This window comes from Methylovorus menthalis, assembly GCF_020523625.1.
In the GTDB taxonomy this organism is placed as follows: domain Bacteria; phylum Pseudomonadota; class Gammaproteobacteria; order Burkholderiales; family Methylophilaceae; genus Methylovorus; species Methylovorus menthalis.
Window position 1 is genome coordinate 168467 of record NZ_JAJAQH010000006.1, and the last position, 57671, is coordinate 226137.

52 protein-coding genes and 1 tRNA gene (2 of these 53 running past the window's edge) are annotated in these 57671 nt (G+C 54.5%); 32 read left to right on the top strand and 21 right to left on the bottom strand.

What is annotated here, in order from left to right; genetic code table 11:
• The 4 genes from LG204_RS06630 to LG204_RS06645 form a co-directional block, all read left to right on the top strand.
• Positions 1 to 1585, top strand: partial view of an OFA family MFS transporter gene (locus tag LG204_RS06630; protein WP_230336530.1) — the 3' portion only. 83 nt of this gene lie to the left of the window's left edge; 1585 of the gene's 1668 nt are visible here — the last part of the coding sequence; the start codon falls outside the window, past its left edge; its stop codon occupies positions 1583 to 1585.
• A gap of 213 nt (positions 1586 to 1798) precedes the next feature.
• Positions 1799 to 2248 carry a 6,7-dimethyl-8-ribityllumazine synthase gene (ribH, locus tag LG204_RS06635; RefSeq protein ID WP_230336531.1) on the top strand — a complete coding sequence of 150 codons (450 nt, stop codon included), beginning with the start codon at positions 1799 to 1801 and terminating at the stop codon, positions 2246 to 2248.
• Positions 2245 to 2721, top strand: coding sequence for a transcription antitermination factor NusB (nusB, locus tag LG204_RS06640; protein ID WP_230336532.1), 477 nt, complete (start codon positions 2245 to 2247; stop codon positions 2719 to 2721). The genes ribH and nusB overlap by 4 nt, the downstream gene beginning before the upstream one ends.
• A gap of 169 nt (positions 2722 to 2890) precedes the next feature.
• Entirely contained in the window at positions 2891 to 3589 is a 699-nt protein-coding gene (locus LG204_RS06645) for an FHA domain-containing protein (RefSeq protein WP_230336533.1), read from the top strand.
• 23 nt (positions 3590 to 3612) lie between these two features.
• Here the strand turns inward: LG204_RS06645 and LG204_RS06650 are convergent, their stop codons facing one another.
• From LG204_RS06650 to LG204_RS06670, 5 genes are all read right to left on the bottom strand, one after another.
• On the bottom strand, positions 3613 to 4368 hold the full coding sequence (locus tag LG204_RS06650) for a UDP-2,3-diacylglucosamine diphosphatase (RefSeq protein WP_230337855.1): 756 nt from the start codon (positions 4366 to 4368) through the stop codon (positions 3613 to 3615).
• 23 nt (positions 4369 to 4391) lie between these two features.
• A complete protein-coding gene (locus LG204_RS06655; protein WP_013442976.1) occupies positions 4392 to 4883 on the bottom strand; it encodes a peptidylprolyl isomerase in 492 nt (163 codons plus the stop codon).
• Positions 4876 to 5484: a peptidylprolyl isomerase gene (locus tag LG204_RS06660; RefSeq protein WP_230336534.1), complete on the bottom strand. Its 609-nt coding sequence runs from the start codon at positions 5482 to 5484 to the stop codon at positions 4876 to 4878. The genes LG204_RS06655 and LG204_RS06660 overlap by 8 nt, the downstream gene beginning before the upstream one ends.
• Positions 5485 to 5566: 82 nt before the next feature.
• The gene (locus tag LG204_RS06665; protein ID WP_230336535.1) at positions 5567 to 6781 is read right to left on the bottom strand and encodes a L,D-transpeptidase Cds6 family protein; all 1215 of its coding nucleotides are present in this window, start codon (positions 6779 to 6781) and stop codon (positions 5567 to 5569) included.
• 21 nt (positions 6782 to 6802) lie between these two features.
• The gene (locus LG204_RS06670; RefSeq protein ID WP_230336536.1) at positions 6803 to 7996 is read right to left on the bottom strand and encodes a nuclear transport factor 2 family protein; all 1194 of its coding nucleotides are present in this window, start codon (positions 7994 to 7996) and stop codon (positions 6803 to 6805) included.
• Positions 7997 to 8138: 142 nt separating this feature from the next.
• Between LG204_RS06670 and cysS the strand changes: the two genes are divergently transcribed.
• From cysS to LG204_RS06725, 11 genes are all read left to right on the top strand, one after another.
• On the top strand, positions 8139 to 9509 hold the full coding sequence (gene cysS, locus LG204_RS06675) for a cysteine--tRNA ligase (RefSeq protein ID WP_230336537.1): 1371 nt from the start codon (positions 8139 to 8141) through the stop codon (positions 9507 to 9509).
• Between the two features lie 41 nt (positions 9510 to 9550).
• Positions 9551 to 9838: a hypothetical protein gene (locus LG204_RS06680; RefSeq protein ID WP_230336538.1), complete on the top strand. Its 288-nt coding sequence runs from the start codon at positions 9551 to 9553 to the stop codon at positions 9836 to 9838.
• A 260-nt stretch (positions 9839 to 10098) separates the two neighbouring features.
• Positions 10099 to 11313, top strand: coding sequence for a TolC family protein (locus LG204_RS06685; RefSeq protein WP_328441344.1), 1215 nt, complete (start codon positions 10099 to 10101; stop codon positions 11311 to 11313).
• On the top strand, positions 11313 to 12482 hold the full coding sequence (locus LG204_RS06690) for an efflux RND transporter periplasmic adaptor subunit (RefSeq protein WP_230336540.1): 1170 nt from the start codon (positions 11313 to 11315) through the stop codon (positions 12480 to 12482). Before LG204_RS06685 ends, LG204_RS06690 begins: the two co-directional genes overlap by 1 nt.
• Before the next feature lie 3 nt (positions 12483 to 12485).
• On the top strand, positions 12486 to 15581 hold the full coding sequence (locus LG204_RS06695) for an efflux RND transporter permease subunit (protein WP_230336541.1): 3096 nt from the start codon (positions 12486 to 12488) through the stop codon (positions 15579 to 15581).
• Between the two features lie 10 nt (positions 15582 to 15591).
• Positions 15592 to 15924 (top strand): P-II family nitrogen regulator, encoded by a 333-nt coding sequence (locus LG204_RS06700; protein ID WP_013442967.1) that lies wholly within the window; start codon positions 15592 to 15594, stop codon positions 15922 to 15924.
• 181 nt (positions 15925 to 16105) lie between these two features.
• Positions 16106 to 19207, top strand: a complete 3102-nt coding sequence (locus LG204_RS06705) for an efflux RND transporter permease subunit (RefSeq protein WP_230336542.1) — start codon at positions 16106 to 16108, stop codon at positions 19205 to 19207.
• A gap of 35 nt (positions 19208 to 19242) precedes the next feature.
• Positions 19243 to 19578 carry a P-II family nitrogen regulator gene (locus LG204_RS06710; protein ID WP_230336543.1) on the top strand — a complete coding sequence of 112 codons (336 nt, stop codon included), beginning with the start codon at positions 19243 to 19245 and terminating at the stop codon, positions 19576 to 19578.
• 165 nt (positions 19579 to 19743) lie between these two features.
• Positions 19744 to 20763, top strand: a complete 1020-nt coding sequence (locus LG204_RS06715; RefSeq protein WP_230336544.1) for a quinone-dependent dihydroorotate dehydrogenase — start codon at positions 19744 to 19746, stop codon at positions 20761 to 20763.
• Between the two features lie 15 nt (positions 20764 to 20778).
• Entirely contained in the window at positions 20779 to 20982 is a 204-nt protein-coding gene (locus LG204_RS06720) for a YgaP family membrane protein (RefSeq protein ID WP_230336545.1), read from the top strand.
• The gene (locus LG204_RS06725) at positions 20982 to 21608 is read left to right on the top strand and encodes a glutathione S-transferase (protein WP_230336546.1); all 627 of its coding nucleotides are present in this window, start codon (positions 20982 to 20984) and stop codon (positions 21606 to 21608) included. Before LG204_RS06720 ends, LG204_RS06725 begins: the two co-directional genes overlap by 1 nt.
• A gap of 104 nt (positions 21609 to 21712) precedes the next feature.
• Here LG204_RS06725 and clpA read toward each other — a convergent pair whose 3' ends face one another.
• The 7 genes from clpA to tgt all read right to left on the bottom strand — a co-directional run bounded on the left by clpA (position 21713) and on the right by tgt (position 30327).
• The gene (clpA, locus tag LG204_RS06730) at positions 21713 to 23998 is read right to left on the bottom strand and encodes an ATP-dependent Clp protease ATP-binding subunit ClpA (RefSeq protein WP_230336547.1); all 2286 of its coding nucleotides are present in this window, start codon (positions 23996 to 23998) and stop codon (positions 21713 to 21715) included.
• 11 nt (positions 23999 to 24009) lie between these two features.
• Positions 24010 to 24321 carry an ATP-dependent Clp protease adapter ClpS gene (clpS, locus tag LG204_RS06735; protein WP_230336548.1) on the bottom strand — a complete coding sequence of 104 codons (312 nt, stop codon included), beginning with the start codon at positions 24319 to 24321 and terminating at the stop codon, positions 24010 to 24012.
• A gap of 141 nt (positions 24322 to 24462) precedes the next feature.
• Positions 24463 to 25701, bottom strand: a complete 1239-nt coding sequence (locus LG204_RS06740; protein WP_230337856.1) for an HlyC/CorC family transporter — start codon at positions 25699 to 25701, stop codon at positions 24463 to 24465.
• 118 nt (positions 25702 to 25819) lie between these two features.
• Positions 25820 to 26758: a protein translocase subunit SecF gene (secF, locus tag LG204_RS06745; RefSeq protein WP_230336549.1), complete on the bottom strand. Its 939-nt coding sequence runs from the start codon at positions 26756 to 26758 to the stop codon at positions 25820 to 25822.
• A 38-nt stretch (positions 26759 to 26796) separates the two neighbouring features.
• A complete protein-coding gene (gene secD / locus LG204_RS06750; protein WP_230336550.1) occupies positions 26797 to 28626 on the bottom strand; it encodes a protein translocase subunit SecD in 1830 nt (609 codons plus the stop codon).
• Positions 28627 to 28736: 110 nt separating this feature from the next.
• Positions 28737 to 29054, bottom strand: a complete 318-nt coding sequence (yajC, locus tag LG204_RS06755) for a preprotein translocase subunit YajC (RefSeq protein ID WP_230336551.1) — start codon at positions 29052 to 29054, stop codon at positions 28737 to 28739.
• 142 nt (positions 29055 to 29196) lie between these two features.
• Complete coding sequence (gene tgt, locus LG204_RS06760) at positions 29197 to 30327, bottom strand: tRNA guanosine(34) transglycosylase Tgt (RefSeq protein ID WP_230337857.1); 1131 nt, start codon at positions 30325 to 30327, stop codon at positions 29197 to 29199.
• Between the two features lie 96 nt (positions 30328 to 30423).
• Here tgt and pssA point away from each other — a divergent pair, with 96 nt between their 5' ends.
• On the top strand, positions 30424 to 31224 hold the full coding sequence (gene pssA / locus LG204_RS06765; RefSeq protein ID WP_230336552.1) for a CDP-diacylglycerol--serine O-phosphatidyltransferase: 801 nt from the start codon (positions 30424 to 30426) through the stop codon (positions 31222 to 31224).
• Positions 31225 to 31295: 71 nt separating this feature from the next.
• The gene (locus LG204_RS06770) at positions 31296 to 32849 is read left to right on the top strand and encodes a 2-isopropylmalate synthase (protein WP_230336553.1); all 1554 of its coding nucleotides are present in this window, start codon (positions 31296 to 31298) and stop codon (positions 32847 to 32849) included.
• Between the two features lie 89 nt (positions 32850 to 32938).
• Here LG204_RS06770 and LG204_RS06775 read toward each other — a convergent pair whose 3' ends face one another.
• Entirely contained in the window at positions 32939 to 33604 is a 666-nt protein-coding gene (locus tag LG204_RS06775) for an energy-coupling factor ABC transporter permease (protein WP_230336554.1), read from the bottom strand.
• A gap of 116 nt (positions 33605 to 33720) precedes the next feature.
• On the opposite strand from LG204_RS06775, the gene LG204_RS06780 reads away from it, so the two are divergent.
• A complete protein-coding gene (locus LG204_RS06780; RefSeq protein WP_230336555.1) occupies positions 33721 to 34383 on the top strand; it encodes a histidinol-phosphatase in 663 nt (220 codons plus the stop codon).
• A gap of 99 nt (positions 34384 to 34482) precedes the next feature.
• On the opposite strand, the gene LG204_RS06785 is transcribed toward LG204_RS06780, so the two are convergent.
• Positions 34483 to 35289 (bottom strand): cytochrome C assembly family protein, encoded by an 807-nt coding sequence (locus tag LG204_RS06785; RefSeq protein ID WP_230336556.1) that lies wholly within the window; start codon positions 35287 to 35289, stop codon positions 34483 to 34485.
• A gap of 103 nt (positions 35290 to 35392) precedes the next feature.
• Between LG204_RS06785 and ffh the strand changes: the two genes are divergently transcribed.
• The 8 genes from ffh to LG204_RS06825 all read left to right on the top strand — a co-directional run bounded on the left by ffh (position 35393) and on the right by LG204_RS06825 (position 42074).
• On the top strand, positions 35393 to 36745 hold the full coding sequence (gene ffh / locus LG204_RS06790; protein WP_230336557.1) for a signal recognition particle protein: 1353 nt from the start codon (positions 35393 to 35395) through the stop codon (positions 36743 to 36745).
• A 126-nt stretch (positions 36746 to 36871) separates the two neighbouring features.
• Positions 36872 to 36947, top strand: a tRNA-Lys gene (locus tag LG204_RS06795).
• Positions 36948 to 37303: 356 nt separating this feature from the next.
• Positions 37304 to 38080: a hypothetical protein gene (locus LG204_RS06800; RefSeq protein ID WP_230336558.1), complete on the top strand. Its 777-nt coding sequence runs from the start codon at positions 37304 to 37306 to the stop codon at positions 38078 to 38080.
• 90 nt (positions 38081 to 38170) lie between these two features.
• Positions 38171 to 38707 carry a YaeQ family protein gene (locus LG204_RS06805; RefSeq protein ID WP_230336559.1) on the top strand — a complete coding sequence of 179 codons (537 nt, stop codon included), beginning with the start codon at positions 38171 to 38173 and terminating at the stop codon, positions 38705 to 38707.
• Positions 38708 to 38833: 126 nt separating this feature from the next.
• The gene (locus LG204_RS06810; protein WP_230336560.1) at positions 38834 to 39142 is read left to right on the top strand and encodes a BON domain-containing protein; all 309 of its coding nucleotides are present in this window, start codon (positions 38834 to 38836) and stop codon (positions 39140 to 39142) included.
• A gap of 215 nt (positions 39143 to 39357) precedes the next feature.
• Positions 39358 to 39975: a phosphatase PAP2 family protein gene (locus tag LG204_RS06815; protein ID WP_230336561.1), complete on the top strand. Its 618-nt coding sequence runs from the start codon at positions 39358 to 39360 to the stop codon at positions 39973 to 39975.
• A gap of 57 nt (positions 39976 to 40032) precedes the next feature.
• Positions 40033 to 40812: a TIGR01458 family HAD-type hydrolase gene (locus LG204_RS06820; protein WP_230336562.1), complete on the top strand. Its 780-nt coding sequence runs from the start codon at positions 40033 to 40035 to the stop codon at positions 40810 to 40812.
• A 227-nt stretch (positions 40813 to 41039) separates the two neighbouring features.
• Complete coding sequence (locus LG204_RS06825) at positions 41040 to 42074, top strand: DUF481 domain-containing protein (protein WP_230336563.1); 1035 nt, start codon at positions 41040 to 41042, stop codon at positions 42072 to 42074.
• A gap of 27 nt (positions 42075 to 42101) precedes the next feature.
• On the opposite strand, the gene LG204_RS06830 is transcribed toward LG204_RS06825, so the two are convergent.
• Positions 42102 to 42335: a hypothetical protein gene (locus tag LG204_RS06830; protein ID WP_230336564.1), complete on the bottom strand. Its 234-nt coding sequence runs from the start codon at positions 42333 to 42335 to the stop codon at positions 42102 to 42104.
• A 571-nt stretch (positions 42336 to 42906) separates the two neighbouring features.
• Between LG204_RS06830 and ppsA the strand changes: the two genes are divergently transcribed.
• Entirely contained in the window at positions 42907 to 45276 is a 2370-nt protein-coding gene (gene ppsA / locus LG204_RS06835; RefSeq protein ID WP_230336565.1) for a phosphoenolpyruvate synthase, read from the top strand.
• Between the two features lie 136 nt (positions 45277 to 45412).
• Positions 45413 to 46234, top strand: a complete 822-nt coding sequence (gene ppsR / locus LG204_RS06840) for a posphoenolpyruvate synthetase regulatory kinase/phosphorylase PpsR (protein ID WP_230336566.1) — start codon at positions 45413 to 45415, stop codon at positions 46232 to 46234.
• 100 nt (positions 46235 to 46334) lie between these two features.
• On the opposite strand, the gene LG204_RS06845 is transcribed toward ppsR, so the two are convergent.
• A complete protein-coding gene (locus LG204_RS06845) occupies positions 46335 to 47063 on the bottom strand; it encodes a nitroreductase family protein (protein WP_230336567.1) in 729 nt (242 codons plus the stop codon).
• An 81-nt stretch (positions 47064 to 47144) separates the two neighbouring features.
• Between LG204_RS06845 and LG204_RS06850 the strand changes: the two genes are divergently transcribed.
• A complete protein-coding gene (locus LG204_RS06850) occupies positions 47145 to 47765 on the top strand; it encodes a TetR/AcrR family transcriptional regulator (RefSeq protein WP_230336568.1) in 621 nt (206 codons plus the stop codon).
• Between the two features lie 107 nt (positions 47766 to 47872).
• On the opposite strand, the gene LG204_RS06855 is transcribed toward LG204_RS06850, so the two are convergent.
• Together LG204_RS06855 and LG204_RS06860 are read right to left on the bottom strand one after the other, a co-directional pair.
• Positions 47873 to 48697 (bottom strand): ferritin-like domain-containing protein, encoded by an 825-nt coding sequence (locus LG204_RS06855; protein ID WP_230336569.1) that lies wholly within the window; start codon positions 48695 to 48697, stop codon positions 47873 to 47875.
• Positions 48698 to 48776: 79 nt separating this feature from the next.
• Positions 48777 to 49952: an HPP family protein gene (locus LG204_RS06860; RefSeq protein ID WP_230336570.1), complete on the bottom strand. Its 1176-nt coding sequence runs from the start codon at positions 49950 to 49952 to the stop codon at positions 48777 to 48779.
• Positions 49953 to 50123: 171 nt separating this feature from the next.
• Here LG204_RS06860 and LG204_RS06865 point away from each other — a divergent pair, with 171 nt between their 5' ends.
• Complete coding sequence (locus LG204_RS06865; RefSeq protein ID WP_230336571.1) at positions 50124 to 51356, top strand: PQQ-dependent sugar dehydrogenase; 1233 nt, start codon at positions 50124 to 50126, stop codon at positions 51354 to 51356.
• Between the two features lie 34 nt (positions 51357 to 51390).
• Here LG204_RS06865 and LG204_RS06870 read toward each other — a convergent pair whose 3' ends face one another.
• Genes LG204_RS06870 through LG204_RS06880 form a run of 3 tightly spaced genes read right to left on the bottom strand, consistent with a single transcriptional unit; the run spans position 51391 to position 55732 of the window.
• Entirely contained in the window at positions 51391 to 53859 is a 2469-nt protein-coding gene (locus tag LG204_RS06870; protein ID WP_230336572.1) for an EAL domain-containing protein, read from the bottom strand.
• Positions 53860 to 53913: 54 nt separating this feature from the next.
• Positions 53914 to 54360: a response regulator gene (locus tag LG204_RS06875; RefSeq protein WP_230336573.1), complete on the bottom strand. Its 447-nt coding sequence runs from the start codon at positions 54358 to 54360 to the stop codon at positions 53914 to 53916.
• On the bottom strand, positions 54353 to 55732 hold the full coding sequence (locus tag LG204_RS06880) for a sensor histidine kinase (protein WP_230336574.1): 1380 nt from the start codon (positions 55730 to 55732) through the stop codon (positions 54353 to 54355). The genes LG204_RS06875 and LG204_RS06880 overlap by 8 nt, the downstream gene beginning before the upstream one ends.
• A 327-nt stretch (positions 55733 to 56059) precedes the next feature.
• On the opposite strand from LG204_RS06880, the gene LG204_RS06885 reads away from it, so the two are divergent.
• Positions 56060 to 56458 (top strand): hypothetical protein, encoded by a 399-nt coding sequence (locus tag LG204_RS06885; RefSeq protein WP_230336575.1) that lies wholly within the window; start codon positions 56060 to 56062, stop codon positions 56456 to 56458.
• A gap of 128 nt (positions 56459 to 56586) precedes the next feature.
• A protein-coding gene (locus tag LG204_RS06890) for a TolC family protein (RefSeq protein WP_230336576.1) crosses the window boundary here: on the top strand, positions 56587 to 57671 show its 5' portion. It continues 145 nt past the right edge of the window; the window shows 1085 of its 1230 coding nt (coding positions 1–1085); the start codon lies at positions 56587 to 56589; the stop codon falls past the right edge of the window.

Below are 57671 nucleotides of genomic sequence, written 5' to 3' on the forward strand. Positions count from 1 at the left end.
GCATTTGTGTATCGGCATGGCCTATGGCTTTTCCGTTTTCTGGAAGCCACTGGGCAATGCGCTGGTAGGTGAAGATGGCAAGCCGTTGGCTGCCTGTGCGGCTGGCGCTGTCACGGTGGCGGACAAACTGAGCGGCACATGGCGTGCCCTGTTTGCTACGGATTGTAATTGGACTCAGTTTGACCTGGGCTGGATGTATACGCTGTTTTTTGTACTACTGGGCTGTTCAGCCGCCTTGTGGGGCGGCTGGCTTGAGCGGGCAGGTCCGCGCAAGGCGGGTCTCGTAGCGACTGTTTGCTGGTGTGGCGGTTTGTTGATCTCTGCGCTCGGTGTCTATACCCACCAGCTATGGATGATGTGGCTAGGCTCGGGGGTGATCGGTGGCATCGGCCTGGGACTTGGTTATATTTCGCCAGTATCCACCCTGATCAAGTGGTTCCCTGATCGTCGCGGCATGGCAACCGGCATGGCCATCATGGGCTTTGGCGGCGGCGCCATGATAGGCTCGCCACTGGCTACCAAGCTGATGAGCTACTTTGCTACTCCAGTAGCTCCAGGTGTCTGGCAGACGTTTGTTGTCCTCGCGGCGATTTATGCCGTCTTCATGCTGTGTGGTTCACTGGGTTACCGGGTGCCAGCATCCGACTGGAAGCCTGCTAACTGGGTACCTCCCGCCAAGAGCGCAAGCTCGGGCATGATTGCTACGCGTCACGTACATATCAATCAAGCACACAAAACGCCACAGTTCTGGCTGTTGTGGCTGATCCTGTGCATGAATGTATCCGCGAGTATCGGTATTATCGGCGCGGCTGCCCCCATGTTGCAGGAAACGTTTGGCGGCGCCCTGATTGATCAAGGCTCTTTAAGTTTTGCTGATATCAAGAAGGACGATGTGCTGATTGCCAGCCTGGCGGCAGTTGGCGCCGGGTTTGTGGGGCTGGTGTCGCTGTTCAATATTTTCGGGCGCTTTGCCTGGGCGACTTCCTCAGACAAGTTGGGGCGTAAAACCACCTATTCCATTTTCTTCATTCTCGGTGCGCTGATGTACGTGGCGGCGGCATGGGCGGCAGGTGCCAAATCCCTGGCAGTATTCGTGGGCGCGTTCTGCATTATTGCCTCGATGTATGGCGGCGGCTTTGCCACCATACCGGCATATCTTGCCGATATGTTTGGCACGCAGTTCGTGGGCGCCATCCATGGCCGTTTGCTGACTGCTTGGTCCACCGCGGGCATTGTGGGGCCAGTGATCGTCAACTACATGCATGATATGCGTCTTGAAGCGCAAGTGCCTTTTGATCAGGTGTATGGCCCCATCTTCTACGTACTCGCCGGCATGTTGGTGATTGGCTTTGTGGCGAATTTGCTGGTGCGACCTGTCGCCAGCAAACACTTCATGACCGATGCTGAATTGGCAGAAGAGAAGAAGCTGGCACATGAAAAAGTGTTGCCAGGTAGTGAGTCGCAAGCGAAAGCCGCCAGCGGCGGTTCGCGCATATTGGCAGTATTTGCCTGGCTCGCAGTGGGCATTCCGGTAAGTTATGGCATCTGGAGTACTTTGCAAAAAGCTTGGGCGCTTTTCCACTAATCCACGTTTTTCAAATCATACCTCTGGCAGTCCCGGGCATATGCCCGGGCTGCCGTTTCCCAAGCGTATGCGGCTAGGCTATAATTCAGCCTTAATTTTCCCGTTTGACGCATGTGCTTGTCTTTAAAATGCAATGGCATAGCGTCATCCAGCATTGGACATCAAGTAATTCTCGGCCCTGGCCTTTCTAAATTTAAAGTATGTGGAGTAAATGTGAGAGAACTCGCGATTGATTTAAACGGTTCCGGTTTGCAAATCGGCATTGTCCTGTCCCGCTTTAACAGCGATGTTGGTCAGGGCCTGCTGGCAGCCTGCAAAGCCGAGCTGCTGAAGCGCGGCGTGGCAGAAGATGCCATTACCCTAGCAACTGTCCCCGGCGCGCTGGAAACCCCTTTGGTATTGCACCATATGGCGGATAGCCAGAGATTCGATGCCCTGATTGCCCTGGGTGCGATTATTCGTGGTGAGACTTATCACTTTGAAGTGGTTTCAAATGAATCTGCGCGCGGCATTTCCGAAGTTCAGCTGAATACTGGCGTACCTGTTGCCAATGCTATCCTCACTACCGAAAATGACGAGCAGGCGCTGGAGCGTGTTGCCGTTAAGGGTGCCGAAGCTGCTGCTGTTGCAATTGAGATGGTTAACCTGTTGAAGGCCTTATGAGCGACACCGATCAAAAGCCTGGCGATGCCAAGCCGGTAAAAGCCTCGAGAAATCGTCGCAAATCACGCGAGCTTGCCCTGAAAGGCATTTATCGCAACCTGATGAATCAGGCCGATTTTCGCGCCATCCTGCGTGAGCTGGCGGACGAGCCGGAGTTTGACAAGGCAGACCAGGAATATCTGCGCAAATTGCTGGACGGTGTGCTCGCCGAGCGCGAAGAGCTGGACAGACGCATTGCGGTATTTGTGGATAGACCCATACAGGAACTCAGCCCGATTGAGCATGGCATTCTTTGCCTCTCGGCTTATGAACTGATTTTCGACCTGAGCATTCCCTATCGCGTGGCGATCAATGAAGGTGTCGAACTTGCCAAGATTTATGGCGGCACCGATGGTCACAAATACGTCAATGGTGTGCTCGACAAGCTTGCTGCCGAAGCCCGTCCGGGCGAAGTAAGTCGCCATACGCGCTAGTTATCATCCCGATGGCGGGACGTGTCAACTCTCGTCCTGCCCATCTTCAATTTCCCCTGTGTCCCATGTAAGATCAATTGCTTGGTCAGGCTTCTGCTGACCAGCAAGTGGGTGGCTTTACTGCCATATTTCCCTAATTTCATGGCCAGCAGGTTTGGAAAGAATTCTCATGGCAAAGCTGGTGTTTTCGCTGGATGGCAATCTGCTGGGGGAATACTCCCTCGACAAACCTCTCCTGCGCATCGGCCGTCGTCGCGATAACGACATCGCCATCGACAATCTCATGATCAGTGGCGAGCATGCACAAGTGATGTGTATCGGCCAGCATGCCTTGTTGCAGGACCTGGATAGCACGAACGGCACCATGCTCAATGGCGTGCGTGTCAAGCAACAGGTATTGCAGCACGGTGACATCATCATGCTTGGACATTATCAATTGCGTTATTGGGATGAGGCAGGCTACTCGGGTGACCACTCCCTTACCGACGCTGTAGTGGTTTCGCTAGAAGAACCTGGGGCGCGCCTGTTTTCCCAGGAATTGCCGTCTGAAGATACAGCCGCTATAGCTGGGAAATTCTTTGGTCGGCTCTATGTCATTAGTGGGCCTGATTTCGGCAAGGACATCCTGCTAAACCAGGCTGTCATCACCATAGGCGGGGCAGGTTTGCCTGTCGCTATTATCTTGCAGGAAGGGCCTGATTACCTTATTCAGGCGTTGGATGGTGGCGAATCGCTGACGGTGAATGGTAGTCCGCTCGCGAATAGCATTGGAGGGCATATGGGCCAGCGGCTGCAGGATCACGATCTCATTGCGTATGCTGGGGTGAAAATGGAGTTTTATCTGACGGCGGATGAAAATCAGCGGTAAGCCTCCGCTAGCCGGTTGCTTGTTTAAAGCAGGCTGCTGGTGCAGCCAGTGGCATCCAGCCTGAGATAGCTGCCCTGCTCATACCAGTCGCCCAATACCCAGCGTTGACAACTGTGCCCATGCAGCGTGAGCTGATGGCAGGCGGGTCTGTGGGTATGGCCGTGTATCAGCAGTTCGGGGTATTCCCAGGTTGAGAATAAAGCGGCGACAGCCTCGTCGTTAACATCCATGATCTCGGCCTGCTTGATGGATTTCTCGGACTCGCTACGCATGCGGATAGCTTCAATCTGCATTTTGCGGGTGGCCAGAGACTGTTGAAGAAAGCCTTGCTGCCACTCAGCTTGGCGCACTTGCTGGCGGAATTGCTGGTAGGCAATATCATCCGTACACAGCAGATCCCCATGGCTCAGCAACACCCGCTTGCCATAAAGCTCGTGCAGCACAGGGTCAGCCAGTAGCGTTACGCCAGAGGCTTCAGCAAAGTGCTCACCGATCAGAAAGTCACGATTGCCATGCATGAAGTAGCATGCGGTGCCGGATTGCGTGAGTGCGCGCAGTCCGTGGATGATAGTCTGGTGATGAGGGTCGACGACTTCATCATCGCCTGCCCAGTATTCAAACAGATCACCCAGAATATACAGCCGCTCGGCTTCACGGGCCTGGCCTTGCAGCAGATGCAGAAATGCCCGGCTGATTTCCGGCCGGGCATCGCACAAGTGCAGATCGGAAATGAACAAGCTATACGGTAAGGTAGCGCTCAATGCATTTCCATCTGTAATTGGTGTGGGCTGAGTCGCTTGAATTAAACGACTTCAGCGCGCTCGATAATTACGCTCTCCACAGGCACATCCTGATGGCCATTACGGCTGCCAGTTTTTACCTTCTTGATCTTGTCGATCACTTCAGTACCGGCCGTTACCTTGCCAAATACACAGTAACCCCAGCCTTGGGCGGTCGGGGAGGTGAAGTTGAGGAAGTCATTGTCTGCAACATTGATGAAGAACTGGCTGCTTGCCGAATCTGGATTCGGGGTGCGGGCCATGGCAATGGTGTAGGCCTTGTTGACCAGACCATTGTTCGCTTCATTCTTGATAGGCGCATTGGTCGGCTTCTGGCTCATGCTGGGCTCAAAGCCGCCGCCTTGAATCATGAAGCCATCAATCACACGATGGAAAATGGTGTTGTTGTAAAAGCCGCTTTCCACGTATTCCAGAAAGTTGGCAACCGTCGCAGGCGCTTTTTCAGCATCCAGTTCCAGGGTGATTTCACCAAAATTGGTATGAAGTTTAACCACGTTTTTTTCCTTTAAGAGCAGGTTTTGAAGAGGGGGGCGTGGGCACAGCGCGCACTGGTTGTTCTGGCTCCACGGGTGTATCCAGGGTGGTGACTTTTTCGATCACTACATTTTCAACCGGTACATTCTCGAATTTGCCCATATTTTTGGTCGGGATTTTGGCCATCTTTTCAACGATGGACATGCCGCGGATGACTTTGCCAAACACGCAGTAACCAAAATAAGCCGGATCAGGTTTATAGAAATTGAGGAATTTATTGTCCGAAAGATTGATGAAAAACTGGGAGCGCGCCGAGTTCGGGTCAAAGGAACGGGCCATGGCCAGGGTGCCGGGTTCATTCTTCAATCCATTATTAGCTTCGTTCTCAATCGGGTTGTAGGTGCTTTTTTCCTGAAAATCAACGGCGAAGCCGCCACCTTGCACCATAAAGCGATCAATGATGCGGTGGAACATGGTTCCCGTGTAAAAGCCGCTTTGCACATACTGCATGAAGTTGGCTACGGTCTTCGGTGCGCGGTCAGGATACAGTTCGACAATAAAACTGCCCAGGTTGGTTTGAAACTCTAGCTGCGGTTTTTGGCTGTGAACGCCATCGGCCATGGCGACAGGCGTGCACAACAAAAGAATAAGAAATAACCACGCTTCCCATCGTGTCTGCATTGTTCAAGCTCCTCTGAAAGGGTCAAGCTGCCCCTTCGTATAATATTTTCCAGCGCTGCTCTTCATAAATCCAGTACTGGCGTTTCCGCATGCGGCTATCCAGGAATTCACTTTTGTATTCCTGATCAAAACTGACAACCGCCATCGGAAATTGGCTATTAGGATAGCGGATCATGCTGAGATTGGATAGCACGATGCTGACTGGCTTCTTGTCGAACTGGATACGGCGCTTCTCTCGTGACCATCCATTAATGTCCGTTGTCTGGGTGAAAAAGCGGGAGGAGTAATGGCTGAGATAACGATCGGTATCTTGCGATTGCCAATCCTGACGCCATTGATCCACCGCTTTCTGTAATTGCGGCTGTTCCGGGGCGGGTTGTGTGACCCATTTCAGCTGGGAGACGATGATGAAGGGCGTGCCCCCTTGCTGCAATATGGGCCCTAATGTTTCCAGGTCAGGGTTGGAAATCACGACGCAGCCATCGCTTGCACGGGGCGGGCGACTATAAGTATTGCTTGGCGTGCCATGCAGCCAGATGCCGTGTCCCTTTTTACCTTGCTGCTTATCCCACTCATTCGGATAGCTGAGTGGATAGGCTGCGCTACCGTAAAAATCAGGCAGTTTGCTATTCAGTTTACTGCTGGCTGTGTAAACGCCCAAGGGCGTGCGTTTGTCACCCTCGCTGGATTTCTCGCTGCCATTACGACCGATGGTCACGTAATAGTCCGCGACATAGGTGGGTTTGCCGCCAATATTTTGATAGAGATAGAGCCGTGATTTATCGGCATCCACCACGATGGCGTATTTCTGGCTGGAGTCGATTTGCCACAAGGGCTCTGGCACGCCTTGTGGGGCATGGCTTTCCAGATAGCGTTCAATACGCATGCGTGCTTCGGCTTTAAAGTCTTCAACAGAGGTCGAATTATTTTGCGGCGTATTGCCAAAGCCTTCCAGTTGCTGTGACTTTGCCATCAGCAGATCGCCGCGAATCAGATAAGCCAGCTTGAAGTTGGGCGCAATCGAGATGAGCTCGTCTACGGTGGTCAGTGCCTGCTGCAACTGACCACGTGTGATCTGCAGCAAGCCCTTTACTACCAGGCTTTCCGGGTAATTGGGGCCGAAACTGCTGTTGCTGAGTGTGCCTGTGTAGTCCAGTCTATCCAGTGCGGGCACATTCCACGGCACCATGATGGAGGCCATGAGCAGTATCTGTAAGAAGGTTTTGATCATATTCATGCAGTATTCAGTCACCGGCGACTAGCGGTCGGTCAGCTCCTGTTCAATCAACCAGCGGTTGCCGCCTTTTTTCAGCACTAGTGTTTTGTTGGTGCGCATGGCTGTGCCACCTGCGCGGTAACTTTGCTTGAAGCTGGCACGTACTAGATCCCCATCCTGCTTGAGGCGCAGGTTGCTGATTTCAACTGAGATATTAGCCGGTGCGCTTATGCGTTGCTTGCGGGTTTTTTCCCAATCCTGGCGGGATTGTCCATCCGGGGTTTTGAAGCCAGCCCCGTAGCTCGCCAGATAAGCGGACACATTTTTGTCTGACCAGGCTTTTGCCCACTGACGCACAGCTTGCTCAAGTGCCAGCTCATCCAAACTGTTGCCTGGTTTTGCTTGTTCCTGTGGTTTGGCTGCTTCCGTCGGTTTGCTGGGTTCGGGGGCTTGGGGTGTCACAGGTTTTACCGTAGCCTCGGCCTGTATTCCCGGCTTCGCTGCAGCCGGCTTGGCGTCCACAGTTTTTGCTTCAGTTGGCTTGATCTCCGTCACAACCGAGGCGGGCCTTTGAGGGACGTCAGGTTTGGTTGGTATTTCATGCTTGATCACTGGCTTGGGCTGTTCCAAAGGCTTGACGAGGCTATTGTTCGGGGTTGATGCAAGGGGCAGGGTACCAGCAAAGTTCGGCCCTGGCAGGGATTGGCTTGCCAGCAGGATGGATTGCGGGGCGTTGGTCAAGCTCTTGATCAATGTCAGTTTACTTTCTGGACGCGCGCTACCGCTATTCAGTTGCAATGCCTTGTCATAGGCTTGCGATGCCAGGCGCGCATATATGTCCCCCAGATTTTCATGGGCGGTAGCATAACTCGGATGAGTTTTGATCGCGCTTTCAAGAGCTTTGCGGGCCTTGTCATACTCCCCGCGTTCGGCATACAGCACGGCCAGATTGTTATATGGCTCTGGCAATGATGGGTATTTTTCCGTCATGTCGACAAAGGCCTTCATGGCTTCGTCGCGTTTTCCTGTTTCTGTGAGGATAATGCCGCGTAGAAACAGGGCATCCACGCTCTTGGGGTTCTTGGCGATGTAGGCATTGAGCCGAGTCAACGCCTGGGGTGCCTGGCCTTGTTGAGCCAGCTGGGTAATGTCTTTGAGTTCGTCGGCCAGGGCGGCGAGAGGGAGGAGCAATGCCAGTACGAGAAACAAGGGGGGTAAAGTGCGCAGGGCGGGCATTGTGTTATACTTTTCGCGATTTCTTTTCAGTGCAACAATTCTATCAATAGCAGGTTCAACCTCCAATAGCTCCCATGCAGACCATTGATTTATCTCACAATGCTGACTGAATGATGACCTTGGATTCGAGCGCCATCATACCATGTTAAAAATCTACAATTCCCTGGCTCGTGAAAAACAGACGTTTGTGCCTATTGTGGCTGGCAAGGTGAGCATGTATGTCTGTGGCATGACCGTCTACGACTATTGCCATCTGGGCCATGCCCGCGTGATGGTGGTGTTTGATATGGTTAACCGCTGGTTGCGCACCTCGGGGTATGAGGTGACCTATGTCCGCAATATTACGGATATCGATGACAAAATCATCAAGCGTGCGCAGGAAAATGGCGAATCCATCCAGGCGTTGACCACCCGCTTTATTACTGCGATGGATGAGGATGCGGCGCGACTGGGCGTCATGCGCCCTGATCTGGAGCCCAAGGCGACAGAACATATCACCGGTATGCTGGACATGATTGCTGCCTTGATTGAAAAAGGCTTTGCCTATCCTGCCGACAATGGTGATGTGTTTTACTCCGTCTCCAGTTTTGCTGGTTACGGCAAGCTCTCCGGCAAATCGCTCGAAGACCTGCGTGCAGGCGAGCGCGTCGAAATTGACCAATACAAACGTGACCCCATGGACTTTGTACTGTGGAAAGCCGCCAAGCCCGGTGAGCCCAGCTGGGATTCGCCCTGGGGCAAGGGCCGGCCAGGCTGGCATATTGAGTGTTCTGCCATGGGGGCTTGCCATCTGGGCCCGCATTTTGACATCCACGGCGGCGGGCAGGATCTGCAGTTCCCGCACCATGAAAACGAAATCGCCCAGTCAGAGGCGGCCAATGGCTGCACCTTTGTCAATTACTGGATGCATAACGGCTTCATACGCGTGGATGATGAGAAAATGTCCAAGTCTCTGGGCAACTTCTTCACCATCCGTCAGGTGTTGGAGAAGTATGATCCCGAGGTCGTGCGTTTCTTTATCCTGCGTGCGCAATACCGCAGCCCGCTGAATTATTCTGATCATCACCTTGATGATGCACGCCAGGCGTTGACTCGTCTTTACACGGCGCTGCGTGGGTTGTCATTGCCTTCCATCAGCATTGATTGGCAGCAGCCGCAGGCGGCGCGCTTCAGGACTGCCATGGATGATGACTTCAATACCTCAGAAGCCTTTGCCGTCCTGTTTGAACTGGCGAGTGAAGTTAACCGGACAGCATCCCTGGCCGATGCGGCTCTGCTCAAGGCGCTTGCCGGTTTATTAGGGTTACTGGAACGTGATCCTGAAACTTTTCTCCAAGGGGATGAGTCTGCACAAGGGCGCTCTGCGGATGAGATTGAGCAATTCATACAATTGCGTTTGCAAGCGAGGCAAGCCAAAAACTTTGCCGAAGCGGATCGCATACGCAAGCAACTGGCCGACGAAGGCATATTGCTGGAAGACACTCCACAGGGCACGAGCTGGCGTCGTGCCTGATCCATGGCAAGCTTACGGAAAAATAGAGATATAATCACAGCATGACCTTACGCAAGTCCATCCTCATGGTGTTGAGCTTATTGCTCTGCTTCAGCCTGTTTTCACAGCAGGCTGATTACGCCTATGAAATGGACTATGACGATGTGGCGGTGGTGTTTAATGATGCCCCCCAAGTCGGCAGTGACGACAAGCTGGATTTCAATGATCCTGTCGTCATTCCTCTGCAGCCCATTAGCCTTTATTTGGCAGTGACAGCGATCAGCGCTGCACTAAGCAATCTGTACATCTCTCCCCCTATCACCCGGTTTCTCCGACCACCTCTGCTTTAATTTCCAACCCATGCAAGGTTGGCGTAACCTTTGCTAACCATTTAACGGTCTGCGAGCGGTTACGCCTGTCTCGATAGTGTTGATATCAACACCAAGGCTTATTGTGGCCGCATTTTTGTATTACTGTTGCAATTGTCAGTTAGCGTCAGTAATGAGACACGGAAGCTATGAATATACAAATCAAGAGTATTAAGCACCATCATGGTGCAGGGGGTTCGTCGGTGGCGAATATAAAAAACAAGAGTCTGATGAGTGGCCTGATGCTAGTGATGGTTTTGTATGCCAGCATTGCTCAGGCACAAACTGAACTGGGTTTGCGCGATGTGCTGGACAGTGCGATGGCACAAAACCCGGTCATGGCCATGTCTCAAGCACAACAAGATGCTGCTAACGCAGCAGTGACTACGGCCACGGCTTATATTAATCCCGAGTTTGAAGTGGCTGCCGGGCCAACCCGCAGTCGGACTGGCTCCAATGAAGTAGGCACAAAATGGGATGTGGGAATTTCGCAGCCGCTGGAGTTCCCTGGTGTGAGGGGTGCGCGTCGTGACATGGCCGAGTCAAATGTCCGGGCGGCCGGCGTTAGCCGTACGCTGACAGGCATTGAGCTGCGGTCCCGCGTGAAATCGGCTTTTTACGATGTGCTGCAACGGCAGGCTGTGCTGCGACTGGTAGAAGGCGATCGCAATCTGCTGCAACAAATCCGGGAGCGTGTGAAGCTGCGCGTGGATACCGGTGAAGCTGCCAAGTATGAGCTGATCAAGGCGGATACCGAAGCATTGGCGGCGGAGCGCGATTATCAGGCTGCCCTTGTGCGCATCTCGGAAGCCAAGGCCTATTTACGTGGCCTAGTTGGTCCCGGCATGCCCATGGATTTTGATGTGAAGGGCGAACTGCCACTGGCCGATACCCTGCCAACGCTTCAGCAACTTCGTCAGAAAATCGATGAGAGCCCTCAATTGGCGCAGATCCGTGCCATACGCGAAGCTGCCGAGGCACGCCTTCGTCTGGAAGAAAAACTGCGTAATCCCGGCCTGACCCTGAAAGGGGGCTTTGAGCAGGATCCTGATTACTCCACCGTGCGCCTTGGGGTTGCGATTCCTTTGCCCGTGTGGAATCAGCGGCAAGGCCCGATCGCCGAAGCCGCTGCCGGCGTGCGTCAGGTAACCGCGGCCCTGAGTGAGCGCGAGTTATCTTTGCAGCGCGATGTGGACTCTGCCTATCAGCGCTACCTGATTGCACAAGGGCAGGTGAATTCCTTTGAAAGCGGTTTGTTGAATCAGGCCGAGTCGGCACTTAAGGTTGCCGAGTCCGCCTACCGCTTTGGCGAGCGCGGCATTCTGGATTACCTGGATGCGCAGCGCACCTACCGCGCCGTACGCAAGGATTATCTAGCCGCACGCTACGATTACGTTAACTCGATGCTTGAGATTGAGCGTCTGCTTGGCACTGAACTTCTGGAGGTTAAGTCTTAATGGTTTCTTATTCCGCAGTACAAAAAACAACCCGTGCCAGCATTCTGGTATTAAGCCTTTTAATGGGCATGAGCCTCGTTGGCTGTAAACCAGCCGAAGAGGAAAAGCCCGCTACCGAGGCAGTCGACCCTAATATTGTCGAGCTTACGCCCTCGCTGCAACAACAGGTGAAACTGGAAACGGTGGGCATGTCGGATATCCGCGAGACATTGCGCATTCCGGGCAGTGTTCAGGTGGACGAGCAGCGCATGGCGCGCATCGGTGCCTCTGTGACAGGCCGTATCACGGATATTGATGTGGTGCTGGGCCAGGATGTGAAGCAGGGGCAGGTGCTGGCAACGGTAAACAGTACAGAGCTTGCGCAGAACCAGCTGCTTTATATCAAGGCCATGCAGCAGATATCTTTGCAAACCAAGGCCGTGGAGCGTGCTCGCCTGTTACTGAACGCGGATGTGATCAGCGCAGCCGAAGTGCAGCGCCGCGAAGCCGAGTTGAGCGCCGCCCAAGCTGAGTTGAATGCCGCGCGCGACCAGTTGATGATTCTAGGCATGAGCTCTGCTGCCATTGTCCAGTTGTCCAAGTCTGGCCAGATTCACTCCTTCAGCAGCGTATCGGCACGTCTCGCTGGCACTATCATTAGTCGCAAGGTCAATCTTGGTCAGGTGGTGCAGCCGGCTGAAGAGCTCTTCATCGTGGCTGACCTATCGCATGTGTGGGCGGTGGCTGAGGTGCCGGAACAGCAGGTGGGCCTGATTCAGGAAGGGGAAGAAGTCATGATTGAAATCCCCGCGCTGAACAATCGCCAGTTCAAGGGCAAGCTGATTTATGTCGGCGATATCGTGAATCCGCAAACCCGGACCGTGACGGTGCGTACCGATATGGAAAATACGGATGACACCATCAAGCCCGATATGCTGGTTTCCATGGTGGTGCAGTCGCTGCCTACGCCCAAACTGGCCGTCCCGATGCAAGGCATTGTGCGTGAAAATGATCGTGACCACGTATTCGTGCAGATCGCGCCAAACAAATTCCGCTTGCGTGAAGTCGTGCTGGGCCCCGAGTTTCAGGGCATGGCCACAGTCGAAAGTGGCGTTGTTGCCGGTGATGTCGTGGTGGCTGATGGTGCTTTCCACGTGAACAACGAGCGCAAGCGCAAAGAACTGGAGTAAACCATGATTGAGTCGTTAATACGCTCTGCGCTGCAACAGCGCATCGTGGTGGTGGTGCTCGCCCTCGCCATGATGGTGGCTGGTCTTTTTGCAGTGAATAAACTGTCGGTGGATGCTTTCCCCGATGTGACTAACGTCCAGGTGCAAATCGCCACCCAGGCCACAGGCCGTTCGCCAGAAGAAGTCGAGCGCTTCATTACCGTGCCGCTGGAAATGTCGATGACCGGCTTGCCCGGCCTCACCGAAATGCGCTCCCTCAACAAGAACGGTTTGTCGCTGATCACCCTGGTGTTTACCGATGACACCGACGTTTTCTTCTCGCGACAGCTGGTCATGGAACGCTTGATGGAGGTGATGGAGCGCATGCCGGAAGGTGTGACGCCGGTATTGGGCCCGGTTTCTACTGGTCTTGGCGAGGTATACCAGTACACGCTGGATAAACCCGCGGATGGCAAGCAGGAGCTTTCCGTTTCCGAGTTGATGGAGCGTCGTGCCGTGCAGGACTGGGTGGTGCGACCGTTGCTGCGCGGTATTCCCGGCGTGGCAGAAATCAATTCGCAAGGCGGTTACGTCAAGCAATACCAGGCGCTGGTGAACCCAGACCGTATGAATCACTACGGCGTGAAGCTGCACGATGTGTATCAGGCGCTGGCGCGCAATAATGCCAATAGCGGCGGCGGTATTCTGCCGCATTACGCCGAGCAGTATCTGATCCGCGGTGTGGGCCTGGTGAAAAGCCTGGAAGACATCCGCCGTATCGTGATCAAGGAGCAGAACGGTACGCCGGTCTACATGCGCGACGTCGCCGAAGTGCAGCTTGGGCATGAAGTTCGGGTAGGCGCGCTGTTGAAGAACGGCGATACCGAGTCCGTGGGCGGTATCGTGATGATGATGCGTGGCGGTAACGCCAAGGAAGTGGTCAGCCGCATCAAGGAGCGCGTCAAGGAAATCAACGAAAAAGGCATGCTGCCGGGTGGTTTGCAGATTGTGCCTTTTTATGACCGCAGTGAGCTGGTGGATGCCGCCTTAAGCACGGTAACGAAGGTGCTGATCGAAGGTATTTTCCTGGTGATTATCGTGTTGTTCCTGTTTCTGGGGGATGTGCGCTCCAGCCTGATTGTGGTGGGTACGCTGATCCTGACGCCGCTCATAACCTTCATGGCGATGAATTACTACGGTATTTCGGCCAACCTGATGTCACTGGGGGGCTTGGCCATCGCCATTGGTTTGATGGTTGATGGTTCGGTGGTGGTGGTGGAAAACACCTTCCACCATCTGGGCCACCGCAAGGATGAAAGCAAGATCCGGGTGGTATTCGAGGCCGCGGCGGAAGTCGCAACTCCGGTGCTGTTTGGCGTGGGCATCATCATCCTGGTATTCCTGCCCTTGATGACCCTGCAAGGCATGGAAGGCAAGATGTTTGCGCCACTGGCCTACACGATTGCGATCGCGCTGTTTGTGTCGCTGGTATTGTCGCTGACGCTGACACCTGCCATGTGCTCGTTCATCCTCAAGGGCGGCAGTGGGGAAGATACGCGCATGATCCAGGCCATGAAGCGGCCTTATCTGCGCCTGCTCGATGCCTCGGTCGGGAATCCAAAGAAAACCGTGGCGATTGCTGGCGCGGTCTTTGTTGGCACGCTGATGTTGTTCCCGCTGCTGGGTACGGCGTTCATTCCGGAAATGAAGGAAGGCTCGATAGTGCCCAGCATTATTCGTACCCCTAACATTTCGCTGGAAGAGTCCCTGAAGCTCGAGCAGGAGGCATTGGCGAGCATTGCCAAAGTGGATGGAGTGCGTGGCGTGGTGTCTGGTGTTGGTCGTGGTGAGAGCCCCGCAGACCCGCAGGGGCAGAATGAATCCACACCGATTGTCAGCCTCAAGCCTCGCGACGAATGGCCCGAAGGCTGGAATCAGGACAGCATTGCCGATGCCATTCGTGACAAGATCAAGCACATCCCTGGCATACAGGTCGTGATGTCGCAGCCGATTGCTGCGCGGGTGGCCGAGCTGGTCACGGGCGTGCGTTCCGATGTGGCGGTCAAGGTGTTTGGTTCGGATATCGGCGTGCTCAAGGCCAAGGCGGATGAAATCGCCCGCATTGCTGGCACGATCCCCGGCGCGCAGGATATGCGGGTGGAGAAGATGACCGGCCAGCAATACCTGACCATTGATATTGACCGAGAGGCGATTGCCCGTCACGGCATCAATGTGGCGGATATCCACGATGTGATTGAAACTGCGATTGGCGGCAAGGTAGCTACCGAAGTGTTTGAGGGCGAGCGCCGGTTTGAAGCGGCGGTGCGTTTCCCCGAGTCCTTCCGGAACAATGTGGATGCCATCAATCACATCATGGTCACCTCGGCCAACGGTTCGCGCGTGGCGCTGAAAGATCTGGCCGATATTACCGTGCGTGATGGCCCGACCCAGATTGCCCGTGAGTCTGCCAAGCGTCGTATTGTAGTGGGCGTTAACGTGAAAGACCGTGACCTGGGTGGCTTTGTCGCCGAGTTGCAGCAAAAGGTGGAAGCCAAAATCAAGTTGCCCGAAGGCTATTACATTGTCTGGGGCGGTCAGTTCCAGAACATGGAGCGGGCGATGAGCCATCTGATGGTGATTATTCCCATCACCATCGGGGCGATTTTCTTCCTGCTGTTCCTGTTGTTCAAATCGGTACGGTTTGCCACGCTGATTATTCTGGTCCTGCCATTTGCCTCCATCGGTGGGGTGATTGCCCTGTTTGTGACGGGCGAATACCTGTCGGTACCTGCCTCGGTGGGTTTTATCGCCCTGTGGGGTATCGCCGTTCTGAATGGTGTGGTGCTGGTGTCCTACATACGCAGTTTGCGTGATGAGGGAAAATCACAGCTGGAAGCCATCAAACAGGGCTGCGCCCAGCGGTTCCGTCCGGTCATGATGACCGCCACGGTCGCCATGCTGGGTTTGGTGCCTTTCCTGTTTGCCACCGGGCCTGGCTCGGAAGTCCAGCGGCCGCTGGCAATTGTGGTGATCGGCGGTTTGATTACCTCCACCGTGTTGACCCTGGTGGTATTGCCAACGCTGTATCGCTGGTTTGAAGAACCCCGTGTTGAAGCATGAGGAGTGAACCATGAAAGAGATTAAAGCCGTAGTGCAGCCGCACAGGTTGCCCAAGATCCGCTCCGCCCTGCGCAATATCAAGGGTTTTCCTGGCATGACAGTCAGCAAGGCAGATGGTTGTGGTCACCATCTGTCCAATACGCACAATGTGCGCGAAGAGCTGACCGATTACAGTCCCAAGGTACGCATTGAGCTGGTGGCACCGGATGAGCTGGTCGAGGGTATCCTGCAGGTGCTGGTGGAAGTGGGGCATACCGGTCAGCATGGCGATGGTATCGTCTGGGTGACCCCGGTTGAGCGCATGATACGCCTCTCGGAAAAGATCATTGTCCATGATTGCTGAGTAAGCGTTTGCCTGTGTAACACCATGCAAAAGGCCCCATTGTGGGCCTTTTGCATGTCTGCCGCATGATGATTGCTAAGCCGATGGCTTATCCTGTACTCTTTGGGGCACATCAACTCGCAGGGGGATGAAGCATGCATGTTGCCGTGCTTAATCCGCTGCATGAATCATGAGGTAAGTTTTGATCGAATCTCTCATCCGTGGTGCCTTGCGGCAGCGTATTGTCGTGGTTGTTATCGCTGTGGCTCTCCTGATTGCCGGCTTGTTTGCCGTAAAAAAACTGTCGGTGGATGCCTTCCCGGATGTGACCAATGTGCAGGTGCTGATTGCCACCCAGGCCACGGGGCGATCACCGGAGGAAGTCGAGCGCTTTATCACCGTACCGCTCGAAATCGCCATGACCGGCCTGCCTGGCCTGACAGAAATGCGCTCCCTCAACAAGAATGCCCTGTCGCTGATCACCTTGGTGTTTACCGACGATACCGATGTCTATTTCTCACGCCAGCTGGTGATGGAGCGGCTGATGGAGGTGATGGACCGCATGCCGGAAGGCGTGACGCCGGTGCTGGGGCCGGTTTCTACTGGCTTGGGCGAGGTGTATCAGTACACGTTGGATAAACCCACCGATGGTAAAAAAGAGCTCTCGGTGAACGAGCTTACCGAGCGCCGCGCGGTGCAGGATTGGGTAGTGCGGCCGTTGCTGCGCGGTATTCCCGGCGTGGCAGAAATCAACTCGCAAGGCGGTTACGTCAAGCAATACCAGGCGCTTGTGAACCCGGACCGCATGAATCACTACGGTGTGAAGCTGCACGATGTGTATCAGGCACTTTCGCGCAATAACGCTAATAGTGGCGGCGGCGTTCTGCCGCATTACGCCGAGCAATACCTTATCCGTGGCATCAGCCTGATCCAGAATCTGGATGACATACGCAACATTATTCTGAAAGAGCAGAACGGCACGCCGGTCTATATGCGCGATGTGGCCGAGGTTAAGCTGGGCTACGAAGTGCGGGTCGGCGCCATTCTTAAAAATGGCGATACCGAATCTGTGGGCGGTGTCGTGATGATGATGCGCGGTGGTAACGCCAAAGAAGTGGTCAGCCGCATCAAGGCACGCGTCAAGGAAATCAACGAAAAAGGCATGCTGCCGGGTGGTTTGCAGATCATGCCGTATTACGATCGTAGCGAGCTGGTGGATGCGGCGCTGCACACGGTCACCAAGGTGCTGATCGAAGGTATTTTCCTGGTGATTATCGTGTTGTTCCTGTTTCTGGGGGATGTGCGCTCCAGCCTGATTGTGGTGGGTACGCTGATCCTGACGCCGCTCATAACCTTCATGGCGATGAATTACTACGGTATTTCGGCCAACCTGATGTCACTGGGGGGCTTGGCCATCGCCATTGGTTTGATGGTTGATGGTTCGGTGGTGGTGGTGGAAAACACCTTCCACCATCTGGGCCACCGCAAGGATGAAAGCAAGATCCGGGTGGTATTCGAGGCCGCGGCGGAAGTCGCAACTCCGGTGCTGTTTGGCGTGGGCATCATCATCCTGGTATTCCTGCCCTTGATGACCCTGCAAGGCATGGAAGGCAAGATGTTTGCGCCACTGGCCTACACGATTGCGATCGCGCTGTTTGTGTCGCTGGTGCTGTCACTGACGCTTACGCCTGCCATGTGTTCGTTCATCCTCAAGGGCGGTAGTGGCGAAGATACCAAGATGATTCAGATGATCAAGCGCCCCTATGTCAGCATGCTGAGTTGGGCGCTGTCCAATGAGAAGAAAACCATCATGCTGGCAGTGCTGGTGTTTATTGGCACCCTGGCGATTGTGCCGCTACTGGGCAACTCGTTTATTCCTGAGATGAAGGAAGGCTCGATTGTGCCGGGTATTAACCGCGTGCCGAATATCTCGCTGGAAGAATCCATCAAGATGGAAAGCGATGCCATGCGCCTGATCATGGAAAAAGTACCCGGCGTGAAATCGGCGGTATCCGGCGTGGGGCGTGGCGAGAGCCCGGCGGATCCGCAGGCGCAGAATGAGTCTACGCCTATCATCAGCCTGCTACCGCGTAGCGAATGGCCGGAAGGCTGGACCCAGGATGATATTGCCGAGAAGATGCGCAGCGTGTTGGCCGAATACCTGCCAGGTGTGCAGATCATCATGGCGCAGCCGATCTCGGACCGTGTGGACGAGTTGCTGACTGGCGTACGCGCCGATGTTGCCGTCAAAATCTTTGGCGAAGACATGGTGGTGTTGAAAGCCAAGGCAGATGAAATATCCCGGATTGCCTCCAGCGTGCGCGGGGCCACCGAAATCAAGGTGGAGAAAGTCTCCGGCCAGCAGTATCTGAATATTCGCATTGATCGGCAGGCGATTGCCCGGCATGGCATTAATGCGTCGGATATTCATGATGTGATCGAAACCGCGATTGGCGGCAAGGTGGCCACGGAAATATACGAAGGTCAGCGTCGTTTCAGTGCCGCGGTACGTTTTCCTGAAAGCTTCCGTGACAATATCGACGCCATCGGCAATATCCTGATCACCTCACCCAATGGTTCACGCGTGGCGTTGCGTGATCTTGCCCATATCGAGGTGCGTGACGGCCCGGCGCAGATCAGCCGCGAGCTGGCCAAGCGCCGCATTGTGGTTGGCGTGAACGTGAAGGATAGGGATCTGGGCGGCTTTGTGGCGGAATTGCAGAAGACGCTGGACAAGCAGCTCAAGCTGCCCGATGGCTACTATATCGAATACGGTGGCCAGTTCCAGAACATGCAGCGCGCCATGAGCCATTTGATGGTGATTATCCCGGTTACCATCGGCGCCATCTTCTTCCTGCTATTTTTGTTATTCAACTCACTGCGCTACGCCACCATGATTATCATGGTGCTACCATTTGCGTCGATAGGCGGGATTATTGCTTTATTTGTCACGGGTGAATATTTGTCGGTGCCAGCGTCAGTCGGGTTTATTGCGCTGTGGGGCATCGCCGTGCTGAATGGTGTGGTGCTGGTTTCCTATATCCGCAGCCTGCGCGACGAAGGCTTGCCGCAGATGGAAGCCATTATGCAGGGCTGCAAGCAGCGTTTCCGTCCGGTGATGATGACGGCAACGGTCGCCATGCTAGGCCTGGTGCCATTCCTGTTTGCAACCGGTCCGGGTTCCGAGATTCAGCGGCCGCTGGCGATTGTGGTGATCGGCGGCCTGATCACCTCTACCTTGCTGACGCTGGTGGTGGTACCTACGCTGTATCGTAAATTTGAAGAGAAAAAAATAGAAGCCTGAGCGTGTTCGGGCGTGACCAGACAAAGAGGTTAGGGATGAAAGAGATTAAAGCGGTAGTGCAACCGAACCGGTTGCCGAAAATACGATCAGCCTTGCGTAACATCAAGGGCTTTCCTGGCATGACGGTGAGCAAGGTGGAAGGTTGCGGCCACTTTCTCGCCAAACCTTCAGGCGGGATAAGGGAAGAGTTGACAGACTACAGCCCCAAAGTACGCATTGAGCTTGTCACCCCCGATGAGCTGGTCGAGGGCGTGCTGCAAATATTGGTGGAAGTCGGGCATACCGGACAGGTGGGTGACGGCATTGTCTGGGTGACGCCGGTGGAGCGTATGATTCGCCTGTCAGAACAGATCACTGTACTGGAGTGCTGAGACCTGCTCGTTGCAGTACTTTCGTTGCATGCGTACAAAGGCCCTGCGGGGCCTTTCTGCTATCTCTGCGTAGCGGCGAATAAGGAGAGTTGTCTGGGTTTTTCAGCGGATATTTGCGCATATATTTCCTCCGGAATCTTTAGGGTTTTGCAGTAGAATTGCGCCATGAATCTCTATTCCCTGGCTAAACCCCTGCTATTCACGCTGGATGCCGAGCGTGCCCATGACCTCACTTTGCAAGCGCTGCGCACTGGCGAGCGCTATGGCGTAAATCGCATATTGGGGCAGGGCGCGTTGCCCGCTACTTCACGACGTGTCATGGGGCTTGATTTCCCCAATCCGGTTGGGCTGGCTGCGGGCCTGGATAAAAACGGCGCATGCATTGATGGCTTGGCCCGACTGGGCTTTGGCTTTATTGAAGTGGGTACGGTAACGCCACGTGCGCAGCCTGGTAACCCCAAACCCCGCATGTTCCGTCTGCCTGCGGCTAACGCGATTATTAACCGCTTTGGTTTCAATAACCATGGCGTGGATCAGCTGCTGGAAAATGTGCAAAAAGCGCAATATCGCGGCATTCTTGGCATCAATATCGGCAAGAATTTTGATACCCCGAATGAGCGGGCGGTGGATGATTATCTGATTTGCATGAGTAAAGTCTACGCTCACGCCAGTTATATCACGGTGAATATTTCTTCACCCAATACCAAGAATCTGCGTCAACTGCAGGAAAAAGAAGCCCTGTCGCATTTGCTGGCTGCCTTGAAGCGTGAGCAGCAAGTGCTGGCAGACCAGCATGGCCGCTATGTGCCGGTTGCCCTGAAAATTGCACCGGATCTTCAGGATGAGCAAATCATCGAAATTGCCCGCTTGCTGATGCAGCATCAGATGGATGCGGTGATTGCCACCAATACGACCTTGTCGCGTACGGCGGTTGAGGGGCTGCCACATGCCAGCGAGACGGGCGGCTTGTCCGGTGCTCCCGTGCGCAACCTTTCCACGCGGGTTATTCATGCATTGGCGACGCAGCTGGCAGGCGCATTGCCTGTCATCGGCGTCGGCGGTATTTTGTCGGGGGAAGATGCCCGCGAAAAAATCGAGGCGGGTGCCAGCCTGGTTCAACTCTACAGTGGACTGGTCTATCGCGGTCCAGCGCTGGTCAAGGAGGCATGCACCGCGATCGGTTAATATGGGGAGTAGGTCATGCGCAAAAATGTAGGCTCAAATGATAGCGTGATGCGAATATTGTCCGGTGCAGCATTGCTGGGTGCCATGTTCTGGATAGACTCGCCGTGGCGCTGGCTTGGCCTGCTGGGCATTGCCTACCTCATTACTGGCATACTCCGCTGGTGTCCGGCCTATGCCTTGTTCGGCGTCAGTACCTGTACGCCGCCTGTTGACGAGTGATGCTGCTGCCAGTTCTGTATTCCTATCGTCGCTGCCCTTATGCCATGCGTGCCCGTATGGCCTTGCGTTATGCGGGCATTGACGTTGAAATTCGTGAAATTTCCCTGCGCGACAAGCCGCAACATCTCCGACAGATATCTCCCAAGGCGACAGTGCCAGTCCTGGCGTTGCCTGATGGGCGGGTTGTTGATCAAAGCCTGGATATCATGCAGTGGGCGCTGGCGCAGCGCGACCCGGAACGATGGCTGGGCGAGAGTGCGGCGACGGATATCGCCATGCATGCGCTGGTAAAGCAGAACGACGAGGCGTTCAAGCCAGCGCTGGATCGATACAAATATCCTGATCGTTATCCAGAGCAGTCGCAGAGCGCTTACCGTGCTGATGGCGAGCGCTTCCTGCAGTTGCTGGAGTCAGCCTTGCTCAAGCAACCTTGCCTGTTTCGGGCTGGCCCTGCGTATGCCGATATCGCCATTTTTCCATTTGTGCGACAGTTTTCCATGGTGGAGCCGGACTGGTTTGCAGCGGCTCCCTATCTGCGTTTGAGGACGTGGCTGGCGCAGCGGATTCAGAGCCCGCTATTTGAGTCGGTTATGGAAAAATATCCCACTTGGCAGGAGCCAGGCTGAGCTTGTTTAGTTGATACGGGGCTTCCGCCCCTATAAAACGCGGCCGATATAAAAACAAAGCCCCCGTCCAGTCACGGAGCGGGGGCTTTTTAGTGCGGTCTAGACTAGTCTGCCGTATGCGTTTCCAGAGCGGGGCTATTGTTTGTATCCCCATCCTCAAAATGCAGTTGGATGACATCGTTCTCGTCGATGTCCACTTCGACGCGACCACCATTGGCCAGGCGACCAAACAGCAACTCGTCGGCCAGACCTCGGCGTATGGTGTCTTGAATCAAACGCGCCATCGGACGTGCACCCATCAGTGGATCGAAGCCCTTCTTGCCGAGATAAGCCTTGAGTGCATCGGTAAAGGTAACTTCGACCTTCTTCTCGTGCAGCTGATCTTCCAGTTGCATGAGGAACTTGTCGACCACGCGCATGATGATTTCCTGCGACAGTGGCGCAAACGATACCGTGGCATCCAGACGATTGCGGAACTCGGGGCTGAACAGGCGCTTGATTTCGGCCAGATCATCACCCGCTGTCTTGCCCAGCGTAAAGCCGATACCAGTCTTGGAAATGGCTTCTGCTCCGGCATTGGTCGTCATGATGATGGTGACATTGCGGAAATCTGCCTTGCGACCATTGTTGTCGGTCAAGGTGCCATGGTCCATCACCTGCAGCAGGATATTGAAAATATCCGGATGGGCTTTTTCAATTTCATCGAGCAGTAGTACGCAATACGGATGCTTGTTGATGGCCTCGGTCATGAGCCCACCCTGCTCAAAGCCCACATAGCCAGGAGGCGCACCAATCAGGCGCGATACCGCATGACGTTCCATGTATTCGGACATGTCAAAGCGAATCAGCTCTATGCCCAGCGTATAGGCAAGCTGGCGTGCCACTTCGGTTTTGCCGACGCCGGTGGGGCCGGAGAACAGGAAAGAACCGATAGGCTTGTTGGTACTGCCCAAGCCGCTGCGTGCCATCTTGATGGCAGCAGACAATGCCTCGATTGCCTTGTCCTGACCAAAAACGGTCGCCTTGAGGTCGCGTTCCAGCGTTTTGAGCGCATTGCGGTCATCGCTGGAGATGTTCTTGGGCGGAATGCGCGCCACCTTGGCAATAATGTCTTCAATTTCCTTATTGCCAATGACTTTCTTCTGCTTGGATTTGGGCAGGATGCGCTGTGCAGCACCGGCTTCATCAATCACATCAATGGCCTTGTCCGGCAGATGGCGATCATTGATGTACTTGGCGGCGAGTTCAGCTGCGGTGCTCAAGGCAGCCATGGTGTATTTCACACTGTGATGCTGCTCAAAGCGGGACTTCAGACCCTTGAGGATTTCCACGGTTTCGGCCACGGTTGGCTCAACCACATCCACTTTCTGGAAGCGGCGTGAAAGCGCGTGATCTTTCTCAAAAATCCCGCGATATTCCTGATAGGTGGTCGCACCTATGCATTTGAGCGAGCCATTGGAGAGCGCAGGCTTCAGCAGGTTGGACGCATCCAGGGTGCCGCCACTGGCAGCACCTGCGCCAATCAGGGTGTGAATTTCATCAATGAACAGGACAGCATCAGGTTGTTCGGCCAGTTTTTTCATCACGGCTTTAAGGCGTTGCTCAAAATCGCCACGATACTTGGTGCCGGCCAGCAGAGCGCCCATGTCGAGTGAGTAGATAACAGCGTTGGCCAGTACCTCAGGCACATTGCCTTCGACAATGCGGCGGGCGAGGCCTTCGGCAATAGCGGTCTTGCCTACACCGGCTTCGCCAACCAGCAGGGGATTGTTTTTGCGACGACGGCACAAGGTTTGAATTACGCGTTCGATTTCATTGGCGCGACCGATCAGGGGGTCGATCTTGCCTGCCAGCACTTGCTGGTTGAGGTTGAGCGTAAAGCTTTCCAGCGCGCTGCCAGGTGCGGCTTCGGCCTCAGCTTCCTGCTCGGTTTCTGCGCGCTTGCTGGTGTTGTCCGTTACCTTGGCAACGCCATGGGCGATGAAATTCACCACATCCAAGCGGGTAATGCCTTGCTGGTGCAGGAAGAAAACAGCGTGCGAGTCCTTTTCGCCGTAGATGGCGACCAGCACGTTAGCGCCAGTGACTTCTTTCTTGCCAGACGACTGCACGTGCAGAATGGCACGCTGGATAACGCGCTGGAAGCCGAGTGTGGGCTGGGTATCGACTTCATCCGAGCCTTCTACAATGGGGGTGTGTTCCTCAATGTAGTGCACCAGTTCGGAACGCAAAGTGTCGAGGTTGGCACCGCAGGAGCGCAGCACATCCGCCGCTGTCGGATTGTCTATCATGGCCAGCAGCAGGTGCTCCACCGTGATTAGCTCATGGCGTTTCTGCCTTGCGTCCATAAAGGCCATATGTAGTGAGACTTCAAGTTCCTGGGCGATCATTTTGCACTTCCTCAGACTTCTTCCATTGCGCATTGCAGCGGATGTTGATATTCACGGGCATAGCCCAATACCTGATTTACTTTGGTTTCGGCGATGTCGTGCGGATAAACGCCACAGATGCCTGCGCCTTCCGTATGAACTTTGAGCATGATTTGCGTCGCCTGTTCACGGCTTTTGTTAAAAAAACGCTGAATCACTTCTACAACAAATTCCATGGGGGTGTAATCGTCGTTCAACAGAATCACTTTATACATGGACGGTGGTTTGGGCCGAGCCGTTTGCTTTTCTGTGACGCTTCCCTCTTGATGCTTCGTACTTGCCATAGTGGTGCCTATTTTGAGCCGAATCAGAAATAATTCAAGCCTGAATTAAGTGTGGGTAATCCGGCCAGTTCGACTGATTGATGATATGAATGCAAATTTCGCGCCCGCCTTAGCCTCCCAAGGATAAAGCAAGCTTGGGTGCTAGGGGTAAATGCGGACGCTCTTGACGATACGATCATGGGTTTGCACGATTTCCAAGGCATGCGTGCCAATCTTGAAGCTGGTGCTCGGCTCCGGAATATCCTCAAAATGCTCAAGTACCAATCCATTTAATGTTTTGGGGCCATCCAGCGGTAAATTCAAGCCCAGTTTGCGATTTAGATCGCGCAGGCTGCTGGAACCATCCACCAGCCAGCTGCCATCTTCTTCGTGTATATACTTGCTGGTACGCAGTGGCGACTGGGTAGTGAAGTCGCCAATGATCTCTTCCAGTATGTCTTCGAGCGTGACCAGGCCTTTCAGTTCACCGTATTCGTCAACCACCAGCCCCATGCGTTGCTGCTGCTCCTGAAACTGCTGCATTTGGGTATAGAGCGGGGTGCCTGAGGGTACAAAGTAGGGTTCGGCAATAATCTCCTGCAAGGCATCCTTATCCAGTTCGCCACCGCGAAGCTGGTTAATGACGCGGCGTACATGGATAAAGCCAATGATTTCTTCCCCAGGGCCTTGCTTGACCGGCAGCTGGGTGTGATGGCTGCTGGAGATATGCTGCAGGATATCGTCCAACGGAGCATCCATGTCGATGGTGTCGATCAGGGTATGTGCTGTCATCACGTCATCCACCGTGATTTTTTCCAGCTCAAACAGATTCAGCAATATGGTGCGATGCTTCTTGGGAATGTAGTTGGCGGAATCGCTGACGATGGTGCGCAACTCCTCCATGGAAATGGCATGGCTATGGTCGGCAAAGTTGACGCGTATCCCTAGCAGGCGCAACAGGCCGCTGACAAACAGATTCACAAACCAGACGGCGGGATACAAGACTTTCAGCAGGGGATAAAGTATGTAGCTGACGGCGAAGGCCAGTTTTTCCGGATAGGCAGCCGCAATCACTTTAGGGGATATCTCGCCGAACACGAGAATGAAGAACGTGACGCTCAGAGTCCCGATCATCAGTACCCATTCGCCTTCCCCCAGCAGTTGCACGCTGATGACGGTAACCAGGGTGGCAGAAGCGGCGTTGGCAAAGTTGTTGCCAAGCAGTATGACCCCAAGCAGCTTGTCCGTTTTGCTGAGCAGGTGGCTGGCCAGACGGGCGCCGCGGTGACCGCCTTTTGCCAGATGACGCAACCGGTAGCGGTTGAGCGACATCAGGCTGGTTTCAGCGATGGAGAAAAAGGCGGAAATCAAAAGCAGCACGGCAAGAATGCCGAGCTGCATGGGTAAGGGAATGGTGTCCAAGGGGGGAACGGGCGTTAAGCGATAACGCTAGTTTCCCTTTGATGGAGCGCTATTGTCAAGGCGGCCAGAAAGGCGGCTCCTTGGGATGTCAGTCTGTTCAAGGCTGCGCTTCGGCGCCAGCCGGCTTCTTTTCAGCACCTGTCATCAGGTTCTCGCGCGATACGCCCAGGTACATGGCAATCGGGCTGGCCACCAGTACAGAGGAGTAGATACCGAACAGGATGCCAATGGTCAGTGCCAGTGAGAAGTTATGCAGCACTTCGCCACCGAAAAACAGCATGGATAAGACCATCAACTGGGTCGAGAAGTGGGTGATCACGGTACGCGACATGGTACGGGTGATGGCGTTGTTGATCACTTCCTGCACGCCGGCCTTACGCATCTTGCGGAAGTTTTCACGTACGCGGTCAAATACCACCACCGATTCATTCACCGAGTAGCCCAATACTGCCAACACGGCTGCTAGCACAGTGAGGTTGAATTCCCACTGGAAGAAGGCAAAGAAGCCCAGAATGATTACCACGTCATGCATGTTGGCGACGACGGCGGCGACCGCAAAGCGCCATTCAAAGCGCAGGGCAAGATAAGCCATGATGCCAATCGACACCAGCAGCAAGGCCAGGGCGCCGTTTTCATAAAGCTCCTGTCCAACTTGAGCGCCCACCGATTCAACGCGATTCATTTTTACGTTAGGGTCGGCTTTTTGCAGCGCGGTCAGCACTTGCTCTGACAAGGCGGAGATGGAAAGCTCAGGCTTCAGCGGCAGCCGGATCAGTACATCGCGGCTGGTACCGAAGTTTTGGACGGTGGCATCCTTCAGGCCCACGCTGTCGACGGCTTCGCGGATTTTTCCGATATCCGCGGCCTGCGGATAGCTGACTTCCATCATCGTGCCGCCAGTGAAGTCGACGCCAAGGTTCAGGCCGCGGTGTGCGAGGAAGAACACCGACAGCAGGAAGGTAATGAGCGAAATCGCGGTCGTCAGGCGACCATAGCTCATAAACGGTATGTCTTTTTTAATCTTGAAAATTTCCATGATCTTTACTCGTATCTAATCGTTTACGTGAGGTCGCATCAGCCGATGGACAGCTTGCTGATCTTGCGGCGGTAACCGTAAATCAGGTTGACCAGCGCGCGCGAGACAACCACGGCGCTGAACATGGAAGTCAATATGCCCAGCACGTGTACCACGGCAAAGCCCTTGACCGGACCGGAGCCGAACATGAACAGGGCGAGACCGGCGATCATGGTGGTCACGTTGGAGTCCAGAATGGTATCGAAGGCACGGTCATAGCCAGCATGAATCGCCGCCTGAGGCGTGTTGCCATTGCGCAGCTCTTCCCGAATACGCTCATTGATCAGCACGTTGGCATCAATCGCCATCCCCAGCGTCAGCGCAATCGCCGCCAGGCCTGGCAGGGTTAGCGTGGCTTGCAGCAGCGACAGGACGGCGGTCAGCAGCAGCAGGTTGACGCCCAGCGCCAGCACCGACACGCTACCAAACAGCATGTAGTAGATGATCATGAACACGGCAATCGCAGCAAAGCCCCACAGGGTGGAGTGCCAACCGCGCTTGATGTTTTCTTCACCCATGCTTGGGCCAACGGTACGTTCTTCGATGATATCCATCGGGGCTGCCAGGGCGCCAGCGCGCAACAGCAGCGAAACATCGGTGGCTTCCTGCACGTTGGCCATGCCGGAAATCTGCACGCGGCCGCCGCCAATTTCTTCGCGGATGACGGGTGCGGTAATGACTTCCGCCTGTCCTTTTTCAATCAGCAGAATCGCCATACGCTTGCCAACGTTTTCCTTGGTGGCTTGCTTGAAGATACGTGCGCCGCGACCATCCAGCGTCACATGCACAACGGACTCGCCGTTTTGCTGATCCAGGCCAGGGCCGGCGTCGGTGATGTAGTCACCCGTCAGTACGACGTTTTTCTTGACCAGAATAGGCTGGCCGTTACGCTCCACATAATATTCATCACCAAATGGCACCTGACCCTTGCTGGCTTTGTCCAGCGTGGTCATGTCGCTCTTTTCTTCGTCCACCATGCGGATTTCAAGCGTGGCGGTACGGCCGAGAATTTCCTTGGCCTTGGCGGTGTCCTGTACACCTGGCAGCTGGATCACGATGCGATCCAGGCCTTGCTGCTGGATGATAGGTTCGGCAACACCGAGTTCGTTCACCCGGTTATGCAGGGTTTGAATGTTCTGCTTGAGCGCAAACTCCTGAATGCGTTTTTGCGCTTGCAGGTTCAGCGTGGCAATCAGTAGTTTGTCGTTGCCGCTGTCAATGTTGCGGAACGTCAGGTCTGGGTATTCCTTATTCAGGATCTTTTTCGCTTTTTCCAGTTCGGCAGCGCTGCTGAAACGAACCTGTACGGCCTGTCCATCACGGCTCACGCCCAGATATGCGACACGCTCCTTGCGCAGCGCGCTACGGAAATCCCCGACATATCGTTCGGCTGCCTTATCCAAGGCAGCTTTCATGTCGACTTGCAGCAGGAAGTGAACCCCGCCACGCAGATCCAGACCCAAGTACATGGGCAGGGCGCCGATGCTGCGCAGCCAGGCGGGCGAACGCGAAATCAGGTTGAGCGCAACGACATAGTCCTTGCCCAGCTTGCCTTGCAGCACATCCTTGGCATTGATTTGCGTGTCCGCATTTTCAAATCGTACCTTGACGCCATTGGTATCAAGAAACACCGCTTCGTAGCTGATTTTTTCCTGTTTCAGGATGTCTTCCACCTGGCCCAGCAATGCAGGGTCGAGTTTTGCGGAGCTCTTGGTTGTCGATACCTGAACTGCTGGCGATTCACCAAACAGATTGGGTAGCGAGTACACCACGCCGAGCACCAGAGTGGTCAGCACGAGTATGTATTTCCATAAGGGGTAACGATTCATAATGCGGCTCGAAAAAAACGCATTCCGTCCTCAGGCTCGGACATACATGGTAATGGTGCAATGTATGTGGTTGTGCGGAGCATGGGACGGAATGGCGAGTTGGTTTAAATTCAGATGGACTTGATGGTGCCCTTGGGCAGCAGAGTCTGGACGGTTTGCTTTTGTACGTTGATGCTGACTTCAGGTGCAATTTCAATCGCGACGTAAGCATCACTTACCTTGGTGACCTTGCCGACGATACCGCCAGCGGTAATGACTTCATCGCCTTTTTGCAGGGCTTCAAGCATGCGGCGCTGTTCTTTGGCCTGCTTCATTTGCGGACGAATCAGCATGAACCAGAACAGGACAAAGATGACGACCAGAGGAAGAAAACTGGTCCATTCCGGAGCCGGTGAGGCCGATGCGGCATAAGCTGAGCTGATTAACACGGAAGCTACCTTTCTATTACTTTAAATAAAATTGATACTGTTGATACTAAAGCCAAAAATTCTAGCATAGAGCGCCTTGTGGTGTTCTCACTAAATTTATCGGCCATCTTGTGGTGGGCTTACTATGTGATTGGAGTCACTTCTAATTTAGAGCCGTTGCCACGCTTTCCGCTTTAAGCCGCTGGCGTTTGGCCTTGAACTCCTCAACGAAACTGGTGAATGTGCCATTTTCAATGGCGGTGCGCATGCCCGCCATCAGTTGCTGGTAATAGTGCAGATTGTGCAGGGTATTGAGGCGGGCGCCCAGAATCTCGCCGGTGCGATGCAAGTGATGCAGGTAGGCACGGCTGAAATGACGGCAGGTGTAGCAGCTACAGTCGGCATCCAATGGGCCCGTATCCAGTTTGTAGCGTGCGTTCTTGAGCTTGATGTCACCATATTGCGTGAACAGCCAGCCATTGCGTGCATTGCGGGTTGGCATGACGCAGTCGAACATGTCCACGCCATGGCTCACGGCATCGACCAGATCCTCTGGCGTGCCGACGCCCATCAGGTAGCGTGGTTTATCCTTCGGCATCTGCGGCGTGGTGTGTGCCAGAATGCGCAGCATGTCTTCTTTGGGCTCGCCTACCGATAAGCCGCCTATGGCGTAGCCATCAAATTCAATGTCGGTAAGCCCCGCCAGCGAAATGTCGCGCAGGTCTTCATACATGCCGCCCTGGATAATCCCGAACAGCGCGTTTGGATTGCCAGCATGAGCATCCTTGCTGCGCCGTGCCCAGCGCAGGCTGAGCTGCATGGATGTCATGGCTTGATCGTGGGTGGCAGGGTAAGGCGTACATTCGTCAAAAATCATCACGATGTCGGAGTTGAGCACCCGCTGAATGCGCATGGATTCTTCCGGTGTCAGGAAGCAGCTGTCGCCATTGATGGGGGAGCGAAACTTGACGCCTTCTTCGCTGATCTTGCGCAGGTCGCCCAGGCTCCATACCTGAAAGCCGCCGGAGTCGGTAAGGATCGGGCCATCCCAGCCCATGAAACCATGCAGGCCACCGTGAGCCTCAATGACATCGAGGCCAGGCCGCAGCCATAAGTGAAAGGTATTGCCGAGCAGAATGTGCGCGCCAATATCGTGAACTTCCTGCGGGGAGAGGGTTTTGACTGAGCCGTAAGTGCCGACTGGCATGAATGCGGGTGTTTGTACCTCGCCGTGGGCCAGGCTGACGGTGCCGCGACGTGCGGCGCCGTCCTGTTTGTGCAGAGTGAATTGCATGGTGCTAAGCGTGTTGAAATCAATACGCGAGTCTAACATAGTCAATCCATGCGGCTTTGATATACTAGCCGAAGTTTAATTTCAGGAAGTTTCGCAATGGCTGATGCCAAACCTCGTCTGCGTCGTACCAAACCACTGGTTGAACAGAGCCTGCGCGAGCGCAGTATCTATCTGCTACCCAACCTGTTTACGACGGCGGCACTGTTTGCCGGGTTTTACGCCATCGTGCAGGCGATGAGTGGTCGCTTTGAACATGCCGCAGTGGCCATTTTTATTGCGATGGTACTCGATGGCCTGGACGGGCGCGTTGCCCGCATGACCAATACCCAGAGTGCCTTTGGCGCCGAGTACGACAGCCTTTCCGACATGGTGTCGTTTGGCGTTGCCCCGGCGCTGGTGCTGTATGTATGGGCCTTGCAGCCCATGGGCAAGCTGGGCTGGATCGCTGCCTTTATCTATTGCGCCAGTGCCGCCTTGCGTCTGGCCCGCTTCAACACCAAGCTGGATGAAAGCGACAAGCGCTATTTCCAAGGCTTGCCCAGTCCGGCTGCGGCCGCACTGCTGGCGGGGCTGGTGTGGATTTCGTTTGATAACGGCATTGCCGGAGACGAGATTTTCTTTGGCTGGGTCAAGATGAAATGGCTGGCATGGAGCATCACCGTATTTGCCGGTATTTCCATGGTGAGCGATCTGCGCTTTTACAGCGGCAAGGATATCAATCTACGCAGCAGCGTGCCTTTCGTGGTGATTCTGCTCATCGTGCTGGCCTTTGTGCTGATTTCCTACAGTCCCGCTGAAGTGCTGTTTGCAGTTTCACTGCTGTATGGCTTGTCAGGGTATGTCTTGTGGGCATACCGCAAGCTGAAACGTCAGCCCGCGTCGCCTTCTGCCAACTGAATTTACCACCCGCAAATGCAATGCGCTGCTTCACATAAGGCAGCGATCACCAAGCTTATGGACCCGACACCATGTCAGATACTATAAAAGATAACCAGTTAATCATTTTTGATACCACCTTGCGCGATGGCGAGCAGAGCCCGGGCGCTGCCATGACCAAGGAAGAGAAGATCCGCATCGCCCGCCAGCTGGAAAAGCTGGGGGTGAATGTGATCGAAGCCGGGTTTGCCGCGGCGAGCCCAGGTGATTTTGATGCGATTCATGCCATTGCCGAGATCATCAAGGAATCCACGGTCTGCTCACTGGCGCGTGCCAACGAAAACGACATCCGTCGCGCAGGGGAGGCCATCAAGCCAGCCGCCAAGGGCCGTATTCATACCTTCATTGCCACCAGCCCCATCCACATGCAGAACAAGTTGCGCATGACGCCGGAGCAAGTGCTGGAACGTGCGGTACAGGCTGTGAAGTGGGCGCTGGAATATACCGACGATGTGGAGTTCTCCGCCGAAGACGCCGTGCGTTCGGACATGGATTTCCTGGTGCAGGTGTTTACCGCGGTGATTGACGCGGGTGCCAAAACCATCAATGTGCCAGATACCGTGGGTTATTCCATCCCCGCTTTGTGGGGTGAGCGCATGCAGCAGCTGATCGCGCAGGTGCCCAATTCGCAAAAAGTTGTCTGGTCTACGCATTGCCACAATGACCTCGGCATGGCAGTGGCGAATTCGCTGGCGGCTGTCATGGGCGGCGCGCGGCAGGTGGAATGCACCATCAACGGTTTGGGCGAGCGCGCTGGCAATGCCAGTCTGGAAGAAATTGTGATGGCGGTGCGTACGCGCCGCGATGTGTTCAACCTCGAAACCAGCATTGATACCACGCAGATCGTGCCAACGTCCAAGCTGGTATCCACCATTACCGGTTATCCGGTGCAGCCGAACAAGGCCGTGGTCGGCGCCAACGCCTTTGCCCACGAGTCCGGCATTCACCAGGATGGCGTGCTGAAGCACCGCGAGACTTACGAGATCATGCGTGCCGAAGATGTGGGTTGGGGGGCTAACAAGCTCACGCTGGGCAAGCTGTCTGGCCGCAATGCCTTCCGCACCCGCTTGAATGAGCTGGGTATCCAGCTCGACAGCGAAGAAGCCTTGAATGCCGCCTTTGCCCGCTTCAAGGAATTGGCAGACAAGAAGTCCGAGATTTTTGATGAAGACCTGCATGCCTTGGTCAGCGATGACGTGATGGGCGAGGCCAGTGAGTGCTACAAACTGGTGTACCTCCAAGTATGTTCGCAGACGGGCGAAATCCCGCATGCGATTGTGACGGTGACGGAAAATAGCATTGAAAAGCGTGCAGAGTCCAATGGCGGCGGTCCGGTAGATGCGGCATTCAAAGCCATTGAGAGCATCGTCAACAGTGGTTCCGAATTGCAGCTTTACTCGGTTAACAACATTACCAGTGGCACGGATGCACAGGGCGAGGTCACGGTGCGCCTGTCCAAGGGCGGCCGTATCGTCAATGGTCAGGGCGCGGATACTGATATCGTGATTGCCTCGGCCAAAGCCTATTTGAATGGCTTGAACAAGCTGCAATCCAACGCTCAACGGGCGCATCCGCAGCCACTATAAGTTCTGCAGTAAAAGTGCTGCATGAAGATCTGCGGGTGACGCTGCCAGATGAGCCCGGCAGCGCCTTACACAATCCGGTCAGCGCTGGCTTATTTGGTTTTGAGGTAACGTTTGTCGTTAAAGGTGGATAGCCACGCAGGCCTGAATGCTGCCATCAGCGTCACCGCCATGCCTGTGAGCATGGCTTCGGACCAGGCCATGAAAATGTAGTAGGGCAAGTAATGCTCGCCCAGGTATTCGCGCTTGTAGATAGCACTTTCCGCTAGCACAAAACTGCTGGCGAGCCCGCACAGGGTAATGGCGACACCCGCACAGAAAAAGCCGACCACAAAGATATACACAAACAAATGGTTGGGCAGTTTGCGGTCTACCCAGCGGAACACGCCCCAACTGAACATGGCCGGAATTACCACCATGAGCATGAGATTCAGCCCATAGCTGAGCCAGCCTGCCATGCCAAAGGTCGTAATGCCAAGCAGCACCAGTGCCAACGCCATGATGGCAAGTTGCGGCCCAAACATCAGGCTGAGCAGGGTGGCGCCTAGCAGATGAAAATTCAGACCAGGCTTGATGCCAGCGTTGACCGCCCATACCAGCATGAGGCCTACGATGCCTGCCATGAACACATTCAACAAGCTGGTGTCTTTAAGATGGCGCCAGGGTGCGCTTTTCAGGCAAGCCAGGATAATCGCCAGACTTAATGCATTGGCGGCCCAGCAGAGCTCGGTGGGTAGTAAATGATCCGGGAAATTCATAATGGAATGACCTTTATTGCGGCCGCGAGTTCTTGAAGCTTAAGCGCCTAGGAATTGGCCGCACAAGTCTTGTACTTTACCTATTTTTGAAACGCCGTAACAGAACGGAGATTACTTTGCAGCTTGCACTTTTTGATTTGGATAACACTTTGCTGGCCGGGGATAGCGATTTTCAATGGGGGCAGTTCCTGATCGAACAGGGATTGCTCAATCGCGATGAGCATCTGGGGAAAAACCTGCAGTTTTATGAAGACTATAAAGCGGGCAATCTGGATATCTATGCTTTCCTTGAGTTTCAGCTGAAACCATTAAGCCAGCATCCGCGCAGCTTTCTGGATGAGTTGCACACGCGCTACATGCAGGAAAAAATCGCCCCCATGATCACCGACAAGGCACGTGCGCTGGTGGAAAAGCACCGTGCACATGGCGATTTGCTCATGATCATTACGGCCACCAACAGCTTTGTCACTGGCCCGATTGCCAAGGCCTTTGGTATTGATAACCTGATTGGTACGCTGCCAGAGGAAATTGATGGCCAATTCACGGGTCGTAGCACTGGCGTGCCGAGTTTTCAGGAAGGCAAGATTACCCGCCTGAACAGTTGGCTGGAAGCACGCGGGCAAACGCTCAAGGATTTTGATCAGAGCTGGTTCTACAGTGATTCGCACAATGATTTGCCACTGATGAAGCTGGTGGACAAACCAGTGGCGGTAGATCCGGACCCCACGCTGAAAGCCTATGCTGAAGGCGAGGGCTGGCCAGTGATCAGTCTGCGGTAGGCGGAGTTAGGCGTGGAGATGGTCTTGAGGGGTAATTAACCTTCAGGACGGATGAGTTGCAAATGCCCGTGCATGGAAAACCAGGCCGTGCTTCGGCTTCTAGCGATTAAGCAGGATTTCCAGCACGAACTTGGTGCCAGCATATGCCAGCAGCAAAATCACGAAGCCGCTGAGCGTCCAGCGGATGGCAGTTTTGCCGCGCCAGCCATAGGCCTGGCGGCCAAGCAGCAGACCGCCATATACCAGCCACGAAATAATGGCGAACAGGTTCTTGTGATTGAACTTCAAGGCCTGGCCAAAAATCTGTTCGGAAAACAGGGCACCGCTCAACAAGGTGAGCGTGAGCAGGAAAAAGCCCAGCGCGATGACGCGGAACAGCAGTTTTTCCATGACGATAATGGGCGGGAACTCAGGCAAGCGGCTCAGGCTGGATTTTTGATGCAGCTTGCGCTCGGCAAAGGCCATCAAACCCGCATGCAAGGCAGCAAAGGTAAACAGGCTGTAAGCCAGAATCGCAATGACCAGATGTGCCATGAACAATGGGTTGCCCAGGTAAGGCAAGACATGGTTTTCATGCATGCCATATTGCAAGAGCACGAAAAACGCCGCGGGCGGCAGCACAAAGGCCTGCAGGCTTTGCAGCGGGTAGCGCAGGTTGTTGACCCAGTAGATCAGTACCGTGAGCCAGGCAATGGCCGACAGGGCATTGTCGAAACTCAGGTTCAGGCCTTCAGTAAACATGGCGTTATACAGCAGGCCTGCATGCAGCAGCAGGCCAATGGCCAGTACCCGGCTATGCAGTTTGCGGCGGCTGACAGGATCAGAGGTTTTTACGCTACGCCAGAAGTCGATGGCGACCAGGCTATAGATCAGTGCGGTGAGCAGAAAAGGAATGAGGGCAACCATTTAGCTGTCTTGTGTCGTCAGGTCTTGGGTTAGAATTAAGTAAATACTATAACACGCGGTTTCGGCCCCTAAACGCTGGCCCGCATTACATTCGGCACGGATTATGTTTGAAAACTTAAGCGGTAGATTACAACAGGTGGTCAAAACGCTGCGCGGCCAGGCCCGTCTCAGCGAAGAAAATATCAGCGACGCCATGCGCGAAGTACGCATGGCCCTGCTGGAGGCGGACGTTGCCTTGCCCGTGGTCAAGGAGTTCATTGCCCAGGTCAAGGAGCGCGCGGTCGGGCGCGATGTATTGCAGAGCCTGACGCCCGGTCAGGCCGTGATTCAGGTGGTGCATGAAGAGCTCACGCGCCTCATGGGTGAGCAGAATGTGGGCCTTAACCTGGCGGCGGTACCTCCCGCCATTATCCTGATGGCGGGTTTGCAGGGTTCAGGTAAAACCACCACCTCGGCCAAGCTGGCGCGCCTGCTCAAGGAGCAAAAGAAGAAGGTATTGCTGGCCAGTGCCGACGTGTATCGTCCAGCTGCTATCGAGCAATTGAAAACCCTGGCCAAGAGCCTGGATGTGGACTGTTTTGACTCCAACGCCAGCCAGAAGCCGCAGGATATTGCGGCCAATGTACTCGATTTTGCCAAGCGTCATTTTTACGATGTGGTGATTTTCGATACTGCCGGCCGCTTGGGTATTGATGAAGCCATGATGGCCGAAATTCAGCAATTGCATGCATTGCTGAATCCTGTTGAAACCCTGTTTGTGGTCGACGCCATGCAAGGTCAGGATGCCGTGAATACGGCGCGTGCTTTTGGTGAAACCTTGCCACTGACGGGTGTCATTCTTACCAAGCTGGATGGCGATGCGCGTGGCGGTGCCGCCTTGTCGGTTCGCCATATCACCGGCAAGCCCATCAAGTTTGTCGGCGTCAGCGAAAAAGTTGACGGCCTGGAAGCTTTCCACCCCGAGCGCATGGCTTCACGCGTGCTGGGCATGGGCGATGTGCTGTCGCTGATTGAGCAGGCACAAAAAAATGTCGACATGGTCGAAGCGCAAAAAGTCGCCGACAAGCTCAAGTCCGGCAAAAGCTTTGACCTCGAAGATTTCAAGTCACAAATGCTGCAAATGCGCAAAATGGGCGGCATGGGTGCGCTGATGGATAAAATGCCCGCGCAGCTGGCGGGCATGGCTGGCCAGATCAACAGCGAAACTGGCGATAAAGCGATGCGTCGCATGGAGGGTATTATCAACTCCATGACGGCCGAAGAGCGCCGCAAGCCAGAGATCATCAAGGCTACGCGCAAACGCCGTATCGCCGCTGGCGCAGGCGTGCAGGTGCAGGAAGTCAACCGCCTGCTCAACCAGTTTGAAGAAATCCAGAAGATGATGAAAATGTTCTCCAAGGGCGGCATGAGCAAGATGATGCGCGCCATGCAAGGACGATTCCCCGGCATGCGCTAACGCGCCGAGTCTTTGCTAAATGAATGCTGCATAAACTTTCCCTGATTTCTGGTTGACGCGCTACGCCCTTTTCAGGATAATTGCGCGCTTTCCAAAGCAACGGAAAACATCGGGACGAAAGTCTCCGGGCTGTTAGCTCAGCTGGTAGAGCAGCGGACTTTTAATCCGTTTGTCGTGGGTTCGATCCCCGCACAGCCCACCAACACCCAAAAGGGGTTACGAGAAATCGTAACCCTTTTTTTATGCTGTTTGAATGGTGGCTTTCGCTATTCATAAGGGCCGCAACGAAGGCCCCAAAATGCAGCATATGGATTCAAGTTTATGCTAATGTCTGGCTAGAAGTGTGGTTTAGCGCCCACGCTGGTGGGCGATGATGTCGTTTTGGTTTTTACTACTGCTTGCAGCAGATAACAACCTCAATAGGCGGGTCATCCCATGCGAAATGTTGCCAGGAAAAATGTTGAGCTTGTCGTTGTGCTTCCCGTGGGGCCGACATGCAAACTAGCGTATGTCGTCGATACCATAGAGAGCATTCGTCATTACATCCGCTCGGCCCATGTGATTATTGTGCTGGATGATAGTGGAGAAGCCCTTTGCGCAGGATTGTCCACGTCATTTGATAACGTGGATGTCATCGCCACCCGGGGCAACATGGGGAAGGAGGCGGGCCTGTACATCAATCTCTCGCGTGGCTTTGCTTATGCCCATGAGCATTATGCATTCCGGGTATTGCTGCGGCTGGATACCGATGCATTGGTCATTGGCCATCACCCGGAAAAAGATGCCATTGAATGGTTTGCCCAACACCCTGAGCTGGGGATGCTCGGCTCGTACCGAGTGGATTGCAATGGGGATCCGCGGGACTTTTCCTGGCCGCGCCGCAAATTGGCGCAGAAGCTCAAGATCAACATGGCCTTGATGCTCCATCCGCGCGCATGGAAAAGCTGGTGGTTTCTAAATCAAGTGTCACGACGCAGTATCAAACATGGCTATGAGCCAGGTGAGCATTGCCTGGGTGGTGCTTATTTTCTCAGCAGCGAATGTGTTGAAAGGCTGATACAGCATCAGCTGTTGGGCCGGGAAGAATTTTTCTGGAGCGAGCTGCAAGAGGATCAGATTTTTGGTCTTCTGATGCTTGCGGTCGGGCTGAAACACGGGGATTTTGCGACGGGGCGTTTGCCTCTGGGGCTGCGCTGGCAAGGCTTGCCGAGTTCACCTGCAACATTGCTGGCGAACGAAAAGAAAGTGACACATTCAACGCGGTTTTTCGGCGACGATAATGAGTCGGCCATTCGCACTTTTTTTAAAGCGCAACGACATGCTGATGAGGTCTGACGCGATAATGCTCAGGGCCTAGCGGGTCTTTTTTTGTACATTGCAATTTATATATAGTGGTTTTCAACATGACGCATCAAGATTGTTTATATGGCCCTTAAATCCACCGTATTCAAAGCCAGTTTGCAAATTGCCGACATGGAACGGCATTACTATCAGGATCATGCCTTGACGCTGGCGCGGCATCCTTCTGAAACGGATGAGCGCATGATGGTGCGCCTCTTGGCATTTGCGCTGCATGCGGATGAGCAGTTGGCGTTTGGTCAGGGCATGACGGACGATGATGAGGCAGATCTTTGGCGGCGCGATTTGACCGGGCGCATTGAACAGTGGGTAGATGTTGGCCTGCCGGATGAGAAACTGATTCGCAAGGCGTGTGGCCGCGCTGATGAGGTACTGGTGTATGCCTATGGTGGACGTACTGCAGAGATGTGGTTTGCGCAGAATGCTTCCGGCTTCGCCCGGCTCAGCAATTTGCGGGTTTATAGTCTGCCGCAGGAGACAACGCATGCCTTGGCAGCGCTGGCCCAGCGCAGCATGAACTTGCAATGCACCATACAGGATGGCCAGGTGTGGTTAAGCGATGGTGAGGCAAGCGTGGAAGTCACCCGCGAAACATTAAAGTAGGGCGCCAGACCTACAGCGTGGTAAGTGTTCTCTGACAGGAGAATCAGCGCCCAGCTTATTCGCCATTATGCTGTTTCCTTTCACAATGGACTCGTCTTCAACAACAACCCATTATAAGGAAACGATATGAAAACAAATTTAAAAGCTCTGCTGTTGGTAAGTGCTCTGGCAATGCCGCTGAGTGGCTTTGCTGCAGACGGTGATGCCGTTTCCACCAAGTTGAGTGATACTGTGATCACGACTAAGGTGAAGGCTGCGTTTGCCAAGGATAAGCTGGTAAGCGCCAGTGACATCAAGGTTGAAACTGACAGCAATGGCCTGGTCGAATTGTCCGGCACTGCAAAAACCAAGAAAGAAGCTGAAAAAGCAGTGTTGCTCGCCAAGGGCGTAAAGGGCGTTACTGCCGTCAAGAATGAAATTGTTGTCGCAGAGTAATTGCTACAGCTAGCCGGGTGACCGGTATAAAAAAAGGCTGACTTCAATGTCGGCCTTTTTTATGTCTGCTTGATGGTGTGTTGACGCACGGTGGCGGCCAAGTCAGCTCTCTGCCATCGACGCACCAGCGCGGGTCGGCTAAACTCCAGTCATGGTCAGGATAATTTGCATGCCCAGCGTGGCGAACAAGGTAAAGGTGAATGGGGCGGGCGAACATGCGGGGCATTAGTCTGATGCTGCTGGTGCTCGCACTGAGCTTGTTGGCGATTTTTTATATAGATGCGCCGACTGCTCTATGGATCAATGCAAATTTACTCAGCTATGCGCCATTTCGCGCCTATACCCATAATCTGCCTAGCCATTTGTTCTGGGTAGTGCTTATTGGGTCTACCTTCAGTTTTTCTTTCTATTTCTATCTGCGATGGCTGGGGGACCATAGCCCCCGGCGTGACTTTTTTCTGCTGCTGGGTATCGTCCTTCCAGTCGCATTTGTCGTCAAACACCTGCTTAAGCTGGGGTTTGGTCGCGTATCGGTTCGATTGTGGGTATCCAACCCGGATGCCCACCAGATGCAGTGGTTTCAGATAGGCAAGCGCTGGTATGACGCCTTTCCATCCGGCCACATGGTGGTATTCATGACGGTATTCATGGCGTTGTGGCAATTTTATCCGCGCTGGCGCAATGTGTATTTTATGGGCGCGTTGCTACTGGCTTTCGCTTTAGTGGCGACCAACTACCATTATGTGAGTGATGTGATTGCGGGTACATATATTGGCATGCTGGTGTATTGGGTTACCCGCTGGGCCGTATTGAGGGAGCGTAAGTGTGGCTAGGGTTGGCATCGTTGATGCTTGCATACAAGTGTTATCAGTGTGCAAAAAGGAGTCATCATGGATCCGCTAGATACAATCAAAGGCGTGCTGTTTGATCTCGATGGCGTGCTCTATATCGGTGGCAAGCCAGTAGAAGGGGCGATAGATGCCGTAGACCGTATTCGCAACGCGGGTTTGCCTTGTCGCTTCGTCACCAATACCAGCACGCTATCGCTGACATCGTTGCAGGTAAAGCTTGCCAGCCTGGGCTTTGCCGTCGATACCGACGAAATCATCAGTGCCACGCAGGCAGCGCGTTTATATTTGATGCGGCAGGGTGATCCGGTCTGCCGATTCTTGCTGGCGGAAGATGTCATGCAGGATTTTGCCGATTTCCGCCAGTCAGACACCGAGGCCGAATTTATTGTGATTGGGGATATCGGCGATGCCTGGTCTTATCGCTTGTTGAATGAAGTCTTCAACTGCCTGATGCGCGGCGCCAAGTTGATCGCCATTCATAAAAACCGGTACTGGCAAACCGAGCAGGGATTGCAGATGGATATCGGGGCTTTTATCACGGGTCTGGAATATGCCAGCGGCGCGCAGACTACGCTGATGGGCAAGCCCTCGGCCGATTTTTTTGCCATGGCGTTGATCAGCATGGGCGTGGCGGCGTGTGATGCCGTACTTATCGGCGATGATATTGATGCTGACATTGGCGGTGCTCAGCAGGCAGGCCTGCGTGGTGTGCTGGTGCAAACCGGCAAGTATCGCCAGCCTTACTGTGATGCCTCGTCTATTCAGCCCGACAGAGTGATTCCATCCATACGCGAGTTTCCTGATTTGCTGGGCGTTTAGCCCGTTTAGCCAGCGTGCTTGTCGAAGTTGGCATTGCCCCCGCTGCGAATTTTTTCGCCCTTATGCAGTCATGTTGAATAAGCCTCGTGCTGGCGCTGCTCTTTGATTACCCAGAATTTAGCCAATGTTGATTTCAAATTTGCCCAATGTTGGGCGCAATAGCGAATATACAAAAGTCACTGCCCGCAGGTATGTCGACATCAAGCAACAACATCAGGAGGAACTACATGCAGGTATCTGCGTATGCGAAAATCATGGTCTCGGCGTCTCTTATAGTACTGTCATGCCATGCCCAGGCGGATCAATTGCGCCTCAAAAATGGCGATGTGCTGACCGGAGAAGTGCTGAAGAAAGAAGGCGATGCCGTTGAGTTCAGAACAGCCTATGCCGGTGTCATCAAGGTGGTGTGGGCAGAAATTGCCAGCCTGGACTCTGCGAAGGCGCTGGATATCGTACTCAATGACAAGGAGCGGGTAGAAGGCGCGTTTGTCAGCCTGGATGATGTTGAAGATGGCCGCGCCTGGATCAAGCTTGAGAATGAGCAATACCGGGATATTGAGCTCGCAGAGCTGCGCTATATCAACCCCTCGCCTGAGCTGGTGCGCGGTGGGTATAGGTGGACGGGCCGTATCAATGTCGGTGGTACCTGGACACAGGGTAACTCCGAAACCCAGGCCTTGCGGCTGGATACAGAAACCATTATTCGTACGCTGCAGAATCGGTATACCGCCGGCGCCATCTTCAACCGGGCGGAGGATCGCGGCAACAGCACGCAATTCAATAGCCGTGGCTATGCCAAGTATGACCATTTCTGGAGTCGGCGCTGGTATGCCTACGGCACCACATCACTGGAACAGGATAGGTTCCGGGATCTGCAGATGTTGACAACCATTGGTGGCGGGTCTGGTTACCAGATGTATGAGTCGCCCAACCTGAATCTGTCACTGGAAGGTGGTTTGGCCTATGTGAGCGAGCGCCATTACACCGACCCCGACAAAAACTATGCGGCATTGCGCTGGGCGGTGAAATATGACCAGCGATTCTTCAATGGCTTTACCCAGTTTTTCCATGAGCATGAAGCGCTCATGAGTATGGAAGATACACGCGATATGCTGATTTACGCCAAAACCGGTTTCCGCTTCCCGCTGACGGAGCGGCTGAATGCCTCCACACAATGGAATGTCACGTGGGATGGCAGCCCGACGCCGGGGCGCAAGGAACTGGATTCCACGTTGCTCTTTAGCGCGGGCTATTCCTGGTAATGCTGGATTGGCGCTCGGATGGGTAAATCAGTGCGGGTGTTTTTTTTGCTGGGCGCGCGCCTGCTTGCGTAGCTTGCGCGCCTCGCGCCATTCGCGAATCCGGCGGCGGCGCAAAAGAATGATGATGATCATGATGGCCCACCCAAAAGCGAGCAGGTGAGCTAAGCCGCTATAAATGCTGACGACAACCAGATGCGGAAACGATGTAGTGAGCACCAGTGGCAACAGGGCGAGCAGTAGTACCAGGAATATCAGTATCATGAGCGTCCTTTGCGCTAATAAACATCAAGGTGGCAGGGTTGGATGCCGCCCCGGCGCTGGAGGTTCCAGGAAGGCGGGGCCGCGAATTATATCAGTACATTTTTCCGGCGACAGGGTAGCTTGTCACACAATGCGCTCCGATATTTGCTGCTATTTCCAACAAGCTGTCGTCAACCCCAGACAATGCCTGTAAGCGGATTAGTCCTTTCGGCCTAAATACGTTTTAGGCTGGTGAACTCAGCCGTTTTTACTGTATTATTTCAACCTGAATCAGCATGGTTTTGCTGCACTTGTGCAGCTGGCGTCTGCCGTCAAGAATAGATAAGGACTATGGCAGGACAAATGATTTAGTCGTATATGTGAATGAGCTGGGGAGCGGCTCGTAGCATGTCGCCTGCTCAAGGCAATATTCTCGTGGTTGTGCGTTCAGTGCACTCAATTAGTGATATCAATAAATTTAAGCCCAGTTTTAACAAGCCTGTCAGCAATGTGTTTATGCATTTGCTAACTCAACCTTGAAATTATGAAATTCATACGCGCCTTAAAACCGCTATGAACGCATGAGGAAAATATGTCGGAATACGTCATTGCTTTTGAAAAGTTGCGAAATACGGATGTGCCTGAAGTTGGGGGCAAGAATGCTTCGCTGGGGGAAATGATCAGCCAGCTGACTTCAAAAGGGGTTCGCGTGCCGACTGGCTTTGCGACAACGGCCCATGCCTATCGCGAGTTTCTGGCGCAAGATGGTTTGGCAGATCGCATCAATGCCGAGCTCGACAAACTGGACGTGGAAGATGTTACCGCGCTGGCAGTCTGTGGCAGCAAGATCCGCGAATGGATCATGCAGGCTTCTTTCCCGGCCGCATTGAAAGACGCCATTGCCGAGCATTACGCTACGTTAACCGCTTCCTCCGGTCAGAATGTGACCTTCGCTGTGCGTTCTTCCGCCACGGCTGAAGACTTGCCTGACGCATCCTTTGCTGGTCAGCAAGAAACTTTCCTCAATATTCAAGGCCTGGACAACATTCTGCACGCCATCAAGGAAGTATTTGCTTCCCTGTATAACGACCGTGCGATTTCCTACCGCGTACACAAGGGCTTCCTGCATGCAGATGTGGCCTTGTCTGCAGGTATTCAGCGCATGGTGCGCAGCGACATCGGCGCTGCCGGTGTGATGTTCACCATTGATACCGAATCCGGCTTCAAGGATGTCGCGTTCATTACCGCTTCTTACGGCCTGGGTGAAACCGTGGTGCAAGGTGCCGTGAACCCTGACGAATTCTATGTACACAAGCCATTGCTGGCGCAGGGCCGCCCCGCCATTGTGCGCCGCACCCTGGGTTCCAAGGCCATCAAGATGGTGTTTGGTGATGTACAGCAAGCAGGCAAAAGCACCATCACGAAGGATGTAGACCCTGCACTCAGCATCAAATACTGTCTGAGCGACGAAGATGTGCTGGAGCTGGCACGCTATGCCGTGATCATTGAAGAGCACTACGGTCGCCCGATGGACATCGAATGGGGCAAAGACGGCGTGGATGGCAAGATGTACATCCTGCAGGCCCGCCCGGAAACCGTGAAGTCGCAAACCGGTAATGTGATCGAGACTTTCCAGATCAAACACAGCAGCTCGCCGATTGTGACTGGCCGTGCCGTGACGCAAAAAGTGGGCGTAGGCCCTGTGCGTATCGTGCGTGATCCCGCTGAAATGAACAGCGTGCAGCCAGGCGACGTGCTGGTGGCTGACATGACAGACCCGAACTGGGAACCGGTGATGAAGCGTGCTTCTGCCCTGGTGACCAACCGTGGTGGCCGTACCTGCCATGCCGCGATTATCGCGCGTGAACTGGGTATCCCCGCGATTGTGGGTTCCGTGGATGCGACCGATGTGCTGAAAGATGGCGACATCGTGACCGTCTCCTGTGCTGAAGGCGAAACCGGCTATGTATATGCTGGCGCGCTGGACTATGAAGTTTCCAGCCAGGAAGCCGCCGCACTGGGCAAGGCTCCGGTCAAGATCATGATGAACGTGGGCAACCCTGACATGGCGTTCAGCTTTGCGCAGACACCAAATGATGGTGTTGGCCTGGCCCGTCTTGAATTCGTGATCAACAACATGATCGGCATTCACCCCAAGGCCATCCTCAATATTGATACCCTGCCAGCCGACATGAAGGCAGAAGTGCAACGCCGTGCCAATGGCTACGCCAGCCCGCGCGACTTCTACATTGAAAAGGTCGTCGAAGGTGTAGCCACCATTGCTTCTGCGTTCTACCCCAAGCCCGTGATCGTGCGTTTGTCGGACTTCAAGTCCAACGAATACAAGAAGCTGGTCGGTGGTGATATTTACGAGCCAGATGAAGAAAACCCGATGATCGGCTTCCGTGGCGCTTCGCGTTACATCGATGGCGATTTCCGCAAGTCATTCGATATGGAATGTATTGCCATGCGCAAGGTGCGCGAAGAAATCGGCCTGACCAACGTCGAGCTGATGGTGCCGTTTGTTCGTACGCTGGATGAAGCCCGTGCCGTGATCGAGATCCTGGAAAGCCATGGTCTCAAGCGCGGTGTGAATGGCTTGCGCCTGATCATGATGTGCGAAATCCCATCCAATGCCTTGCTGGCCGAGCAGTTCCTTGAGCTGTTTGATGGCTTCTCGATTGGCTCCAATGACCTGACTCAGCTCACGCTGGGTATGGACCGCGACTCCGGCTTCTTCTCTGCCGGTTTCGACGAGCGTAACGATGCTGTCAAGGTGCTGTTGAAAATGGCGATTTCCACTGCCAACCGTCTCAACAAGTACGTGGGTATCTGCGGTCAGGGTCCATCTGACCATCCAGACTTCGCTGAATGGCTGGTCAAGGAAGGCATCCAGTCGGTATCACTCAACCCCGATACCGTGGTTACCACCTGGCAGCGCCTGGCCGCCGCCAACAAATAGCAAATAATGGTATAGTCCAAGGGCTGCCTCAGGGCAGCCCTTTTTACTGATACACCGCGCTGCCGCAAGGCAGCTCTTAATTGTTGGCTAGCGCTATACTGGCCTTTTACTTGACCATCTACAGAGCGCCCTGATCATGACCCATGACCGTTCCGTTTTTTTTGTTTCGGACAACACCGGTATTACGGCTGAATCCATAGGCCATTTGCTGGCGCACTTTCCTACCGTCAAACTGCGTCAACTCCGCTTTCCGTTTATTGATACGCTGGACAAGCTGCAGGTCGCGATTGACCGCATCAAGGAGGCCACCAAGGAAGACGGCGTGCGCCCGATTGTCGTCATGACCCTGGTCAAGCCCGACTTTCGTGCCAAGCTCAAGGAAGTGGATGCCATGTTCCTGGATCTCTTCGGTACTTTTATTGATCCACTGGCCAGCGAGCTGGGGCTTGAGCCCTCGCAAGGCGTGGGCATTACCCACGGCGCCGCAAGTCAGGGCTACAACAACCGTATTGAAGCTATCAATTTTTCCCTAGGCCATGACGACGGCATGACCAATTCCGGCCTGGAAGAAGCTGAGGTGATCCTGGTGGGCGTATCGCGCTGTGGCAAAACGCCAACCAGCCTCTATCTCGCCATGCAGTTCGGCATCAAGGCAGCTAACTATCCGCTGATTCCTGAAGACTTTGACCGCATGCGCCTGCCAGCCGTGCTGGAAAATTACCCGGAAAAACTCTACGGCCTCAGCATCAGTCCAGATCGTTTGCATTCCGTGCGAAGCGAGCGCCGCCCAAACAGCTTCTACGCCTCGCTGGACAACTGCCGTGATGAAGTTGCCAAGGCAGAAGATCTGATGAAACGTGCCGGCGTCACCTGGATTGATTCCACCCACCGCTCCATTGAGGAGCTGGCCACGGTTATTCTGCAAAAGATCCGCGTGCCGATTCGTCAGTACGGTTAAAAAGCGGGCATGCCTGCCATGCTGGTTTGATAAAGCATAAAAACCCAAGACTGTGTGCTTGGGTTTTTTCATTATGGCGCCTGTTAGAACCTTTAAATATTTAATGCGTTATCAAGGTTTCATTGAATTGACGGCGCCATTGCATTTCAATGCGCGCATCTTCCGCCCGGTAGCCCAGGGCAATCACAATCGGAATAACGCTGCCTCTTGGCAGCTGCAATAGCTGGGCGATTTTTACGGCAGAAAACCCTTCCATTGGGCAAGAGTCGACACCTTTGGCCGCTGCTGCCAGCATGATGGTGTGTGCCGAAAAAATAGCATTCCGGGCCGCCCAGTTTTGGCTGCCGATGTTCCCTATCGGCAACAAGGATAAACACGGACGCAGCAGGGTGGCGGCATACATGAACGGAGTCCAGAATGCTGAAGCCCCTATGCCCAATACCGTATTGAACATCTTCATTTGTTTTCGGTAATACGCTTTTGATTTTGCGCTGAGTACATCGGATAGCTCGGCATAGGCGAGCTGCCTGCTAGCGGTATGTTTGGCGATGGCTGCACTTGCGGAAATGACGATGATTTCTGCCGCTGTGGCAGCGGCCTGCTGATGATTGCAAGCCGCGGCGACTTCGGCTTTTAGTTGTGGACTGCGAATCCAATGTAATTGATAGGGTTGCAAGTTTCCACTAGAGGGTGCGAGCGCAGCTTCAACAAGCAACTCCTGAATATCACGCTCCGGAATGGATAATGCGCTGAATTTTCGGATCGCTCTGCGCTGTCGGTTAATACTTTGGAAGGCCTCCCAGTTTGATGGGATAAAGGTAGTTGTCACAATCGGGTCTCTGTGTTTGAATGAGTGAAAATAGTAAGTTATTGCTTTAATTATTGATACTCACATTCCCCGAAGGCACCCATGGCCAAGCCCAACCTGATGACGAAGCCCAGAAAGCAGCCGTTGCAAGCGCGTTCCCGTGCGACGGTAGAGGCCATTATGCAAGCTTCAACTTATATTTTGAACGAGTCTGGGTGGGGTGGTTTAAATACCAATGCCATTGCCGCGCGTGCCGGGGTGAATATTGCTTCGCTCTACCAGTTTTTTCCTAACAAGCAGGCGGTGATCGCTGAGTTGCAGCGTCGCCATGCTGCCTCCATGCATGATGACATGCGTAACGCAATGCTGCGCATGAGCCAGCAACCTACGCTCAGGTCGGCACTTGAGGTGGTTATTGACATGGTGATCCAAGAGCACCGCAAGGCCCCTGATATGCATAAAGCGATTGCAGAGGAGTTGCCATTGTCCCAATGCATCATTGAAGACAGTAACAAAGGGATACTGGAAAGCATGATGCATGCGTTGCAGCCCTTCATGAAAAACGTACCTGATCCTGAGCTGGCCACCTACATGGTGGGTATCAGTATTAAAGCCATTATTCATCAAGTAACGAATGAAAAACCCGCGCTGCTGGATGAGCCAAGCCTGGTAAGCGAACTGGTGACGTTAGCGGAGAGATTTCTGTTACGTCAGGATAAATAGCCTGAATATAGCAAGGGTTACGCTTGCAACTTGTTGTGCCCGATTGCCGAATTGGCTATGAATACAGATGATGTGTTGAGACGGACTTTTCAGTAAATCGACAATGGTTAGTCAGATGCCTGACCCAATAGCGATTCCAGCTCGGCATCACTAAAGCCAGCAGCGCGGCGGGCTTCCATATTGAATGGGCCGCGCAGGGTGGGTGCGCTGTAGCGCGAGGCCAACTCGGCATAGGTCGCCAGAGGCTCAAGCTTGCCCTGTTCGCAAAGCCAGCCGAACCAGCGATTACCGACGGCAACATGGCCAATTTCATCACGCAGGATGATATCGAGAATGGCGGCCGCCGCCATGTCACCTGCCTGGGCGAGTTTGGCGCGCAGGGGCGGCGAGGCATCCAGGCCGCGGGCTTCCATGGTGCGGGGTACCAGCGCAATGCGCGCCAGGATGTCATGTTCTGTGCGGGTAGCCATTTCCCACAGGCTGTTGTGGGCGGGGAAGTCGCCATAGCGGTAGCCCATAGTCACGAGATGCTCTTGCAACAAGCTGAAGTGCAAGGCTTCTTCCTGCGCGACTTGCAGCCAGTCGGCATAAAAGGCATCTGGCATGCCGGGAAAGCGCCAGATCACGTCCAGCGCCAGATTGATCGCGTTGAATTCAATATGGGCCAGTGCATGAATCAAGGTGGCGCGGCCTTCCACGGTACGCATGTTGCGGCGCTTGACCGCAAGCGGCGAGACCAGCTCGGGTTGCAGTGGGCGACCGGGAATCGACAGCTGTGCCTGGTCTGGCGCCATACTGAGGTCAGCGGCGCTATGCAGTGCAACCTCCCCCGACTGATACGCACTATGCAAGTCAGTCACGCCTGCGACTTTGCGGCTGGGTTCTGCTTCGGCCAGCCAGACGAGGGCCGCTTGTCGGAGTTCAGTAGGCATGGCTATCAAGGCTTGATGTGAGCGGGCAGTGTAAACGATCCCTCGCCAGCATGGAAACGATGCAGGTCCGCGTACCTCATCATCCGCTCGCCATGCTGTTGAGGCGGCCGCGGTAGAGCCCGGCAATCAGGTCGAACTGACTGATCATGCCGGCCAGGCGGTGCTCCTGATCCACCACCGGAATATGATGAAGATTGTGCTCGGACACCAAGGGGATCAACTCCACAATGTGCATGTCGGTGCTGGCGGTGATCACGCGGTTGGTCATGATCTGGCCGACCACTTCGGGTTTATCGCTATGCGTGTAGGGGATGCGTTGCACCACCTGTTTCAGCTTCCTGGCAATGCCCTGATAGCCGGTGAGGTCGGCCTGCCGCATGAAATCCCCCTGGGTAATAATGCCGCACACACGGCGTGCCTTGTCGAGCACGGGCAAGGCCTTCAGGTGATGGCGCAGCAGCAGTTGCCAGGCTTCTTCCAGTGTCGTGCCAAACTCCACCGTGATCAGCGAACGCGACATGATGTCCTGGCAGCGTATTTCGCCAAAGCGGCGCCGATAGGCATGCATTTCCGTCTGCAGAAATAACGACTCCAGATCATCGCGGCTGATATCCAGCACCTGGTTGTAGTCCTTGAGCACCGCATCCATGTCGGCGTGGGTAAAGCCCATGCGCGCAAGTGGTGGAATATCCTGCGTCTCATGCAGCGAATGCTCCGGCTCCAGTTGCTGGGCATGCGGGTAAGGGCGGCGGGTGGCATTGTTGTATACCAGCGCGACTACCAGCAACAGTAGTGAATTCAAGCCAACCGGCATCAGCACATACTCCCAGCCCAGCTGGTGGATGGCTGGGCCGCCGATGACGGCGGTCAAGGCGACGGCGCCACCTGGCGGATGCAAACAGCGCATGGCAAACATCAACCCTATCGCCAGAAAAATGGCGGCAGCCGCCGCGAGCAGTGGCGAAGGTATCCAGCTGGCGCAGATCACGCCCGCGATGGCCGAAAGCATATTGCCACCCATGATGGACCAGGGTTGCGCCAGCGGGCTGGCCGGGGCTGCATAGAGCAGGACTGCAGATGCGCCTATCGGGGCCATCAGATACGGCAAGCTGGCATGATCCACCAGCAGTGCACTCAAGCTGGCGGTGATCAAGATGCCCAGCAGAGCCCCGCAGCAGGCTCGCAAGCGCTCGGTGTGGCTTACCATATTGGGTTGCGGGCGAAAGCGCCGCATGAACTGCATCAAGGCATGCATGGATCAGGCAAGGCCAAACTCGAAAGCGGTATTTTACCGTAGCCGCACTACAATGGTGCGGAAAACCGGGAAAATCACCTGCACAAGGAAACTAAGCGTGCAGGTGGCGGTCGGTAATAAAACAATAAATAAGGCTATGTGCGGCGCTGCCTGCGCATGGCGAATGAAAGCATGCATATCAACCGAAAAAAAATTATCAAAGTTCTGCTCTTTATCGTGATGGTCGTCGGCCTGTTCATGCTGGGCGCCAACCAATACCGCATGAAGTGGTGGCCGTTTGAAGATGGTTTTGAAAGCCTCAGCATTGATGAAATCCTGCCGGACCAGAACGCCAAAATAGGCTCGGTATTCGGCACCGAAAACCTCCGCGTGTACAACTTGCCGATTGATGACGAGTTCCCCTCCGGCCCATTCGAAATCCTGGGCAACAAGCGCTTTCTGTTTATCAGCAAATGTGGCGAAGCCTACTTTACCGCGCAGGATGACAATGACATTGAGCGCACCCAATCTCCGCAGCGCCTGAGCAAATCTGAAGATGACGATGATGATGCCAAGCCGCTGGTTTACTGTCAGGGTTCATCCGGGGTGAAAGACAGCCTGCGAGTCAATAACTCGCTCTATGTCAGCTACATCATGTGGGATGACATGCAGAATGGCGCGCGCCTGGCCGTCTCGGAATTTACCCTGGACGTGGTGAATAGCCGCTTGGTCTACAAGCGCGATATTTTTACCAGCAATCCTGCGATTAAAGAGCCGTTTCTCGGTATGCAGGCGGGCGGCAAGTTGGCGCTGGGCGAGAGCGATGAAATTGTCTACCTGGCCATCGGCGATTTTGGCAAACCGCAGGGCGTGCAGGATACCTCCACTTCGCTTGGCAAGCTGATGAAGATCAATACGAAGACCGGCAGCGTGGATGTGTATGCTTCTGGTCTGCGTTCACCTTCCGGTGGTTTGTATTTTGACCATGAATCAGGCGATCTATGGGAAACTGAGCACGGGCCGCGCGGTGGCGACGAGATCAACCTGATACGCGAAGGCTCCAATTATGGCTGGCCGCTGGTGAGTTACGGCACCATGTATGAGCGCGATGGCAATGGCGATTATTACGGCAACAGCTATAACGGACATGATGGCTATGAAAAGCCCATTTTCACGTTTGTGCCTTCCATCGGTGTAGGGTCGATTGCGCGTTACCCTAAGTCTGGCCGCAACGCCTATTGGGAAAACAGCTTTTTTGTGGCGGGCATGGCCACTACGACGCTTTACCACATGAAAAAAGAAGGGCACCGATTGGTCTATGCGGAGCCGGTGCTGAGCGGTTACCGTATTCGCGCCGTCAAGATTGATGCCGATGGTCGCTTTTACCTCAAGACCGACCACAACCAGCTATTGATGTCTGAGTAAGCCGTAAATGCAGTCGTGGTATGCAGGTTGGGGCTTAAATTTCCGGCAACGCCAGCCGCCCACCTGCTTGCAGCAAGGCTTCAATCTCGGCAAACGGCCGGGGGCGACTCAGTAGGTAACCCTGCACTTCATCGCAGCCATTTTCGCGCAAAAAGGCATATTGCTCAGCCGACTCTACGCCCTCGGCAATGACCTGTATTTCCAGGCTGTGTGCCAATGCAATAATGGAGCGGGCAATTACGGCATCGTTATGCGTAGTGGGAATGTCGTTGATGAATGACTTGTCTATCTTGAGGCGATTAATAGGCAGGCGCTTGAGATACGACAGGCTGGAGTAGCCGGTCCCAAAGTCATCCAGCGATAGTTGCACGCCCAGATCGCTGATCCGGTTCAAGGTGACAATCGACTCCTCGATGTTGTGCATCAGCATGCTTTCGGTGATTTCCAGCTCCAGGCAAGTTGGGTCCAGGCCGGAGTGCTGCAGGGTTCTCTCGATGCAGTGCACCAGATCTTTTTGCTCCAGTTGCCGCACGGAGAGATTCACTGCTACGCGGATGGGCGGATGGCCTGCCTGCTGCAATTGCCGGTTCTGATTGGCGGCGGTTTCCATGACCCAGATCCCGATAGGCACAATCAAGCCATCGTCTTCAGATAAAGGAATGAACTGCAATGGCGGAATCAGCCCCAGCGTGGGATGCTGCCAGCGGATTAGAGCTTCCATGCCAATAATCTTGCCATTACTCATGCACACCTGCGGTTGGTAATGCAGCACCAGCTGCTGCTTTTCCAACGCATGCCACAAATCATTTTCCAGGGATAGCCGATGGCCCAGCTCGGCATTCATCTCCTTGGCATAAAAACGGAAATTATTGCTACCGTTGGCTTTTGCCTGATACATGGCACTATCGGCATTCGATAGCAACGTATCGGCATTGCGACCATCCTGCGGGAAGTTGGCGAGCCCGATGCTGCAGGTGATGGTGAGCTGCTTGCCGGTGATGATGAAGGGGTTGATGATGGTATTGCGGATGCGTTGCACCACGGTATGTATGCTCTCATCCAGCGACTGGCTGGTGAGCAGCAGGACAAATTCATCGCCGCCCAACCGCGCCACGGTATCGCCATCGCGCAGGCACGATTGCAGCCGCTGCCCCAACAGGCGAATCAGTTCATCGCCCGCACTGTGCCCCATGCTGTCATTTATCCGCTTGAAATTATCAATATCCACAAAGGCCACGCTAAACATCCAGTTGTGGCGGCGGGCTTCGCTGATGGCCTGATGCATGCGCTCTTTCAGCAAGTTGCGGTTGGCCAGCCCGGTCAGCGTGTCGTAATTCGCCTGCCGTTCCAGGGTTTCCTGATATTGCCTGATCTCGGTGATGTCTTTTTGCACGCCGACAAAGTAGCGGGGCGGCCCACCATTAACATCGGGCACTGGGGCTACATACAGCTCGTTCCAGAACAAGCTGCCATCCTTGCGGTAATTGCGCAGGATAGCGTAGCCCGGGCAGCGCTCACGGATCGCTGTGCGTATTTTTTCTAGCTCGGGCTGATCATGGTCATGTCCCTGCAAGAAGCGGCAATTACGGCCAATCGCTTCTTGCGATGGATAGCCGGTGACCTGCTCAAACGCCCGGTTGACGTAGATCAGTGGCATGGCTGGTTGTGTTACATCTACAATCAGAATCGGCGTGGCACTAGCCTCAATGGCGTGGTTACGCAGTAGCAGGGCTTCTTCTACCTTGCGCTGCTCGGTGATGTCGATGCCGATGCCGCCGATGTGATTGAAATTGCCATCCATATCCTGCACAGGGAAGGTAGTCAGCAACCACAGCTTGAAATCATCCGCCTGTGGAAACTGGCGGACATGCTGAATCGCCTCGCCCTGGGCCAGCATCTGTTGCTCGGCGGCCCGCATTTCTTTCGCGAGCTGAGGCGGGAAAAGCATGCTGTCGTGCTTGCCTATGATTTCCTCATGCGGCAATTGCAGCGCATCCACGGTACTGGCGTTGGCAAAAATATACTGGCCGTGCTGATCTTTAATGAAGGCAATGGCGGGCAGGTTTTGCATGAACACGCGAAACAGGCGATTGCTGTTTTCAAGTTCGCGCTCCATGCGCCGGTGCACGACTTTTTCTTCTGCCCGCTCCAGCGCCGAAATTACCGCACTGGGCAGTCTGCTAAGGTTGTTCTTGATGATGTAGTCGGTGGCGCCATTCTTGAGCGAGAGAATGGCGGTTTCTTCCCCTATGGTGCCCGAGACAAAAATAAACGGAATTTCAGGGGCGACTTCGCGCGCAATATGCAGAGCCGACATGCCGTCAAACTGCGGCAGAGAGTAGTCGGAAAGAATGAGCTGAGGATGATAGTCCTGAATCTGGTCGCGAAAATCCTGCTCGGTTTCCACCCGCTTGATTTCGCAAGTCAGACCGGCACGCTTGAGCTCACGCAGGCTGAGCTCGGCATCGGTCGGGCTATCTTCCACCATCAGGATACGCAACATTTGCTTCCCCTATTGCTGCCTCGACTTCATGGCCAAGGCACGTTTTTCAAGCGGCTACTGGTATTGCGGGATCTTGTTCAAGATTGCCCAGTAGCAGCCCACTTTGGACACTTCCTCCACAAACTGGTCAAACTCGACTGGCTTGACCAGATAACTGTTCACCCCAAGCTCGTAGCTTTTGACGATATCGCGCTCCTCAGCGCTCGACGTCAGCATCACTACCGGGATCATGCGTGTTTTTTCAGAGTTCTTGATCTGCTGTAATACCTCAATGCCATCCACCCTCGGCATTTTCAGATCCAGCAAAATCAGCTTGGGCGAGGGCTTGGCTCGATGCTCGAAAGCCCCTTGTCGGAATACATAATCCAGCGCCTCCTGTCCGTCCTTCAGCCAAAGTATTTCATTGGTCAGGCCGATTTTCTTGAGGGCGCGTAGCGTCATTTCAGCATCGGTCTCGCTATCTTCGACCAGCAGGATTTGCACTTGTTGCATGTCATCCATGATGAGGCTCCTTCCAGGGTAAGCTGAATCCAAACACACTGCCTTCTCCCAGTGTACTCTTGCCCCAGACTTGCCCACCGTGCCGCACAATTATGCGTTGCACAATGGCGAGCCCAACGCCAGTACCGGGGAATTCATCAGCACTGTGCAAGCGCTGAAATACGCCAAACAGCTTGTTGTAATAACGCATGTCAAAGCCGACGCCGTTATCTTCAATTTCGTAGGACACCATGTCGCGATGATGGCTGGAACGCACAATCACACGTGGCGCCGGTTTGTTTTTGCTGTATTTGACGGCATTGGAAAGCAGGTTGATCAGCACCTGCCGGATCAGCGCACGATCGGCATGGACGGTCAGCAGCTGTTGCAGTTCAAGCGCTGTGTTGTGCGCCATCTGGTCGGCCGTCACTTCCTGCCATACCTCATGAATCAGCGTGGGCATATTGATAGGCTCAGCTTCAATCTGCTTGCGACCAGAACGGGCGAACTGCAGCAGATCATCAATCAGCTGGCCCATTTTTCGGCTATTGCTGCGCACTACCGAGAGCAGGCGCAAGCCTTCTTCATCCAGCTTGTCGCTGTAGTCTTCCTCAAACATGCGTGAGTAACCATCAATCGCGCGCAAGGGCGCCCGCAAGTCATGCGAGACGGAGTAACTGAAGCTTTCCAGCTCACGGTTGGTGATTTCAAGCTGCGAGGCCGTGGCCTCGGCTTTGCGTTGTGCCCGCTCGCGGCTCTGTATTTCCTTGATCAGCAGCCAGAAACTCAAGCCCAGCATGCTGGCTGCCAGCAGGTTGCCGATCAATATCCATTGGCGGGTGGAGGCGGCTTCGTCTTCCATGGCTTTCAAACGTTGCCTGAGCAAGGTCTGCTCGGTATTCAGGATATTGGCAGCCTGCGTGCGGATGTCCTGCATGATCTGTTTGCCGGTATCCAGCATGCCGAGAAATACCGGGTCGGTCGCCAGGCGATGATTTTCCTGCTTGGTGGAAATAATGGCGTGTATGGAATCCAGCTTGTCCTGCACCCGCGCATTGAAGGCAAGGACCTGGCGCTGCTGAGTCGGGTTGTCGGACGTCAGCGCTTGCAGTTTTTGCATGTCGGCGGGCAGCTTGCGCACGACATCTTCATACAGCCGGAAAAAATGCCGGTCATTGGTCAGCAGGTAGCCGCGTTCGCTCGACTCGGCTTCCTTGAGGCCCGCGGTGACTTTATCCAGCTGTATCAGCACGGTATAGGTATGATCGACCCAGCGTGAGCTGGTCACGAAATGTTCAGTACGGGTGAAAGACAGGTAGGCGATCGTGGCAAGCAGCAGCATGGCGATGCCCATCCCAACCGAAGTGAGCAACTGCTTGATTACCGGTTTCATGTCAAAACGACCTCCTGCTGTGAGGTAATGCTGTTTCCTGATGCGGTAAAACCAATTGTAAAGATTTGTTACAAGCGCCATAGTAGCCAACTTGCGGCGTGCGTGCTACCCATAAAAATAATGTCAGCGCGACAGCGCCGCTACCTCAAGCCTGATTGCAGGGGTATATCCACCCCAGGCCCCATGCAAAACATGCCGTGCTATAAGAAGTATCGGCTGCCATCTAGAATACTGTTGGGTATGTCATTATTTTTGTTAAAAAAATTAAAGTGCCTTGTGTCGCAGACTTCATTTGCCAGTATCCACTTAATTTGTTAGATTTGCCGCATGTTTCGCCGTCCATTCAAATCCATGTCTGTTGCCATTGTGCTCTGGCTTGCCATTTTGCAAGTCTTTGCGCCATTCATCCATGGGCATCTGGAATTGAATGCCGAAGATCAGGGCCACGGCCTGCACATGCATGCGGTGGATATTGATGTGCCGGAGATGCATAGCGCGGCTGACCATGTCAGCATGGGGCATGCCGCCCTGCATACGGTCACCGTGGAGCACGGCCTCAAGAATGACCAGGATCTTTTGATCCAGGCACCCATGCTAGTGCTGGTTTTCCTCTTACTGCTAGCATTGCCCGCCAGCAAACGTCTTTTCCCCCCTGTGTTTGGCAAGCATGCCAAACGTCTGCAGTTTTATTCGCCTTACCTATCCCGAGCGCCACCTGTCGCCTGAGTTATTGCTTTGAACGCAGCGACAGCTGCGCCAGATGATAGCTTCAGGAGAACTCTATGTACCAGAAACGCCCGTTTGGGCGCGTGATGCCATGCATTTTTTGGCTATGCATGTTGTGCGCGGGAAGCATGGCTACCGCGACAGTGCAGGCAGCGCCATTGGCCGCCGATGCTCGCCATACCGACATCCAGCACACCGATATTGTTGACCCCGATGCGGCTTTAAGCCTGCATGACGTGGTTGAAAAATCCTATTTACGTAACCCCACGCAGCCGATATTGGCGGCGCGCATGGCCGAAGTGCGGGCACGCCGCACCGTGGCAACATCGTTCCTGCCACAGGCGCCTGCCGTGGGCATGAGCGCGCAGAACGACGCCGTGGGAAGTGGTCGCGGTGAGCGCGACTGGCAGGCCGAACTCGAGCTGCCAGTCTGGCTGCAAGGTCAACGCAATGCCCGCAAACATGTGGCCGATGCCGCCGATGAAGACCTCGCCGCCAGCCGCGATAGTCTCAAGTTGCAGGTGGCAGGCTATGTGCGCGATGCCATCTGGGATATCCGCATGAATGCCAATGCCCTGGAGCTGGCCGACCTGCGGCTAAACACCGCCACCGCGCTGGAGCACGATGTGCAACGCCGTTTTGAGGCGGGTGAGCTCGCCAAGACGGACCTCATGCTGGCGCAGAACGAGCGCATCATTGCCGAAACCGGCCGCTTGCGGGCCCAGGCCGAGCTCATGCATGCGCGGCATCGTTACATCATACTCACCGGTCTGCACACCATGCCACAGCAGCAGGATGAACCGCAGTCTGCGCTGGAAGATTACAGCGAGCAGCATCCCTACTACCGTGAAGCCATGTCACGGCTGGGCCTCACCCAGCAGGCACGCGAGCTGGCCCGGCTGGAGCGGCGCGAAAATCCGCAAGTGATCCTGAATGCCCGCAGCCAGCGCGGACCATTTGAAAACGCCTTTAACGACAGCATAGGCCTCAAGCTGCGTATCCCGCTGGATAGCCCGGTACGTGCTGCTCCCATTGAAGCTGCGGCCGAAATGGAAGTCGGCCGCGCTCAAAGTGCCCGCGACAGCCTGATCTATCAACTCGAAACCTCCATGCACGAAGCCGAGCACAACCTCACGGTCAGCCGGGCCGAGCTCGAGATGGTCACGCGTCAGCAGGCGCTGGCACAAGAAAATCTACGCCTTGCCACCAAGGC

Excerpts from the sequence above, each read along its gene's own strand:
- nusB (WP_230336532.1), top strand. The coding sequence starts at position 2,245 with ATGAGCGACACCGATCAAAAGCCTGGCGATGCCAAGCCGGTAAAAGCC.
- LG204_RS06645 (WP_230336533.1), top strand. The coding sequence starts at position 2,891 with ATGGCAAAGCTGGTGTTTTCGCTGGATGGCAATCTGCTGGGGGAATAC.
- LG204_RS06660 (WP_230336534.1), bottom strand. The coding sequence starts at position 5,484 with ATGGCCGATGGCGTTCACAGCCAAAAACCGCAGCTAGAGTTTCAAACC.
- LG204_RS06665 (WP_230336535.1), bottom strand. The coding sequence starts at position 6,781 with ATGAATATGATCAAAACCTTCTTACAGATACTGCTCATGGCCTCCATC.
- LG204_RS06670 (WP_230336536.1), bottom strand. The coding sequence starts at position 7,996 with ATGCCCGCCCTGCGCACTTTACCCCCCTTGTTTCTCGTACTGGCATTG.
- cysS (WP_230336537.1), top strand. The coding sequence starts at position 8,139 with ATGTTAAAAATCTACAATTCCCTGGCTCGTGAAAAACAGACGTTTGTG.
- LG204_RS06680 (WP_230336538.1), top strand. The coding sequence starts at position 9,551 with ATGACCTTACGCAAGTCCATCCTCATGGTGTTGAGCTTATTGCTCTGC.
- LG204_RS06685 (WP_328441344.1), top strand. The coding sequence starts at position 10,099 with ATGCTAGTGATGGTTTTGTATGCCAGCATTGCTCAGGCACAAACTGAA.
- LG204_RS06690 (WP_230336540.1), top strand. The coding sequence starts at position 11,313 with ATGGTTTCTTATTCCGCAGTACAAAAAACAACCCGTGCCAGCATTCTG.
- LG204_RS06695 (WP_230336541.1), top strand. The coding sequence starts at position 12,486 with ATGATTGAGTCGTTAATACGCTCTGCGCTGCAACAGCGCATCGTGGTG.
- LG204_RS06700 (WP_013442967.1), top strand. The coding sequence starts at position 15,592 with ATGAAAGAGATTAAAGCCGTAGTGCAGCCGCACAGGTTGCCCAAGATC.
- LG204_RS06710 (WP_230336543.1), top strand. The coding sequence starts at position 19,243 with ATGAAAGAGATTAAAGCGGTAGTGCAACCGAACCGGTTGCCGAAAATA.
- LG204_RS06715 (WP_230336544.1), top strand. The coding sequence starts at position 19,744 with ATGAATCTCTATTCCCTGGCTAAACCCCTGCTATTCACGCTGGATGCC.
- LG204_RS06720 (WP_230336545.1), top strand. The coding sequence starts at position 20,779 with ATGCGCAAAAATGTAGGCTCAAATGATAGCGTGATGCGAATATTGTCC.
- LG204_RS06725 (WP_230336546.1), top strand. The coding sequence starts at position 20,982 with ATGCTGCTGCCAGTTCTGTATTCCTATCGTCGCTGCCCTTATGCCATG.
- clpA (WP_230336547.1), bottom strand. The coding sequence starts at position 23,998 with ATGATCGCCCAGGAACTTGAAGTCTCACTACATATGGCCTTTATGGAC.
- clpS (WP_230336548.1), bottom strand. The coding sequence starts at position 24,321 with ATGGCAAGTACGAAGCATCAAGAGGGAAGCGTCACAGAAAAGCAAACG.
- LG204_RS06740 (WP_230337856.1), bottom strand. The coding sequence starts at position 25,701 with ATGCAGCTCGGCATTCTTGCCGTGCTGCTTTTGATTTCCGCCTTTTTC.
- secF (WP_230336549.1), bottom strand. The coding sequence starts at position 26,758 with ATGGAAATTTTCAAGATTAAAAAAGACATACCGTTTATGAGCTATGGT.
- secD (WP_230336550.1), bottom strand. The coding sequence starts at position 28,626 with ATGAATCGTTACCCCTTATGGAAATACATACTCGTGCTGACCACTCTG.
- tgt (WP_230337857.1), bottom strand. The coding sequence starts at position 30,327 with ATGCAATTCACTCTGCACAAACAGGACGGCGCCGCACGTCGCGGCACC.
- pssA (WP_230336552.1), top strand. The coding sequence starts at position 30,424 with ATGGCTGATGCCAAACCTCGTCTGCGTCGTACCAAACCACTGGTTGAA.
- LG204_RS06770 (WP_230336553.1), top strand. The coding sequence starts at position 31,296 with ATGTCAGATACTATAAAAGATAACCAGTTAATCATTTTTGATACCACC.
- LG204_RS06775 (WP_230336554.1), bottom strand. The coding sequence starts at position 33,604 with ATGAATTTCCCGGATCATTTACTACCCACCGAGCTCTGCTGGGCCGCC.
- LG204_RS06785 (WP_230336556.1), bottom strand. The coding sequence starts at position 35,289 with ATGGTTGCCCTCATTCCTTTTCTGCTCACCGCACTGATCTATAGCCTG.
- ffh (WP_230336557.1), top strand. The coding sequence starts at position 35,393 with ATGTTTGAAAACTTAAGCGGTAGATTACAACAGGTGGTCAAAACGCTG.
- LG204_RS06805 (WP_230336559.1), top strand. The coding sequence starts at position 38,171 with ATGGCCCTTAAATCCACCGTATTCAAAGCCAGTTTGCAAATTGCCGAC.
- LG204_RS06810 (WP_230336560.1), top strand. The coding sequence starts at position 38,834 with ATGAAAACAAATTTAAAAGCTCTGCTGTTGGTAAGTGCTCTGGCAATG.
- LG204_RS06815 (WP_230336561.1), top strand. The coding sequence starts at position 39,358 with ATGCGGGGCATTAGTCTGATGCTGCTGGTGCTCGCACTGAGCTTGTTG.
- LG204_RS06820 (WP_230336562.1), top strand. The coding sequence starts at position 40,033 with ATGGATCCGCTAGATACAATCAAAGGCGTGCTGTTTGATCTCGATGGC.
- LG204_RS06825 (WP_230336563.1), top strand. The coding sequence starts at position 41,040 with ATGCAGGTATCTGCGTATGCGAAAATCATGGTCTCGGCGTCTCTTATA.
- LG204_RS06830 (WP_230336564.1), bottom strand. The coding sequence starts at position 42,335 with ATGATACTGATATTCCTGGTACTACTGCTCGCCCTGTTGCCACTGGTG.
- ppsA (WP_230336565.1), top strand. The coding sequence starts at position 42,907 with ATGTCGGAATACGTCATTGCTTTTGAAAAGTTGCGAAATACGGATGTG.
- ppsR (WP_230336566.1), top strand. The coding sequence starts at position 45,413 with ATGACCCATGACCGTTCCGTTTTTTTTGTTTCGGACAACACCGGTATT.
- LG204_RS06850 (WP_230336568.1), top strand. The coding sequence starts at position 47,145 with ATGGCCAAGCCCAACCTGATGACGAAGCCCAGAAAGCAGCCGTTGCAA.
- LG204_RS06855 (WP_230336569.1), bottom strand. The coding sequence starts at position 48,697 with ATGCCTACTGAACTCCGACAAGCGGCCCTCGTCTGGCTGGCCGAAGCA.
- LG204_RS06860 (WP_230336570.1), bottom strand. The coding sequence starts at position 49,952 with ATGCATGCCTTGATGCAGTTCATGCGGCGCTTTCGCCCGCAACCCAAT.
- LG204_RS06865 (WP_230336571.1), top strand. The coding sequence starts at position 50,124 with ATGCATATCAACCGAAAAAAAATTATCAAAGTTCTGCTCTTTATCGTG.
- LG204_RS06870 (WP_230336572.1), bottom strand. The coding sequence starts at position 53,859 with ATGTTGCGTATCCTGATGGTGGAAGATAGCCCGACCGATGCCGAGCTC.
- LG204_RS06875 (WP_230336573.1), bottom strand. The coding sequence starts at position 54,360 with ATGGATGACATGCAACAAGTGCAAATCCTGCTGGTCGAAGATAGCGAG.
- LG204_RS06880 (WP_230336574.1), bottom strand. The coding sequence starts at position 55,732 with ATGAAACCGGTAATCAAGCAGTTGCTCACTTCGGTTGGGATGGGCATC.
- LG204_RS06885 (WP_230336575.1), top strand. The coding sequence starts at position 56,060 with ATGTTTCGCCGTCCATTCAAATCCATGTCTGTTGCCATTGTGCTCTGG.